Genomic DNA, 54,083 nt, shown 5'->3' with positions numbered 1-54,083 from the left:
CTCAAGCACAGGTCCTGCGGGTCGGCGACCTCGTCGGCCGTCACCAGCCACGGCCCGAGCGGGTTGAAGGTCTCGCAGTTCTTGCCCTTGTCCCAGGTCCCGCCCCGCTCGATCTGGAACTCGCGCTCGGAGACGTCGTGGGCCACGGCGTACCCCGCGACATGCGCGAGCCCCTCCTCGGCCGACTCCAGGTAGCGGGCCGTGCGTCCGACGACGACGGCCAGCTCCACCTCCCAGTCGGTCTTCACGGACCCGCGCGGGACGAGCACGGTGTCGTTCGGGCCGACGACCGTGTCCGGGGCCTTGAGGAAGACGACCGGCTCGGCGGGCGGCTCGGCGCCGGTCTCGCGGGCGTGGTCGTGGTAGTTGAGCCCGATGCACACGATCTTGCCGATGCGGGCGAGCGGCGGCCCGATCCTGAGCCCCGCCGCGTCGAGCGCGGGCAGCTCACCGGACGCGGCGGCGGCCCGTACCCGGAGCAGCGCGGCCTCGTCGGCGAGGAGCGCGCCGTCGATGTCGTCGACGATCCCCGACAGGTCCCGCAGGGTTCCCTCGGTGTCGAGCAGCGCGGGCCGCTCCGCCCCTGCCGTACCGACTCGCAGCAGCTTCATGGTCACAATCTCCCTCGATCGCGGGGGCGCCCGGCCGATGGGTGCAGCCATCGGAGGACTGGCTGATCCTCCAATCCCGCGGTCCAGCACGCAAGACCCTGTTCACGTACTGGACCGTCACCGGACAGCGGCTCACCGGTACAGGGCGGCCCGCTCCACGGCGCTCCAGGTCGTGCTGGTGACGACGTACAGCGCGGCCGCGAGCGGGACGACAGCCACGGTGACGAGCGTGAAGAACGACATGAACGGCATGACCTTGCCCACCGCGCCGAGCCCCGGCACCGATTCCCCCTCGCCACCCGCACCCACCGGGGCGACCGGTGCGACCGGATTGCCCGCCGTCATCCGCTTGGTGCGGCGGTAGTTGAAGACGGCGACGGCCGCGACGAGCGCGAAGAGTCCGGCGTAGACCAGTCCGGCCGGTCCGAACGGGCCGCCGTCGGCGAGCGCGTCGGCCCAGCGTCCGCCGAGGGGCGCCGCGAACAGCCGGTGTCCGAGCAGGCGGTTGGCCGCACCGCCGATCGTGGAGCTGGAGAAGAGGTGGTAGAGCAGGAAGAAGGCGGGCATCTGCAGCAGGCTCGGCAGACAGCCGGACAGCGGCGAGACCTTCTCCTCGGCGTGGAGCTCCAGCACCGCCTTCTGCAGCCGCTCCGGGTCCTTGGCGTGCGTGCGGCGCAGCTCGGCGATCCTCGGCTGCAACGCGGCCCGGGCCCGCTGACCGCGGGCGGCGGCACGGGAGAGCGGGTGGACGAGGAGGCGTACGAGCGCGGTGAACAGCACGATCGCGGCGGCGGCCGCGGAGGCGTGGCACAGCGGGGTGAGGAGGTCGGCGAGGTGCTCGACCAGACGGGCGAAGACAGCGAAGACGGACATGGGTGAGCCCTCCGGGGGTCTCGTCGTGCCGGAAACGATCAGAACGCGAGCGTTCGGAAGCGGCATGACGACCCGCGCGGGGTCACGTGTGCGCGGATGCGGGAACGCGTGCCCTACGCGGCGGTCGCCGGGAGGGCGTGTCCGGGTGCCCTGGGCCGCCGGCGGCCGGGCGCGTCGGGATCGCGCTGCGGCAGGAAGGCGGTACGCCGGGCGCGGTCGCGGATCGCCGTACGCACGCGCGTGGGCGGGACGGCCGGCGCGCTGCGCGCGGCGAGCAGGAGGCAGACGGAGAACGCGGAGCCGGCGGCCGCGGTCGCGGCGAGGGCCACGGTCGCGGAGAGGTTGCCGGTGTCCAGCAGCAGGAGCGGCAGCAGTACGAGAAGCAGCGAGGCGACCGCACGCGACGAACGCGCCGCCACGAAACCCCGCCTCATCCCGCCCCTCCCCGTGAGCACCTGCCGACGTAGGCAACTTCCCACGTCTGTTCGCCCTTTATACCTGAGAGGGCGCTCGTGTCCGAAGCCCGAACCCGAGGGGGGTCCCCGTGCCACGCATCCCGACCTGCGTCCTGACGAGCGACGCGCCGGCCGCGCGGGTCGCCGACGGCCACGCGGCGGACCGCTTCGTCGAGATCGGCTCCTTCACCAAGGTGCTCACCGGCACCGCCCTGACGCGCATGGCCGCCGCGGGCCTGCTCGACCCGGACGACCCCGTGGAGCGCCACCTCCCCGCCACGCCCGGCACGGGCATCACACTGCGCAACCTCGCCACCCACACCTCCGGCCTGCCCCGCCTCCCGCCCGAGCCGATCCCCATCCACCGGCTCGCCGACCCCTACGCCGCCTTCGACCAGCCCGCGCTCACCCGGGCACTCGGCCGGCTCGACAAGGTCGCGGTCCGGCCGCCGGGGCAGCAGGAGGAGTACTCCAACTTCGGGTACGCGGTGCTGGGCGCGGCGCTGGTCGCGGCGGCCGGCGCGCCCTACGAGGAGCTGCTCGCCGAGCACGTCCTGCGCCCGCTGGACGTCCACGAGGTCGGCGTGCGTCCGGACGCGGACCGGCGGCTGCTCGCCCCGGGGCTGTTCGGCCGGGCCCGCCGGCCCTGGACGATGGACGGGCCGATCCTCCCTGCGGGCGGGCTGTGGGCCACGCCGCGCGCGGTGGCCGACCTGCTGGTGCGGCTGGCGGTCGAGCGCCGGCTGGGCGATCCGGCCCCCTCGTGGCAGCGGTCCGGGGCCCTCCTGTGGCACAACGGCGCGACCCGGCACGCCTCGCTCTTCGCCGGGGCGATGGACGACGGCCGCTGGGTGGTCGTCCACCGGCTGAACGCCGACTCGGACGACACCGACCGCACCGCCATCGAGCTGATCCGCCAGATCTCCTAGACGGACTCGGTCTCCAGCGGCTCCAGCAGCCGCTTCGGCTTCAACAGGACCCGGCTCACCGGGTCGGCCGGGTCCCGGTCGAGGCCCGGTCCGGGCCACATGACCACGTCCCCCACCGGTACGACGCCCCCGCACGCGGGGCACTCGCCGTACGCCCCGAGTTCGGTGCCGCAGTCCGCGTGCCGGAAGGAGCGCAGCCGGGCGTCGGTGTAGTGCTCGCGCCCCCACAGGCCGAGGGCGCGCAGGGTGGGCCACAGTGCGATGCCGCGGTCGGTGAGGACGTACTCGTCGCGCGGCGGCGACTGCTGGTACCGGCGTTTTTCGAGGATGCCCTCGGCGGTCAGCGTCTGGAGCCGCGCGGCCAGGACGGCGCGCGGGATGCCGAGGTGGACGAGGAAGTCGTTGTAGCGCCGCACGCCGTACAGCGCGTCCCGGACGACGAGCAGCGTCCAGCGCTCGCCGACGATCTCGAGCGCGCGAGCGATCGAGCACTGCTGTGTCGCGTAGTCCTTGCCCAGTGCCATGCCGCCCACTGTAGCCGCGCTCCCCGTATAGGTTCAATGAATGAATCGACCGTGCTACGGTGGCGGAGTCAGGTCAGTTCATTGACTGAACCGTAAGGGAATCGCCATGACCGGGCTCGACTCCGCCACCGCCACCACCTCCGCCACCCCTGTCGGCGCCGCGACCGCCGCATCCGCCCGGGACGCCCCCGGCGCCCGCCCCCGGGCCACCCTCGCCCTGACCAGCGCGGCCACCGCCGTGGCGCTGATGACGTACACGGCCCCGATGATCACGCTTCCGGACACGGCGCGCGCCCTGCACACCGCCCTGTCCGGCCAGGCCTGGCTGCTGAACGGCACCCCGCTCGGCCTCGCCGCGCTCCTGCTGGTGGCCGGCAGCCTCGCCGACGACTACGGCCGCCGGCGGCTCTTCCTCAGCGGCACCCTGGCCCTCGGCCTCACCACCGTCCTCGGCGCCTTCGCCACGTCCACCTGGCAGTTCACCCTCGCCCGCATCGCCCAGGGCGCGGCCAGCGCCGCGCTCCTCGCGAGCAGCCTCGGCCTGATCGTGGCGGCCCACCCCTCCCCGCGCGGCCGGCTGCACGCGACCGCCGTCTGGGGCGCCTTCGTCAGCGGCGGCATCGCGGCCGGGCCGCTGATCGCGGGCGCGCTGCCGAACTGGCGCGTGGCGTACGGCGTCCTGGGCGCCACCGCCCTCGTGGTCGCCGCGCTCGGCACCCGCGTCCTCGCCGAGTCCCGCGCCCCGCGCGGCGGCCGCCCCGACATCCCGGGCGCCCTGTCCTTCGGCCTCGCCCTGGTGTCCCTGGTCGCCGCCCTGACCCTCGGCCGGGACGGCTGGCTGCGCGCACCCGTCGGCCTCCTCCTCGCGGCCGCCGTGGGCCTGATGGCGCTCTTCGTCGCGGTCGAACGCCGGGTCGCGACCCCGATGATCGACCTCGGCCTGCTGCGCCACGCCCCCTTCCTCGCCTCGGCCGGCGGCGGCCTGTTCACCGGCCTCGCCGTGATCGCGCCCTTCAGCTTCCTGCCCGCCCTGATCCAGCAGACACTGCGCCTGTCCCCCATGGACACGGCCTGGCTGCTGCTGCTCTGGTCCGGGCTGAGCTTCACGGTCGCCCTCCAGGTCAAGCGCCTGGCCGGCCGCGTCACCCCGCGCGTCCAGCTCGCCGCCGGCTTCGCCCTGCACGCCGTCGGCGTCCTGACCATGCTCGGTGCCGTCGGCTCCGGCTCCTGGGTCCGGCTGCTGCCCGGCCTGGTCATCGGCGGCGTGGGCAGCGGCCTGCTCAACGGCGGTCTGCCGCTGCTGGCCGTCGAGTCGGTCCCGCGCGAGCGGGCCGCGATGGGCTCCGGCGCCCAGCAGACCTTCCGCTACATCGGCTCCAGCGCCGGCGTCGCCCTGACCATCGCCCTCGCCACCTCCTCCGGCAGCCTCGCCCACGGCGCGGACATCGCCCTGCTGGTGTCGGCGGGACTGGCGGTGGTGGGCGTGCTGAGCGTGCTGGCGCCGCGGGAACGGCCTTGAACCGACGGCGGCCCCAGCACCCTCATCTCGGCCGCACGGACACCAGCGTTCCCCACACCGCCATCCGGTAGCGGGAGGTGAACTCGGGGGTGCAGGTGGTGAGGGTGATGTAGGAGCCGGGCCGGTCGTACCCGTAGGACGGCCGCAGCAGGGAGCGCGGGACCGGCTGGACGACCCCGGAGTCCGTCGCCGAGGTCTGCGGCAGGATCCGGTCCACGTCGTAGGTGTACGTCGCCGTCCCCGTCTCCACCTCGATGTCGTCCCCGCGCCGCAGCCGGGGCAGATACCGGAAGGGCTCGCCGTGCGTGTTGCGGTGCCCGGCGAGCGCGAAGTTCCCCGCCTGGCCCGGCTGCGCGGTGCCCCGGTAGTGGCCGACGTACCCCTTGTCGAGGACGTCGGCCTTGCTCACGCCCTCGGCGACGGGCACGCGCAGGCCCAACCGGGGGATGTCGAGGACGGCGTACGCCTGGGAGCGCCGGGGGACGGCGGCGACGGGGACGGGCACGGACGAGGACGGCGGCGTACGGGAGCCGGCCGCGCCCGGGGGAGCCGTGGCCGGGGGCGCGGCGGCAGACGGTGACACCGGCCCGGTGCCGCCGGTGCCGCCACCGCCGGCGGCCCCGCTCCCCCACTCCCGCTCCAGCGCCTGCACCTGCCGCTCGGCGCCGCGCCGCGCCTCCCGGTTGGTCCACCACAGCTGGTGCACGACCAGCAACGCGAGCAGCACCCCGACGGTCACGAGGGCCTCGCCCCCGCCCCACAGCACGCGCCGGCGCCGCGCGCGCCTGCGCCGGTCGCTGTGCCGTACGACCCGCACGCCGTACGAAGCCGTCATCCGCACCCACCTCCACGCAAGCCGCCCGCACGATAGGCGCGGCGGCCCGAACTGGCCATAGCCGCACGCGGTTCGGGCTGGGGACCGGGACTTTCTCCACCGGTTTGAGAAACCCATGTCAGAACTCTCGACAACCCCGCCCGCCACCCCCGATGCTTCCTGCTGCCGAAGGCCGCAACGTCACCCACGCCAGAGCGGAGAAGCGAAGCCATGATCCGACGGAGAACACTGTTGGCCGCAGCGGGAGGCGGCGTGCTGGGTGGCGTCCTGGCGACGGGCACGGCGCACGCGGACGCCACGATCGCGGTCAACCCGTCCGCGACGTACGGCAGTTGGGAGGGCTGGGGCACGTCCCTGGCCTGGTGGGCGAACGTCTTCGGCACCCGGGACGACTTCGCGGACATCTTCTTCACGACGAAGACGACCACGTACAACGGCACCGCACTGCCCGGCCTCGGCCTGAACATCGCGCGCTACAACCTGGGCGCGTGCAGCTGGAACAGCGTGAACGGCGAGTCGATGGTGGCCTCGGCCAACATCCCGAGGTTCAAGCAGATCGAGGGCTACTGGCAGGACTGGAGGAGCGAGGACCCGGCCTCGTCCTCCTTCAAGTGGACCGCGGACGCGACGCAGCGCGCGATGCTGGTGAAGGCGGTCCAACGCGGCGCGACCACCGAGCTGTTCGCCAACTCGCCCATGTGGTGGATGTGCGTCAACCACAACCCGTCCGGGGCCTCGGACGGCGGCAACAACCTCCAGTCCTGGAACTACCGCCAGCACGCCTCCCACCTGGCCGCGGTCGCGCTGTACGCGAAGCAGAACTGGGGCGTGGCCTTCTCCACGGTCGAGGCCTTCAACGAGCCCTCGTCCTCCTGGTGGACGGCGACCGGCACCCAGGAGGGCTGCCACATGGACGCCACCGTCCAGGCGGCCGTACTGCCGTACCTCCGCAGCGAGTTGGACAAGCGCGGGCTGACCGGCACCCGGATCTCGGCCTCGGACGAGAACACCTACGACCTGGCCCGCACCACCTGGGACTCCTTCTCCTCCACGACGAAGGGCTACGTCGACCGGGTCGACGTCCACGGCTACCAGGGCTCGGGCGGCCGCCGCGACCTGCTCTACTCCGACGTGGTGACGACCTCCGGCAAGGGCCTGTGGAACTCGGAGTACGGCGACGGCGACTCCACGGGCCTGACCCTGGCCGGCAACCTCCTCTACGACTTCCGCTGGCTGCACCCGACGGCCTGGGTGTACTGGCAGGTGATGGACCCCAGCTCGGGCTGGGCGACGATCGCCTACGACTCCTCCACCCTCCAACCGGGCGCCGTACAGACGAAGTACTACACACTGGCCCAGTTCACCCGCCACATCCGGCCGGGCATGACGATCCTGGACACGGGCGTGAGCTACGCGGTGGCGGCCCTGGACAAGGCGGCGGGACGCCTGGTGATCGTCGCCGCGAACACGTCCTCCTCCGCCACGACCCTGACCTTCGACCTCTCCGCGTTCTCCGCGGTGGCGGGCGGCTCGGGCGGCCTGGTCCCCCGCTGGAACACGGTCACGACAGGCGGCTCGGACCTCTACGCGGCCCACTCGGACACGTACCTGTCCGGCAGGACGCTGTCGGTCCCCTTCGCGGCGAAGTCGGTCCAGACGCTGCAGGTGGACGGGGTCAGCGTGTGATCGCCGTCGGCAGCGGAAGGGCGTCCTGGTAGCCGTTGACGGGCCGGGGGACCCTCGTGACCGTCAGGGCGTCCAGCGCGACCGGCGCGGACCTGGTGCCCAGCCTCCCGCCGGGGTGCCAGGTCCCGGTCACCGACACCCAGGTGTCGGCGGGCGGCACGTCACCGCCGTAGATCCGCACCTTCACGGACTGGGCGTCCGCGGCACAGCAGTTGATGACGATGCGCGTCAGGTCCCAGCTGCCGCCCCCGCGGGGCGTGACGATCCCGGTCATCAGGATGGTCCGCCCCCTGATCGCCCCCGCGCGGTCCTGCTGCACCCGGCTGGTGAAGTCGGAGAGGGTCATGGGCACCGGCGAGGTGCGCGGCAGCGGATCGAACGACTGCCGTTCGGCGACGGGCTTGGCCGGCTGCCGGGACGCGGTGTACGCGCCGAGGGCGGGCGGGGCGTAGAAGAGCAGGCTGAGCGCGGGCAGCAGGAGCAGCCAGGCGACACGGGGCAGCCCGGAGTGATCGTGACGGCCGTCCTCGTGCCCCTGCCCGTGACCGTGACCGTGGCCGTCCTCCTCGCCCCGCCGGCGGTCGAGGAGGGCACTGGCGGCGCCCAGCGCGACGAGGACGACGCCGGAGGCGATGAGCGGGGGCCGCATGCTCTCCTTGACGTAGCGCAGGCACAGGTCGGTGAGGAGGGAGACGTGGAGCAGCCCGAGCCCGCACAGCACGAGCAGCCCCGCCCGAAGCGACCTCTTCACAGCAGGAACCCTCCGATCAGCGCGCTGCACGCGACGGCGACGACGACGGTGGCGGCGCAGAACCGTACGGCGAAGGCCCGCCCGAAGGTCCCCGCCTGCAGGGCGATGAGCTTCAGGTCGACCATGGGCCCGACGACCATGAACGTGAGCCGCGCCACGGCCGGGAACGCGGTCAGCGAGGCGGCGAGGAAGGCGTCCGCCTCCGAGCACACGGCGAGCAGCACGGCGAGCCCGGCCAGGAAGAGCACGGACAGCCAGGGCGTCCCGGCGAAGGTGTCGAGCACGGACCGCGGCACGGTGACGTTGAAGGTGGCCGCCGCCATGGCCCCGAGCACGAGGAAGCCCCCGGCGTGCAGGAAGTCGTGCTGGAAGCCGCGCCGGAACTCCTCCCACCGGTTGCCGCCGTCCCGGTGCCCGCTGTGCCGTACCCCCACCCCCGGCCTGAGCCACTCCGCCTTCCCGAACCGCAGCCACAGCCAGCCCATGGCGACGGCGGTGGCGAGCGAGGCGGCCAGCCGCGCGAGCACCATCTCGGGCCGCCCGGGAAAGGCGATCGCGGTGGCGGTGAGCACGACGGGGTTGATGGCGGGCGCGGACAGCAGGAACGCGAACGCGGCGGCCGGCGGAACCCCCCTGCCGATCAGGCTCCCGGCGACCGGCACGGAAGCGCACTCGCACCCCGGCAGCACCACCCCCGCGACCCCGGCCACGGGCACGGCGAGCGCGGCCCGCCGCGGCAGGAACCGCTGGAACACCCGCTCCGGTACGAAGGCGTTGATGGCCCCGGACAGTGCGGTCCCGAGCAGCAGGAAGGGCAGCGCCTGCACGGTGACGGCGAGGCACACGGTCCGCCACGCCTGCACGGCCGGCGCGTCCCCCCACCGCCCGACGGCGAACAGCACGGCTCCGGGTACGACGGCGGCGCCGACGAGCAGCAGCGGCCAGTACGGGAGCGGCGCCGCCGCCCCCTGCTCGCTTCCGGCTGCCCGCCGCTCCGTGTCGGCCTCTGCCACCCCACCGGCGCTCTTCACGCGACCCCCACTGGACGCCCACACCTCAGATCCCCGCACGAAGATAGACGCACGGGGAGGGCCGAAGGACAGCGCCCCTCCCTCGCGCCCCCTCGCCCCTGCGCACCTCACGTTTGTCACCGCTCGGCAGTACGGTGTCCTGCATGCGCCCCGACACGCCTGCCGAGAACGTCGACCACACCGCCGAAGCGGCACGCCTGGAGCGAACCGCCGGCCTGTACCCCGAGGACGCCGAGGCCCTGCTCCTGCGCGCGGCGGCCCACCTGGAGCTCTCCGGCGACCGCCCCGCCGCGACCACGCTCTACGACCGCCTCCTGTCCTCCCCGGACCGCCTGGACAGCCTTGCCCTGGTCCGCGCCCTGAAGGCCTCGAACCTCTGGGAGTACGGCCACGAGGCGGAGGCGAGGGCGATCATCGACGGCATCCGCGCCACGGCCCCCCGCGACCCGGCCCCCTGGCTGATCGCCGCGGAAGCCCTCGAATCCCACGACGAGCTGGACGCGGCAGCGGAGACCTTCACGGAGGCCGCCCGCCTGCTCCTCCCGGACGACGCCCCGGAGCCCCCTTCCCCCACCCACCCCCTCCTCTACGGCCGCCACCGCGTCCGCCGGATGCTGGGCCTGCCGCACGACACCTGGGACGCGCTGGCGGACACCCTCCACACCGCCCCGGTCTCCCTGGACGAGCTCCACGACCCCAAACGCGTCTGGTCCCTGGGCTCGGACAACCCCGCGGAACTGGCCGCCGAGATCTCCCGCCTCCAAGCCGAACTGGGCGCCTACCGCGAAGCCCTCTCCCGCCCCTTCCCGGTGGCGGTCCTCCACTGGCCGGCCGCCGAACTCACCGAACTCCTCTCGGCGTACCCGACCCTCTCCTCGGAATACCCCTCCCACGAGGAACACCTCTCGACCATAGAGTCCTCCCTCCGCGAACTGTCCTCCTCCGGCACCCCGAACCTGGGCATCGTCACGGGCACGGTCCCCTCCTACGAGGCGTTCGCCGCCTCGGAGGGCTCGTCACCGGGGGACGCGACCCTGCTGCCGCAGTACGCGACGACGCTGGCGGCACGGGGAAGGGCGGCGGCTTGGCCTCCGGAGAGGGGGGCAGTTTGCTGGTGTGGCTCGGTGAGCGTCTACGACATCTGCCACGGCACTGAGGGCTGAGACCGCCCGGCGATGAACGAGTGGAGTCGGGGACGATGCTCGCCGGTCAGCCCAAGTAGGGGTAGGTACCGGCGAGATAGTCGCCGATCTGCTGGCGCATGCTGGGGTGGATGTCGTACTGGTCGAGGTCGGTGGGCTGCACGAAGCGGACACCATCGGCCTCGTCGTTGACGGTGGGCTCCCCGCCGACGGGGCGGCCGATGTACGTGTTCTCGTACTGCTGGCGAATCTCGCCGTCGCTGTAGGCGACGATGTGCCTGGGGTTGGTGCAGACGCCGAGAAAGCCGGTGATCTCGGCATGAATGCCCGTCTCCTCCAGGCACTCACGTACCGCACACTCGGCGGCGGTCTCACCGATGTCCTGCGCACCGCCGGGAAGAGCCCACTGCCCGGTGTCGCGGCGGCGCTGAAGCAGAATCGCACCGTCGTGGTCGACGACAAGCAGATTGCTGGCCGGGATGAGAGTGTTCGCCTTGGGGGCCTTGGGGTCGTTGTAGTACTCAATCCTGCCCATGCCTGGCCGTCCCTTCCTGATCGGTCCTCCAGTGCCGCGCACCGGCCCAGACCGCGCCGAAGCTGGCAGCCATCCGGGCACGTTGTGGAGTCCGGTCCTCATGGCGCCGGGGACGGTACTGCCACTTGGCCCCACGAAGACCGGACCAGTGCTGGCCTGTGTCTGAAAGTGATCAACTTTCGTCTCCCGGCCTTCGATTGTCGGTGGCTGGTGTTAGAACGGATCCACATCGGCCCGAGGGATCGGAGGATCGAGCGTGGCGGAGCCGGGGGACCTGAGACATCCGGGCGTTTACGAGAAGCTCATCACACACGACCTGCACGATCGGATAGGAGCACTCGAAGCCGCGGGGTGGAAGGCCGTCGACACCGAGGTCAGCGCGGAGTCCACGCCACACGTGCTGGCTCGCCACATCGGTGAGGCGGCGGCACGCCGATTGGCCCAACTGCCAGCTGACAAGCAGGTGGCCGCCGCCAATCAGATCATGCGGTCGCTGGCCGCCAGCGCCCCCGATCCGGAAGAAGACGAGGTCGACGGAACCATCGCCGACGGCCCTCGCCAACTACTCGCCCTCGCCGAGCGGGAGGCCCCCGGGGTCTACGCGATCCGCCCTCTGACACCCCTCTCCGAAACCGCGCTGATCACCAACGCCCCGGACGACCCCAACCTCGGCGCCGAGTTGCGTGCGGAACTCGCCACCGCAGACGGCATCGACCTGTTGTGCGCCTTCGTGAAGTGGCACGGCATTCGGGTACTTGAAGACGCTCTTCACGCGGCAAGAAGACGCGGAGTCCGTATCCGGATCATCACCACCACCTACATCGGCGCGACCGACCGACACGCATTGGATCGCCTGGTCCGCGAGTTCGGTGCTGAGGTGAAGGTCAACTACGAGATCCGGTCCACGCGCCTCCATGCGAAGGCCTGGCTGTTCCGCCGCAAGACCGCCTTCCACACGGCCTATGTGGGTAGCTCCAACCTCTCCAAGGCAGCACTGCTCGACGGCCTGGAGTGGAACGTACGGCTGTCTTCGATCGCCACGCCTCAGGTGCTCGACAAGTTCGAGGCGACCTTCGATGCCTACTGGGATGACCCTGCCTTCGAGCTGTACAACCCGGACGAGGACGGGAAACGCCTCGACGAAGCGCTGGCCCGGGCAGGAGGCGGCCAGACAGGCGACGACCTGAAGATCAACCTTTCCGGACTTGAGGTTCAGCCCTTCCCGCATCAACGAGACATGCTGGAACGTCTCCGCGTGGAGCGCGAGATCCGCGGCCACCATGAGAATCTCCTGGTCGCAGCCACCGGCACCGGCAAGACCGTCATGGCCGCCCTGGACTACCGCGCTATGCGCGACAAGCGTGACGGCGAGCTCCCTCGGCTGCTCTTCGTGGCGCACCGCAAGGAGATCCTGAAACAGTCTCTGCGCACCTACCAGGAGGTACTCGCCGACGCCTCCTTCGGCGAGCTGCTCTACAACGGCCAGGAACCGCGCGACTGGACTCACGTATTCGCGAGCATCCAGTCCCTCAATCTCCAACGGCTGGAACAGCTCGATCCCCGCCACTTCGACGTCATCGTCATCGACGAGTTCCACCACGCGACCGCGAACACGTATCGCCGTGTCCTCGGCCACTTCACACCCAGCCAACTACTCGGCCTCACCGCGACACCAGAGCGGATGGATGGGTTCCATGTTCAAGACGAGTTCTTCGGCGGGCGGATCGCAGCCGAGATGCGGCTATGGGAAGCTCTTGAGGCCGATCTCCTCTGCCCGTTCCACTACTTCGGAATCCCCGATGGCACGGATCTGACACAGCTGAACTGGCGGGCGGGCAACTACGACAGGAACGAACTCAGCAACCTCCTCACAGCGGGCCACGCGCGAGCTCTCATCGTCATCAAGCAGGTCAAGGACAAGATCTCCAACCCGTCCGCTATGCGCGCCTTGGGTTTCTGTGTAACCAAGGCGCACGCCCATTTCATGGCCGAGGAATTCCGCAAGGCGGAGATACGGGCCGCTGCCCTCGACAGCGACTCCTCTCCCACAGAGCGTGAGCAGACGCTGAGGGACCTCAAGGCCGGCCGGATCCAAGTGATCTTCTCTGTCGATCTGTTCAACGAGGGCGTCGACATCCCGGAGATCGACACGCTGCTGCTCCTACGCCCCACGAACAGCGCTACCGTCTTCCTCCAGCAACTGGGACGCGGCTTGCGGCGCACGCCGAACAAACCAGTGCTGACCGTGCTCGACTTCATCGGCCAGCACCGCGCCGAGTTCCGCTTCGAGGAACAGTTCCGCGCACTGACGAACCTGTCCCGCAACCGCCTTGTCGACAGCATCGAACGCGGCTTCCCTCGGCTGCCCTCCGGCTGCCAGATCATTCTGGAAGGCAAGTCCAAGGACCTCGTCCTCAACAACATTCGCACCCAGTTGAACGCCACCATCAACACGCTCGCGAAGGAGGTTCGGGACTACAGCACACCCAGGATCGACGCCTACCTCCGCGAGAGTCGGCGGGACATCAAGGAGCTCTACAAGAGCAGCAACTCGTGGACCAAGGTCCTGCGCAAGGCGGGAATCGTCCAGGCCACCCCGTTGCCGGGCGAGGAGGAGCTCCTCAAGCGCATCCACGCGTTCCTTCACGTAGACGACACCGAGCGGGCCAAGGCCTACCTCCGCCTCCTCACAGACGACGCCCCCGACTACGACTCCCTCACCCATGAGGCGCAGGTGTACGCCCGCATGCTCTTCTTCAACCTGTGGGACAAGGCGGGCGGTTTCTCCAGCTATCGGGACGGGCTGGAATCCCTGCGCGCCCAGGAACGGGTTCGCGACGAACTTCGGCAGGTCCTCACGTACGTCCTCGACCGAACCGATCACTTCCCAATCCCGCTGAGCGACCCGCTCGACCATCTCCCGCTGAAGATCCACAGCTCCTACAACCGCTCCGAGATCCTCGCGGCGCTCGGAGTGGCACGGCTGGGAGGCCAGATGCCAGGCGTCTTCAGTCAGGGGGTGAGCTGGGTCGAGGACATCAAGACCGACGTCCTCTTCATCACGTCGGAGAAGAACGAACGGGACTTCTCCCCCCATGTCCGCTACAAGGACTACGCGATCAGCCCCACCCGCTACCACTGGGAGTCCCAGAACGGCACGTCCGAGAGCTCCCGGACAGGCCTGCGCTATCAGAACCACGCCGTACAGGGCAGTCACGTTCTCCTGTTCCTGCGTCGCTACAAGGAGAACAGCATCGGCAAGTCCGAGCCCTGGATGCTGCTCGGCCCGGCCACCTATGTGAAGCACAGCGGCAGCAAGCCCATGGCGATCACCTGGGACCTGGAGCACGAGCTCCCTGCCGATGTGTGGTCGTATTCCGCCGCGATCACTACTGGGTGAACTTCTCGGCTTCTGCCTCGAAGTGCGTCTGGGCCCGATCGAGCACGTCGTCCGCGTCGCGGCCATGCGCCTGCATCCAGCGGAGGAGGTCGGCGATGATGTCGATCGCCGCTTCCTCCGCCGCAGTCAAGGCCAGAGGCTCGGACTCGGCGCTGGCCAGACTCGGCGCCTTCGCCGCTCTGTAGCCGTTGAGCAGCTCATCGATACCAGCGCTCGGGGGACGCACTGCGTGCACGCAGTTCTCGGGCAGGCTGGTGCCCACTTCGCACCACGTCACCTTGTGATCAGGGCGAAGCTCGACACCCCAGCGGTCCACTACGGCATCGATGAGGGCCACCCCTCGGCCGGCTTCGCTGCTCAGCCCCGCCTCGACCAGCGTCGGCAGGACACGGGTGTCGGGGTCGTGGACCTCGATACGCAGGTAGCTGCCGTTCATCGAGACAGCAAGGGTCGTCGGTGTTTGAAGGCCAACGTGGTTGATCACGTTGGCCACCAGCTCGCTGACGCAGAGCTGGGCCGCTTCGGTCACTTCAGGCAGGCGCCACAGCTCCAGGTGGAGCCGGAGGATACGCCGCAGAGCCGCCACCTCCTGTGGTTCCGCCAGGAAGGGTAGATCCCACGCCTTCCTCGGCATGCAGACGATGCAGTCCATCGCTCAACTCCCTCTGCGAGACGATAGGTTGCGAGACGCAACGAAAAGCACACTCAGAGTTACATTGAAACTTTCAAAATGGAACTCTCATCCTGCGGGGATCGGAGCACGTCTGTGAACCGCGCGCCCCAGGCGCACGCCGCCTTGCCGTCCCAGCACCGGACCGGTAAGCATCTGCCGGATCAACACGAAAGGCGCCCGCCCATGCCAGTCGGACCGACCACTCGCCGCCGCCAACTGGGTGCTGACCTGCGCCGACTTCGCGAACTCAAGGGCCTGACCCTAGAGGAGGCAGGGGCGCGCGTCGGCATCTCCAAGGCCACTCTCAGCCGCTATGAAACCAAGGAAGGAACGGTCAAGTGGCCTGCCGTTGACGCCCTTTGCCGCGAGTACGGCGCATCCGACGAGGAGCGCTTGGCCTTGGTCGAACTCGCGAAGGGCGCCAGGATCCAGGGCTGGTGGCGCTCGCTCGCCGACCCCATCCCCGAGTCCATGAACCTCATGCTGACCCTGGAAGACGAGGTCGTACGAGAAGACCACTACGCCTGCATGTACGTGCCTGGTCTTGTCCAGACGCGCGCCTACGCGGAAGCCGTGCACCGGGCGTCAGAGGTGCAGTGCCCCGAGCGGGAAGTCCAACACATGGTCGACATCCGTATGAAGCGCCAGGAGTTGCTCGAACGTAGCGATCCACCCCACCTCTGGTGCGTCATCGATGAAGCAGCGCTACGCCGGTTGGTCGGCGGCCGCGACGTCATGCGTGAGCAGCTGGAGCACCTGCTCACGATGTCGCAACGCCCCCATGTGACCGTCCAGGTACTGCCGTTCTCATCAGGAGCGCACGCAGCGGCGGTTGGCAGCTTCGCTGTGCTGCGCGGGCCGACGCGGGACTTGGACGTCGTATACGTGGACCTGATCGGGGGCGGGCTCTTCATGGAGAAACAACAGGAGTTGGAGCGCTATAGGTTGGCGTTCGAGTACCTCAGCGCCCAGGCACTCGACCTCGAATCCTCCGCCGAGATCCTCGACCGTATAAGCAGGGAGCTCTGATGGCAGCACTCTCGACGTACCGGTGGTTCACGTCGTCCTACAGCGGCGGAAGTGGGACTGAATGTGTGGAGTGCTCACGCGACGGGGAGCGCACGCTCGTGCGGGACTCGAAGCGTAACTGCGAGCCCGTGATAGCCGTGGAGGCTCAGGCCTGGCTGGCCTTCACGCACGCACTGAAACGAGGAGAACTGGAGCGATGAACTGCATGAGCTGGCCTTTCCCTAGAGATGCGGGACTCCTACATGAAGTCGGACCCGGCGTACGTCGACTGGGACGCCGGTGAGGTAATCGACCCCGCCGAGAGGTGGGCCGACTGGCTCGCCCTGGTCTCCGCGGCGACGAGCCGGGGAGTGAGGGTACGCCGCGCCCGGGCCCTTTCCGAGCCAGTGAGCAGGTACGTCCGGTTCGAACACGAGGTGACCGACGGCCTGAACCTAGCCGTGGGCGAAGAGGTGCGCTGGTTACCTCGCCGGAACGCCACGGGCATCGCCCTTCCCGGTAACGACGCGGCGAGGAGGAGCGGCTGGAGCCCTCCGTCTGCACGGACCCGCACGTGCTCACACTGTGTGCCGATGCCTTTGAGGCGGTGTGGGCACTGGGTGTTCCTCACGCCGACTATCAACCCGGCTGACGGGCTGGTGGAGGCACGGCCTCCGGGCTCCTGGGCAGCCCCGTCCAGGCCTACCCCCGCCGACTCCCCTCCCACAACTCCCCCATCTCCCCCGCCACCCCCGGCGCCGCCAACAGCAACGGCTCGTCGTACGTCGGGGTCGCCGGGACGGCCACCGCTCCCGCCTCCGTTGCGATCAGGTATGCCGGGAGGCCGTCGACGGCGTGGAATTCGCCGATGGCTGCGGCGGTGGCGCGGCCGGCGGCGACCTGGGAGAGGGAGAGGGCGGTGGAGCCCATGACCCTGGTGGTGCAGTGGCGGTGGGAGAGGGCGGAGAGGAGGGGGTCCAGGCCGGGCCAGTGGGAGTGGGCTGCCCATTCGGCGAGGAAGAGGTGGCCCGTGAGGGTGGTGTGGGGGGCCGCGTGGATCGGGGTGCCGTTCAGGTGCGCGCCTCGGCCTCGGATCGCCGTGAAGGTCTCGTGCCGCCAGGGGTCGGCGACCACGCCGAGCAGCGGGGTGCCGTCCGGGGCGACCAGACCCAGGGAGAAGGAGCACCAGCCGATGCCGTGGGCGTAGTTCGTGGTGCCGTCCACCGGGTCCACGACCCAGGTGGGAGCGGTCGGTGTGGCCGGCTGGACGACGCCGTACTCCTCGCCCTCGATGCCGTGCGTGGGGAAGGCGGCCCGGAGGACCGAGCGGACGTGGGTCTCGATCGCCTCGTCCGTCGGGGTGACGATGTCCGCCGGGCCCGCCTTCTGCCGTACCGCTTCCGCTGCCCCGTCGTCGCGCGGGCGGCGGATCGTCTCCGCGGCCCGGGCCGCGAGGTCGGTCGCGATCGCCAGTGCCCGGTCGAGGTCCGGTACGGCCGGGTCGTGGTCGTGGTCGTGGTCGTGGTCGTTCGGTCCGTTGTCGGTCATGGTCACCCTCTCCCCCTCTTCCCTCCTCTTCCGCGGGGCTGGTGCGCTGTCCGTCCCGTCCCCTCGTTAGCCTCAGGATCAGACAAAAGACCTAAGAGGTGGATGAGGAGGCAGTCATGGCCAAGGTTCCCAGCGCGGTCGTCGCCGCCGGCGGGCTCGTCGGCGGGTACGGGGTGGCCCGGTGGACCAAGAAGCGGCAGCTCGGGGGCGCCGTGCTGGCCGTCGCCGGGACCGCTGCCGCTCAGCAGTGGCGCAAGCAGGCCGGGGGGAGGGCAGCGGGGGCGCTGAGCGCCGCGTACGTCGCCGCCTTCGCCGGCTCGCATCCGCTCGCGAAGAAGGTCGGCGCCTGGCCGTCCGTCCTCGGGGTCGCCGGCGCCGTCGCCCTCGCCTCCTGGGCCGTCGCCGACCGCAAGGCCTGAGCCGCCGCAAGGCCTGAGCCGCCAAGGCCTGACCCGCCGCCAAGGCCTGATCCGGCAGGGCTCAGGCGGACAGCGGCTCCTACGCCGTTTCCCCCGTTCTGAACGACTTCCGGTACGCCTGCGGGCTCGTGCCCACCACCTTGCGGAAGCGTTCCCGGAAGGCCGTCGGGGAGCCGAAGCCGGTCTGGGTCGCGATGCGTTCGACCGGGTACGGCGTCGTCTCCAGCAGGTACTGGGCGCGTCGTACCCGGGCCCGGTGCAGCCACTGGAGCGGGGTCGTGCCGGTCTGTTCGCGGAAGCGGCGGTTGAGGGTGCGGGTGCTCATGCCGGCCTTGGCCGCGATCTCGTCCACGGTCATGTCCTGGTCGCAGTGGTCCTCCAGCCAGGCGAGCAGCGGCTCCAGGGTCGCGCCCGACGGCGCCGGGGGCAGGTCGTGGACGATGAACTGGGCCTGGCCGCCCTCCCGTTCCAGCGGCATGACCGACATGCGGGACGCGTGCGCGGCGACCGCCGAGCCGAAGTCCTTGCGGATCATGTGCAGGCACATGTCCAGGGCGGCCGCCGCGCCCGCCGAGGTCAGGAACTGGCCGTTGTCGACGTAGAGGACGTTCGGGTCGACCGTCACCCGCGGGTGCAGTTCCGCCAGCCGGGCGGCCGCGTACCAGTGGGTCGTCGCGCGCAGTCCGTCCAGCAGGCCCGTCGCCGCGAGCAGGAACGCGCCCACGCAGATGGAGGCGATCCGGGTGCCGCGCGAGGCCGCCGAGCGCAGTGCGTCCGCGACGCCCGGCGGCAGTTCCCGCGGAGGCTGTGCCACACCCGGCAGGATGATCGTGTCCGCCTCCGCCAGCGCCGCCAGGCCGTACGGCGCCCGTACCGTGAACGCGCCCGCGCTCACCTCCTCCCGCACCGCGCACACCCGCACCCGGTACGGCTCCCGGCCGTCCGGCAGCCGGGCCCAGCCGAAGGTGTCGATGGGGGCGGAGAGGTCGAAGGGGATGACGCCGTCCAGCGCCAGTACGGCCACGGTGTGCATGGCGGGATCGTAGACGTACGACTGGTTACGGCCAACCCCGGCCACCAGCGCGACGGTGACCGGCCCCGCGCGCGCTCCTCCTGGCGGGGCGCTGGGAGTGCTTCTGGCGGGAATCCGTTGGACGCTGGCACTTCTGCCGCTTCTCGCGACGATCACACCCCGCCTACCGTCACCGGCGTGACCAAGTTCCTCCTCGTCGTGCACGTCCTCGCCGCCGTCGTCGCCGTCGGGCCCGTGGCCGTCGCCGCCAGCATGTTCCCGCCCGTCGCGCGCCGGGTGCTCGCCGCGCCCGAGGACCCCGACGCCACCGGGACCCTGCGGGTGCTGCACCGGATCTGCCGGGTCTACGCCCTCGTCGGCGTCGTCGTCCCGGTCTTCGGGTTCGCCACCGCCAAGGAGATGGGGGTGCTCGGCAGTGGCTGGCTGGTCGCGTCGATCGTGCTGACGGCGCTGGCCGCCGTCGTCCTCGGCGGGCTGATCCTGCCCACCCAGAGTGCCCTCGTGGAGGGCCGGGGCAGCGCGAACACCGCGTCGCTCGCCATGCTCACCGGCGTGTTCAACCTGCTGTGGGCCGCCGTGACCGTGCTGATGATCGTGCGGCCCGGTTCCACCACCGGTGCCTGACCGGCGACGGCACCGACGCCGGCACCGGCGCCGGCGATCGCGCTCAGGGGCTCGTCGCCCTGGGCGCCGGGGCCGCCACCGCCGTCAGCGGGCGGGCGATGTCCTCCAGGGAGCGGCGTTCGGCCCGTACCGCGAGAACCGCCGCGACCAGGCCCGCCAGGCACATCAGGGCGGCGCCGACGGAGAACGCCAGGACCGTGTCGCCGACCCGGCCCGTGCCCGTGAGGTCGGCGAAGAGCAGCGGGCCGCTGATGCCGCCGGCCGCCGTGCCGAGGGCGTAGAAGAAGGCGATGGACATCGCCCGGGTCTCCATCGGGAAGATCTCCGAGACCGTCAGGTACGCGCTGGAGGCGCCCGCCGACGCGAAGAACAGCACCGCGCACCAGCAGGCCGTCAGCGTGCCCGCGCTCAGCGCGCCCCGGTCGAACAGCCAGGCCGTGCCGAACAGCAGCACGCCCGACAGCAGATAGGTGGACGAGATCATCACCTTGCGGCCCACCGTGTCGAAGAGCCTGCCCAGCAGCAGCGGGCCGCAGAAGTTGCCCACCGCGATCACCGCGAAGTAGTAGCCGGTGCGGTCGGCGGGCACGGCGAAGAACCGGGTCAGGATCGCGCCGAAGCCGAAGGTGATCGCGTTGTACAGGAACGCCTGGCCGATGAAGAGGGAGAAGCCGAGCACCGCCCGCCTGCGGTACCGGCCGAAGACCGTACGGGCGATCTCCGCGAACGTCACGCTCCCGCGCTGGTGGATCCGCAGCTCGCCCTTCGGCTCGGGCAGCGTCGCGCCGCCGTTCTCCGCCGTGATCCGCCGCTCGATACCCGAGACGATCTCCTCCGCCTCCCGGTCCCTGCCGTGGATCAGCAGCCAGCGGGGGCTCTCCGGGACGTGCCGGCGCACGAGGAGGATCACCAGGGCGAGGACCGCGCCCAGCGCGAAGGTGAGCCGCCAGCCGACGTCCCGCGCCAGGAGGTTCGTGTCGAGCGCGACGATCGACAGCAGGGAGCCGCCCACCGCACCGAGCCAGAAACTGCCGTTGATGATCAGGTCGACCCGGCCGCGGTGGTCGGACGGGATCAGTTCGTCGATCGCGGAGTTGATCGCCGCGTACTCGCCGCCGATGCCGAAGCCGGTCAGGAAGCGGAAGAGGAAGAACCACCAGGCTTCCCAGGAGACGGCGGTAAGCGCCGTCGCCGCGAGATAGAGCGCCAGGGTGATCATGAAGAGCTTCTTGCGGCCGAAGCGGTCGGTCAGCCGGCCCCAGAAGAGGGCGCCGGAGCAGGCGCCGGCGACGTAGAGCGCGGCGGCGGTGCCGGTGATCTGGCCGGAGGTGATCGCCACGCCGCTGCCGGGCTCGGCCAGCCGGCCGGCGATGTTGCCGACGACCGTGACCTCCAGGCCGTCCAGGATCCACACGGTGCCCAGGCCGATGACGATCGTCCAGTGCCAGCGCGACCAGGGCAGCCGGTCCAGCCGGGCGGGGATGTCGGTGGTGACCGTCCGTCCGGGCCCGCCCCCGCGGCCCGCCTCACCCCTGCGGCCCGCCTCCCCCGCACGGCCGTTCCCTCCCACGCGGCCGTTCCGCCCCGCGCTGCCCTTCTCCCCCGCACGGCCCCTCTCCGCCGCACGGCTGGTCTCCCCCGCAGGGCCGTTCTCCCTCGCTCCGCCCTTCCGCCTGGGCTCGCCGGCCTCCGGTGACGGTGACTGCGCTGTGGCCATGGGCTCCCTCCTCGTCGAAGGACGTCCCCCCGACCGCGGGGGGACGGCAGAACGGGTGCCCGGCTCCCGCGGTTTCAGGCGCCGCGCGTCCTCACGCGCCCAGCGTCCGCGTCACCGCGTAGATCAGCAGGCCCGCCAGTGATCCCACCACCGTGCCATTGATCCGGATGAACTGCAGGTCGCGGCCGATGTGCGCCTCGATCTTGCGGGTGGTGTGCTCGGCGTCCCAGCCCGCCACGGTGTCGGTGATCAGCGAGGTGATCTCCTTGCGGTACGTCGTCACCACGTGCACCGCCGCCCCCTCCACCCAGCTGTCGACCTTGTCCTGCACCTTCGGCTCGGTCGCCATCCGCCTGCCCAGCGACAGCAGCGCGGCCCGCACCCGCAGCCGCAGCTCACTGCGCTCGTCCTCGGCCGCAGCGACGATCATGGACCGTACGGCCGTCCAGGCGGACGCGATCAGGTCCTGCACCTCGCCCCGGCCCAGCACCTCGCCCTTGAGCCGCTCCACCCGCGCCCGGGTCTCGGTGTCGGACTGCAGGTCGGAGGCGAAGTCGGTGAGGAAGCGGTCCAGGGCGCCGCGCGCCGGATGCGCGGGCATGTCCCGCATCTCGGTGACGAAGCGCAGCAGCTCCTTGTAGACCCGCTCGCCGACCTTGCGGTCCACGAATCTCGGGGTCCAGCCGGGGGCGCCGCCCTCCACGGCCACCATCACGTCGTCCCGGTGCAGCACCAGCCAGTCGTGCGCCCGCGCCACCACCAGGTCCACCGCCCGCCGGTGCCCGCCGTCGGCGACGACCTTCTCCAGCATCTTGCCGATGCCGGGCGCGATCTCCCGGGCGCCCGCCCGCCGGGTGATCGCCTCGCCGACGACCGCCTGCACGTCGGAGTCCCGCAGCACGGTCAGCGCACCGCGCAGCGCCGTCGCCAGCTCGGCCGTCACCCGGTCCGCGTGCTCCGGCTCCGCCAGCCAGGCACCCAGCCGGCTGCCGATGCCCACAGCACGCAGCCGCTGCCGTACGACGTCCCGGGAGAGGAAGTTCTCGCCCACGAACTCGCCCAGCGAGATACCCAGTTGGTCCTTCTTCGTGGGGATGATCGCGGTGTGCGGGATGGGCAGCCCGAGGGGATGGCGGAAGAGCGCGGTGACCGCGAACCAGTCCGCCAGCGCGCCCACCATGCCCGCCTCGGCGGCCGCCGCGACGTAACCCGCCCACGCTCCGGCGCCCTCGTGCGCGGCCAGCTTGGCGAGGACGTAGACCAGCGCCACGAACAGCAGCATGCCGGTCGCCGTCAGCTTCATCCGGCGCACCCCGCGCCGACGCTCCTCGTCGGCCGGCGTGAAGGCCGTCATGGTGCGGTACGACACGTCGCGCTCCGGCGCGTTCCCTGTCTCCGACTCGGTCCCGGTCGCTTCCATCGGCTCCACCCGTTCCGGTCCACCCGTGCGGTGGTACCCGCACACAATTGTCCCTTCCTGCCCTTCCTGACCGACTCCCGGAACGGAACAAGAGTTCCCGGCGTCTGTCCCAAGGGGAGTTTCGGGCAGGGCCCCGGCAGCGCTCCCCGGCCCATGGCGCATCATGGGCACACCAAGATCAGAGCCCGGGGGCCATGCGCTCCCGCCCCCTGAGGAGACCAGCTCGGGCATGACCAAGCGCAGTGGTTATGCGGTGCTGACCGCGCTCGTCGCGCTGGTCGTCGCGATATCCGCCGTCATCTACGTCACCGTCACCGCCGGCGAGGGCACCCCGCGCGGCGCGCTCGCCGACCAGCGCCCCGGCCGCCACGACTCCTCGGCCGCCCCCGCCTCGGCCGGCACCTGGGTGGGCGCCTGGGCCACCGCCCCCGTCGGCGGCGAGCCCGGCACCGCGGCCGAGGGCCTGGCGGGCCGCTCGGTGCGCAACGTGGTGCACACGAGCACGGGCGGCACGAGCGCCCGGGTCACACTGTCCAACCTGTACGGCCGCACGCCGCTGCCCCTCACCCACGCCTCGATCGCGCTGTCCGCCGACGACGGCACCGCGGCGGCCGCACCGGCGTCGATGCGGCGCCTGACCTTCGCCGGCTCACCGGCCGTCGTCATACCCGCCGGCGGACAGATCGTCAGCGACGCCGTGCGCCTCGCCGTCCCGCACGACCGGGACGTCCTGGTCACCACCTACTCCCCCACGCCCTCCGGCCCCGTCACCTACCACCCGCAGGCGCGGCAGATCTCGTACGTCGCCACCGGCGACCGCACCGAGGACGCGACGGGCACGCCGTACACCGAGCAGACGCCGTACTGGCGCTACGTGACCGCCCTGGACGTGCTCAGCAACGAGGCCGACGGCACCGTCGTCGCCTTCGGCGACTCCCTCACCGACGGCATCACCTCCACCGTCGGCGCCGACCACCGCTGGCCCGACCTCCTCGCGGACCGGCTGCGGGCCGCGCTGGAGAGCGGACACCGGCTGCCGCGCTACAGCGTCGTGAACGAGGGAGTCAGCAGCAACCAGGTCCTCGCCGACGGGCTCCCCGACGGGCCCGGCCGGCCCGCCCAGAACCAGAGCGGCCTCGGCCGCTTCCCCCGCGACGTGCTCTCCCGTACGAACGCCAAGGTCGTCGTCATCGACCTCGGCGTCAACGACATCCTGCGCGCCCCCCGGCTCGCCGACCCGGACCTCGTCGTCGCCGGCCTGCGCCGGCTGACCGCGCAGGCGCACGCCCGCGGTCTGAAGGTCGTCGGCGCCACCCTGATGCCCTTCCGGGGCCACCGCGGCTACACCCCGGCCCGCGAGGCGGTCCGGCAGCGGATCAACGCCGAGATCCGCTCCGGCACGGCGTTCGACGCGGTCGTGGACTTCGACAGGGCCCTGCGCGACCCGTACGACCCGCGCCGGCTGCGCGCCGACTACGACTCCGGCGACCACCTCCACCCCGGCGACCGGGGCTTCGCCCGCATGGCCGAGGTGTTCGACCTCGCGTCACTGGCGGGCGGCGGACAGACGGAGCTGTAGCCCGCCGGGCGGCGCGGACGGGCCAGGCCCGGCGTGGAAACGGGACCGGCACGAGCGTGGCGTGGAGCAGGGCCGCCACGACCATGGCGGCGGACGCGGCCCGGCATGAACCCCGACAGCAGGCGCGCCCGGCGCAGGACACGGTCCCGGCGCGGGAGGCAGCCCCGGCACAGACGCGGCCCGGCACGGAACGCGGCCCCGGCGGGGAGCCCCGCCACGGGCACGCGCCCGGCGCGAGGAATACTGGCGGGCATGACCCGCTTGATCCTCGCCACCCGTAACGCCGGAAAGATCACCGAGCTGAGGGCCATCCTCGCCGACGCCGGACTGCCCCACGAACTCGTCGGCGCGGACGCCTGCCCCGAGGTGCCGGACGTGAAGGAGACCGGTGTCACCTTCGCGGAGAACGCCCTGCTCAAGGCGCACGCGCTGGCGCGGGCCACCGGGCTGCCGGCCGTCGCCGACGACTCCGGCCTGTGCGTGGACGTGCTGAACGGCGCGCCCGGCATCTTCTCCGCCCGCTGGGCCGGCCGGCACGGCGACGACAAGGCCAACCTCGACCTGCTGCTCGCCCAGCTCTCCGACATCGCGGACGAACACCGCGGCGCCCACTTCGCCTGCGCGGCCGCCCTGGCCCTGCCGGACGGCACCGAGCGCGTGGTGGAGGGACAGCTGCGGGGCCTGCTGCGGCACGCCCCCGCCGGCACGAACGGCTTCGGCTACGACCCGATCCTCCAGCCGGAGGGCGAGACGCGGACGTGCGCCGAGCTGAGCCCCGAGGAGAAGAACGCGATCAGCCACCGGGGGAAGGCGTTCAGGGCGTTGGTGCCGGTGGTGCGGGAGTTGCTGGGCTGAGGACGGAGGAGGGGCCGCCCGGACGGACGGCCCCTCACGTGTGCGGCCGGTGGGACTCGAACCCACACGGGATTTCTCCCACGGGCACCTAAAACCCGCGCGTATCGCCTATTTCGCCACGACCGCCCTAAAACGGACAATTAGCCTGCAGGCTGTTTTGCCTCGCCCAGTGTACGGGGCTGCGCGTTTCGCCGTCCGCCCCCTCGACACCAGGTACCCGTCGTCGCGTGGCAGTTGGGGCACAGCAGCCGGAGATTCTCGCGCCGGTCATCGCTCCAGTCACCGTTGATGTGGTCGACCTCCAGCGTCATCGGCTGCCCGAGCCACTCAGGTCCAACGCCGCACTCCGCGCACTCCTCCGGTAGGCCCACCTCGTGGAGCGCACGGCGCAGGAGATGGGTTCGCGTCCGGCGCCGGCCGCCGTGCTTGACCAGGATGCCCTCGGGGCGCCTGATGCGGTCCGTGCGGGTCTTGCCTCGTTGGTACGCCTGCCCCAGGAAATGCGCGGTCGACATGCCCTCTTCGGCGACCCACTCGCGCAGCAGGGCGCGCTGCGTGCCGGTGTCGGGGCGCCCGAGGCGGCGCAGCGTCTCTGCGCTGGAGATCGACTCGGCGACCGCTATGCGCAACTCCTCGGGCGCCGGGCGGCGGGGACTGCGGGAGTCGGAGAAGTGCGAGATGTCGATCCCGAAGTGGGCGAATCGCCGCACGAGGTAGCGGCGCAGCTTGCCGTAGGGAGTGGTGCCGAAGAAAGCGATGACCTCGTCCAGGCTCGCACACCGCTCGGCGGCCTCGGCCAACCGCTCACGCGTGTACTGCACGCCGCCGCTCATACGGCACCACCCCGAGAGCGCCCCTTGCCGCGCCCTCGGTAATTGTCCGTGGTCGAGTGGCAGTTGGGGCACAGGAAGCGGAGGTTCTCAATGCGGTTGTCACGCCAGTTGCCGTCGACGTGATCGACCTCCAGTGGGAGCGGAGGGCCCCGCCACACCGGCTCTGTACCGCACCGGCCACAGCACTCCGGGATGCCGACAGAGGTCATTGCCCACTTGAGCCGGTCGCTCTGGATGCGCCGAGCCTGGTCGGCCGATTGCTCGACAAGCAAGGCCTCCGGCGTTCGGGCCCGCCAGGACCTCCCTCGCTGTGTCGGCACCTGGAAGTGCGAGGTGTCGATCCCGTACGCCTTGATCCGACGGCTGATGTGCGTGTGATGGCCTCCGACGACCTCCAGGCCGAGGTGGCGCAGCACCTCGCACATGTTCGTGGAGGCAGCCACGGCCCGCTCAAGCACCTCCTTCGTCCACCTCACCCCCTCTCGCTCGAAGTGCGGCACATCCACCCCGAGTTTCTTCATCCGCTCCAGGACATACCGCCGCGTCGAACTCCTCGGATCCACCCCCAACCTCTCCAACGCCTCCGACAACGTCCGCGCCTCACGAGCCGCCTCCTCCAACCGCTCCTTGGTGTACGCACTGGCCCCCATGCGAGCCCCCTCCATTCCGACTGCACGTTCGCAGCCCGTACGGAGTAACGGACCGTTTATCGGACGGTCACACCCGGAAGAGAGAAAACGGCTCGCACCAGGTCGATCACCGGTGCGAGCCGCCAGCGGCAGGTGCGGGTCCTCAGATGCCCAGATCCTTGATGATCTTGGCCACGTGGCCGGTGGCCTTGACGTTGTACAGGGCGCGTTCGACCCTGCCCTCCTCGTCCACGATCACCGTGGAGCGGATGACGCCGACGACCGTCTTGCCGTAGAGCTTCTTCTCGCCGAAGGCGCCGTAGGCCTCCAGGACCTTCTTGTCGGGGTCGGCGAGGAGGGTGACCTTCAGGGACTCCTGCTCGCGGAACTTCGCCAGCTTCTCCGGCTTGTCGGGGCTGATGCCGATGACGTCGTAGCCGGCGCCGGCCAGCACCTGGAGGTTGTCCGTGAAGTCGCAGGCCTGCTTGGTGCAGCCGGGGGTCAGGGCGGCCGGGTAGAAGTAGACGATGACCTTGCGGCCCCTGTGGTCGGACAGGGACACCTCGGTGCCGTCGGCGTCGGGGAGGGTGAAGGCGGGGGCCACGTCCCCCGGCTGGAGTCGCTCGCTCATCGGGCCAGCGTAACCGGGGGGCCTTGCGGTGCGGGGCGAGCGGAAGCTGACAGACTGTCCGGGACAGCATCAGCAGACTTCGGAGGCCGTACGGTGGCGGACACGTCGGACACCAGAACCCCGGCGCAGATCGAGGCGGACATCAAGCGCCGCCGCGAAGTGCTGGCCGAGACGCTCGACGAGATCGGCGTGCGGGTCCATCCGCAGACGATCATCGGGGACGCGAAGGCCAAGGTCGTCGCCAACCTCGATCACACCGTCGGGCGGGCGTATGTGCAGGTCAACCGGGTCGTGAGCGAGGTCCGGGCGCAGTTCGTCGACGACGACGGCGCGCCCCGGCTGGAGCGGGTCGTGCCCGTGGCGCTGCTCGCCGTCGGGGTCGTCGGGCTGCTCGCCATGAGCCGTGGCCGGCGCAAGGGCTGACCCGGGCGCGGACGAGCGGGGCGAAGGCAGGTAGGTTTCAAGGCGTGAGCGCCAACAGGAACGAGAACACCCCTCACCACGACAAGCTGCCCATCCGGATGCTGCACGACCGGGTTCTGGTCAAGCAGGACGCCGGCGAGGGTGAGCGGCGGTCGGGGGGCGGCATTCTGATTCCCGCCACGGCGGCGGTGGGCCGGCGGCTGGCCTGGGCCGAGGTCGTCGCGGTCGGACAGAACGTGCGGACCGTGGAGCCCGGCGACCGGGTCCTGTACGACCCGGAGGACCGGGCCGAGGTCGAGGTGCGGGGCGTGGCGTACGTGCTCATGCGCGAGCGTGATCTGCACGCCGTGGCCGCGGACCGGTTCGAGGGCTCGGAGGACTCGACGGGCCTGTACCTGTAGTCCGGGATGGGTCCGGGATCCGGCGGAGCGATGGCGGAAGGGGCTGGTGACCATGGTCACCAGCCCCTTCCGCGCTGCCCTTGCTAGCCTCGGGAGGGAGCCCGACGAGACGCGCCGTACCGGGATGCAGGCAAAGACGACGCACCGCAAGAGTCGTCGTTCGTCCCGGAAGGTGCCTGTCATGGCCTGGGTCCTGCTCGTCGTCGCCGGTCTGCTCGAAGTCGGCTGGTCGATCGGCATGAAGTACAGCGAGGGCTTCACCCGGCCGGTCCCGAGTCTGCTCACGGGCGCCGGGATCGTCGCGAGCATGGTGCTGCTGTCGTACGCCGCCAGGTCCCTGCCCATCGGCACCGCCTACGGCGTGTGGGTGGGCATCGGGGCGGCCGGCGCGGCGGTGCTCGGCATGGTGGTGCTGGGTGAGCCGGTCACCGCCGCCCGGATCTTCTTCGTCTGCCTCCTGCTGGTCGCCGTCGTCGGGCTGAAGGCGACCAGCGGTCACTGAGACGTCAGGCGGCGGGCGTCAGGTGCCGGGGCCGCCGCCTGGGCCTGCGGCCGTGCCCGTCGTGCCCCCGCCGCCGGTCGCGGCATCGCCTCCGGTGGTGCCGCCGCTGGGACTGGTGCCGGTCGTGCCCCCGCCGGTCGTACCACCGCCGGTGGTGGTGCCCCCGCCTCCGGTCGCGGTACCGCCGCCGGTGGGGGTGCCGCCCGTCGTGCCGGTGGTCCCGCCGCCGGTCGTCGTGGCGCCGCCGCCGGTAGTGGCGCCGTTCGTCGTCGCGCCGCCGGTCGTGGGCGTGCCCGTGGTGCCGCCGGTGGTCGGGGTCGCGGTCGTGCCGCCGGTCGTCGGGGTCGCGGTCGTGCCGCCGGTGGACTGGTCACCGGTGGTGCCCGGGGTGCCCGAGGGGCCCGTGCTGGGGTCCTGCGGCTGGTCGGCGCCCGAGGCCAGCTGGAGGTCGAAGTCGGAGGCCTGGGTGCCGTCGAGCGCGTCCCGGGTGTACTGGGTCCAGATCTCGGTCGGCGGACCGCCACCGTTCATACGCGGCTGGCCGAGGGCGCCGTACAGCGACTTGTGCTGCGCGGTCACCGGGTCCTGGCCCATGACCGAGACCACCGTGGCCAGGTCGGGGGTGTAGCCCGCGAACCAGGCGGCGGTGTCGCTCTCGGCGGTACCGGTCTTGCCGGCCGCCGGGCGGCCCACGGCCTGGGCGGCCGAGGCGGTGCCGTTGTCGACCACGCTCTGGAGCATGGCCGTGGTGGTGTCGGCGGCCTCCCGGCTGACGGCCTGCTTGGGGGCCGTGTCGGGCAGCTTGACGTCGTCCGTGCCGTCCCGGGTGAGCTTCTTGACCAGCGTGTACTGGCCGTGCTGCCCGTGGTTGGCGAGCGTCGCGTAGGCCTCCGCCATGTTCAGCACGCTGGCGGTGGCGGTGCCGAGGGCGATGGACGGGTACGGCTGGAGGTCCGGGGTGCCGGAGGGGATGCCGAGGCCGATCGCGGTCTGCTTGACCTTGGACGGGCCGACGTCGACGGCCATCTGCGCGTAGACGGCGTTCACGGACAGGTCGGTGGCCTTGGTGACCGTGATCTGGCCGTACGACTTCTGGTCCTCGTTCTGCGGGGCGTAGGAGCCGCCGCTCCAGCCCTGCACGGGCCGCTCGTTGGTGCCGTCGTACATCGTGTTCGGCGTGATCTGGCGGCCGTCCTGCGTGGTCGAGCCGTTCTGCACCGCGGAGGTGAAGACGAACGGCTTGAACGTCGAGCCGACCTGGAAGTCACCGCGGGTCGCGCCGTTGGTGTACTGCTTCACGTAGTCGATGCCGCCGTACATGGCGACGACCTGGCCCGTCTTGGGGTCGACGGAGGCGCCGCCGGCGCGGACGTACTTGTCGGCGGGGTTGTTCTTCTTGTCCAGCTTGGAGACCAGCTGGTCGTCCACCGCCTTGACGAAGGCGTCCTGCTTGTTCTTCTGGATGGTGGTGGTGATGCGGTAGCCGCCGGCCGCGAGCTGGTCGTCGGTGAGGATGTTGTTGGTGGTCAGGTAGTGCTTGACCGCCTCGACGAGGTAGCCGCGCTGGCCGGACAGACCGGTGGAGACCGTCTGCTCCTTCGGCATGGGGAACTGCAGGCCGGCCCGCTTGGACTGGCTGAGCCAGCCCTTCTTGACCATGCCGTCCAGGACGTAGTTCCAGCGGGCGACGGCCGCGGCCTTGTTCTCCGGGTGGGCGACGACGTCGTACTCGCTCGGCGCGTTGACGAGGGCGGCGAGGTAGGCGGCGCGGGCCGGGTCGAGGTCCTTGGCGTCCACGCCGTAGTAGGCCTGGGCGGCGGCCTGGATGCCGTAGGCGTTGCGGCCGAAGAAGCTGGTGTTGAGGTAGCCCTCCAGGATCTCGTCCTTGGACTTCTGCTGGTCCAGCTTGATCGCGATGAAGAACTCCTTGGCCTTGCGGGTGACCGTCTGCTCCTGGGCCAGGTAGTAGTTCTTCACGTACTGCTGGGTGATCGTCGAGCCGGACTGCGTGCCCTTTCCGGTCGCGGTGTTCCAGGCGGCGCGCACCATCGCCTTGGGGTCGACGGCTGACTCGCTGTAGAAGTCGCGGTCCTCGGCGGCGAGGACGGCGTGCTGGGCGTCCTTGGAAACCTGGGCGAGGCTGACGTTCTCGCGGTTGATCTGGCCGTCGCGGGCGAGCTGGGAGCCGTCGGCGTAGAGGTAGACGTTGCTCTGCTTGGTCGCGAGGGCGTTGGCGGGCGGGATGTTGACCATCGAGTAGCCGAGGAAGAACAGGCCGATGATCAGCAGCACGCCGAAGAGGAAGGTGCCGAGCACCATCCGCCAGGTGGGGATGATCCGCCGCCACCCGGTCCGCTTGGGCCGCTTCTTCTTGCCCTTGCCGTCGCCGCTGGCGCGGCCCGCGGCGGCCAGGAGGGCGGTGGCGTCTTCGGAGGAGGAGCCGGGGGCGGGGGTGGCGCCAGGGGCTCCGGCGCGGGTCTGCCGGGAGGCTCCGGTGGTACGGGGGCTCCTGCCGGTGCCGGTGGTCGTGGGGCCGTCGGGACCCCGGGTGCCGGCGGCTGCCGCCGCGCCCGTGGCACCGGTGCCCGCCTGGCCTGCGGCGCCGAGCGCTCCGGCCGTCGGGGCGGGGGTGTCCGTACGGGGGGTACGGCCGAAGTCGCCGGGCTCGCCCGCGCGGGGCGCGCCGACGCGGCGCAGGACCTGCGTGGTCTCGGGCGCCCGCGTCTCACCGGAGCCCTGACCCGCCCCGGCCGGCGTGCCCGACCGCTTGTCCCGCGCTCCCCGGGGCGCCCCGACGCGCCTGAGCACCTGCGTGCTCTCGGGAGACGGGGCCTTCTCGTCACCGGAGCCGCTCGGGGAGTCAGAGGCGGCACTCGGCCCCTCGGCCGCCCCGCTCCCCCTCGACGCCGAAGCCCCGCCTCCGGCAGCGGAGCGCGAGGTCACAGGACCCGAAGCCGTGCCGGCTGCCCCGGAGCCCGAGGGCGTACCGGCGGCAGCGGAAGCCGCCGGCGCACCCGCGGCGCCGGAACCCGAAGCCATGCCGGCGGCACCGCCTGCCGACGGCACGCCGCCGGCCCCCGAAGCCGAACCGACCGCGCCAGAGCCGGAAGCCGAACCAGCGGCACCCGAAGCCGGAGCCCCACCAGCGGCACCCGAAGCCGACGGTGCACCCGCGGCCCCCGAACCCGAAGCCGGGCCGGCAGCGCCCGAACCCGAGGCCGGGCCGGCGGCGCCAGAGGCCGAGGCCGGACCGGCAGCCCCCGAACCCGAAGCCGGACCGGCAGCCCCCGAACCCGAAGCCGGACCGGCAGCCCCCGAACCCGAAGCCGGACCGGCAGCCCCCGAACCCGAGGCCGGGCTGGCGGCGCCAGAGGCCGAGGCCGGGCGCGGGCCGGCGGATCCCGGACTCGAAGCCGAGCCGGCGCCGGCGGCGGAAGGCGATGGGGTGCTGGAGGCGGTCGGCGGGTCCTGGTCGGGGCGGGCGCCGCGGGCCGCCTGGCGGGCTCGGGCCATGGAGGTCGTGCGGTCCCGGTCGCGGGCCGGGCGGGCCTGCGGGTCCGTCGGCTCACCCGTTCGGCCGCCTTCGGGCCGCTCGGCGGACGCGGACCCGTCCGGTGCGGGCGAAGGCACGTCCTTCCGCCCCGCCCCGGAGGGGTCCGGCCCCTGAGCCGGCAGCGGATGTTCCGGCGCCACGCCTTCCTTCGGCTGCTGCGGCTGTGGCTCGTCGCTCATGTCGTGCACGGACTCCTGTTTCGCGTCGTACGTTCCCGTACGCCTCGTACGCCTTCTGCGCCCCCAGTTTGAAGACTCTCGCACCTGGCGTTCCGTTCCCGGATTCCGGAAGGCTTCCGGCACGAAAATGCGTGGCCGGTCGCCGGGCCTCCGGACTAGGCTCCTGCGCTTCGGTGTCGAGCGGTCCCGGGAGGTGGACTGGCGTGGGCGCGGGACGGTTGTACGTGGCCGTCGCGGCGGGGGGATTCAGACGGTACGCGACGTATCGGGCGGCCACTGCGGCAGGGGTGTTCACGAACACGGTCTTCGGGCTGATCCTCGTGTACACGTACCGCGCCCTGTGGGACGCGAGGCCCCACCTCGGCGGCTACGACGAGGCACAGGCCGTGACGTACGTGTGGCTGGGGCAGGCGTTCCTGTCGACGCTCGCGATCGGGGGCGGGGGCACCGAGGAGGAGCTGATGGAGCGCATCCGTACGGGTGACGTGGCGATCGACCTGTACCGGCCCGCCGATCTCCAGCTGTGGTGGCTCTCGGCCGATCTCGGCCGGGCCTTCTTCCAGCTGCTGGGCCGGGGGGTGGTCCCCTTCGTCTTCGGCGCCGTGTTCTTCCCCGCCTACCTGCCCTCCGACGCCGGCACCTGGCTCGCCTTCCTCGTCGCCGTCGCCCTGGCGATGCTGGTCGGCTTCGGGATCCGCTACCTGGTGGCGCTGAGCGCGTTCTGGCTGCTGGACGGCACGGGTGTCGGGCAGATGATGTGGCTGGCCGGGTACTTCTGCTCGGGCATGCTGCTGCCGCTGAACGTCTTCCCGGGCGCGCTCGGCGAGGTCGTACGCGCCCTGCCCTGGTCGTCGCTGCTCCAGGCGCCGGCGGATGTGCTGCTGGGCCACGCCGACCCGCTGCGGACGTATCTGTTCCAGGGGGCGTGGGCGGTGGTGCTGCTGGGCCTCGGCCGGCTGATGCAGTCGGCCGCGACGCGGCGGGTGGTGGTCCAGGGTGGATGAGGCCCGTCAGAGCGGCCGGCTGGTCACCGGTCTGCGGGCGTACGGGATGATCGCCGGGATGTGGGTGCGCTCCACGATGGCCTACCGGGCGTCGTTCGCCATGACCACGTTCGGGAACTTCGCGGCGACCTTCTTCGACTTCGTCGCGATCATGCTGATGTTCTCGCGGGTGCCCGCGCTCGGCGGGTACACGCTGCCGGAGGTCGCGTTCCTGTACGGGCTGTCGGCGGTGTCGTTCGGGCTGGCCGACCTGGCGATCGGCTCGATGGACCGGCTGGGCCGGCGGGTGCGCGACGGCACGCTGGACACGCTGCTGGTGCGGCCGGTCCCAGTGCTGGCGCAGGTGGCCGCCGACCGGTTCGCGCTGCGGCGCCTGGGCCGGGTGGTGCAGGGCTCGCTGGTGCTGGGCTGGTCGCTGAGCCGGGTGCACATCGACTGGACGCCGCTGAAGCTGCTGCTGATGCCGGTGATGGCGGCGAGCGGCTGTGCGATCTTCTGCGCGGTGTTCGTGGCGGGGGCGGCGTTCCAGTTCGTGGCGCAGGACGCCTCCGAGGTGCAGAACGCGTTCACGTACGGCGGTACGACGCTGTTGCAGTATCCGCCGTCGGTGTTCGCGAAGGAGCTGGTGCGCGGGGTGACGTTCGTGCTGCCGCTGGCCTTCGTCAACTGGCTGCCCGCCACCTATGTGCTGGGGCGGCCGTACCCGCTGGACCTGCCGCACTGGGTGGCGTTCACGACGCCGCTGGTCGCGGCGGGCTGCTGTGCGCTGGCGGGACTGGCGTGGCGGGCGGGACTTCGTTCGTATCGGAGCACGGGGAGCTAGGGAGCCGGGATGAGCGACTTCATCGTCCTCGACGGGGTCGAGAAGGTCTTCGAGGTGCGCAGGAAGACCGGGTTCCTGAAACGGGAGCGGCGTGAGGTGCGTGCGGTGGACTCGCTGTCGTTCACGGTGGCGCGCGGCGAGATGGTGGGCTACATCGGGCCGAACGGCGCCGGGAAGTCGACCACGATCAAGATGCTGACCGGCATCCTGACGCCGAGCGCCGGGCGGCTGCGGGTCGCGGGGATCGACCCCTCGCGGGAGCGCACGCGCCTCGCGCACCGGATCGGGGTGGTGTTCGGGCAGCGGACGACCCTGTGGTGGGACCTGCCGCTGATCGACTCGTACCGGCTGGCGCACCGCATGTACCGCATCCCGGAGGCGCGTTACCGGGAGAACCTCGACCGCTGCGTGGAACTGCTGGAGCTGGGCGCCCTGTTGGACGTTCCGGTACGGCAGCTGTCGCTGGGGCAGCGGATGCGCGGGGACATCGCGGCGGCGCTGCTGCACGATCCCGAGGTGCTGTACCTGGACGAGCCGACGATCGGCCTGGACGTCGTCTCCAAGGCCAAGGTGCGGGGTTTCCTGCGGGAGTTGAACGCCGAGCGCGGCACGACGGTGCTGCTGACCACCCATGATCTCCAGGACATCGAGCAGTTGTGCTCGCGGGTGATGGTGATCGACCACGGGCGGCTGATGTACGACGGGCCGCTCGCGGGGCTGCACGAGGCCGGGGAGGGCGAGCGGACGCTGGTGGTGGACCTGGAGCGGGAGCTGCCGCCGGTGGAGGTGCCCTGCGCGCGGGTGGTGCGGGTCGAGGGGCCGCGGCAGTGGCTGGCGTTCCCGGCGGGGCAGTCGGCGGCGCCGGTGGTGGCGCGTCTCGCGGCGGAGTATCCGCTGGTGGACCTGTCGGTGCGGGAACCGGACATCGAGGCCGTCATCGCCAAGATGTACGCGGAGAGGGCGGTCTCGTAGGCTGCTGTCATGACCGACGACGCAGTCCCGGCAGTCCCGGACCACCACCGGTCCGCCGCTCCCGCCCCGGACCTGCGCGCCTCCGACGCCGATCGTGAACGGGTGGCCGAGGTGCTGCGGGACGCGCTGGCCGAGGGCCGGCTCGACATGGCGGAGTTCGAGGAGCGGCTGGAGGCGGCCTACCAGGCGCGCACGTACGGCGAGTTGAGCCCGATCACCCGCGATCTGCCGACCGCCACCGCCCCCGCCACCGCGCCGGTTTCCTTCACCAAGGAACCGGTGGGGAGCGGGAGTTGGGCGTCCCGGATCGTCGGCGGCGCGGGGTCCTCGACGGGCGGGGTCGCGATCATGTCGGGGTTCCAGCGCAAGGGCCGCTGGACGGTGCCGAAGCGGTTCACCTGTGTCGCGCTCATGGGCGGCGGCGAGATCGACCTGCGTGAGGCGAACTTCGCGGACCACGAGGTCGAGATCAACTGCGTGGCGATCATGGGCGGGGTGCAGGTGACCGTGCCGCCGGGGGTCGAGGTCGTCGTCCGGGGCATCGGTGTCATGGGCGGCTTCGACCACCCCCGGGACGACGGGCCGCCCGAGCCCGGCGCGCCACGCGTGATCATCGGGGGGTTCGCCTTCTGGGGCGGGGTCGCGGTGGAACGCAAGGCCACGCGGGCCGAGCAGAAGCGGCTCAGGGAGCAGCGGCGGCAGGACAGGCTGGAGCGCAGGGAAGCCCGGCACGAGCTGGTGCGGGAGCGGCGGGAGCACAGGCGCCGGGACCGGGAACGCTGAGCAGCGGTTACTTCGTGCACACCTTGGTCAGTTCGCCGGCGGCGTCCGTCACCGGGCTCACATCCGGCGTTCTGTCCCCGTTCCTGATCGCCGTACGCACGTTCCGCACGGCCTTCTTCAGGTCGTCCACCGCCTTGTTCACGTCCGCGTGGCCGGTCCTGTCCCCGATCTTGTCCAGGTTCTTCTCGATGGAGTCGAGTGACTCGTCCGCCTGGGTCGGATCGTTCGCGGCGCTCTCCACGGCCTGTTGGAGGCCGGTGACGCTGTCGGCGATGGAGTCGGCGGTGTGCACGCAGTCGAGGGCCTTGTTCACGCTGTCGCATCCGGTGGTGAGGCCCGCGGTGAGCGCGGTGGTGGCCACGACGGCGGCGACGGCGACGAGACGGCGGCGTCGGCTGACGGCCATGGTGGTGGTCCCTCCCCTGGTTGGGCCCGGTAAGGCTGCCGTACCCGTAGGACGCGACGGAGGGCGCGCGGGTTGACCGCGCGCCCTCCCGCTGTCGGCCTGTCCTCTACGTGGCCGGCGTGGCGTCCAGCGTCGCCCGCTGGATCGCGGCCAGCTCGGAGCAGCCGGTGACGGCGAGGTCGAGCAGGGCGTTCAGCTCGTCGCGGGCGAAGGGCTCGGCCTCGGCGGTGCCCTGGACCTCGACGAAGCGGCCGTCGCCGGTGCAGACGACGTTCATGTCGGTCTCGGCGCGCACGTCCTCCTCGTAGCACAGGTCGAGCAGGGGGACGCCGCCGACGATGCCGACCGAGACGGCGGAGACCGTGCCGGTGAGCGGCTGACGGCCGGCCTTGATCAGCTTCTTGCCCCGGGCCCAGGCGACCGCGTCGGCGAGCGCGACGTACGCGCCGGTGATGGCCGCCGTCCGGGTGCCGCCGTCCGCCTGCAGGACGTCGCAGTCGAGGACGATGGTGTTCTCGCCGAGCGCCTTGTAGTCGATGACGGCGCGCAGGGAGCGGCCGATGAGGCGGGAGATCTCGTGGGTACGGCCGCCGATCTTGCCCTTGACGGACTCGCGGTCGCCGCGGGTGTTGGTGGCGCGGGGCAGCATGGCGTACTCCGCGGTGACCCAGCCCTCGCCGCTGCCCTTGCGCCAGCGGGGGACTCCTTCGGTCACGGAGGCGGTGCAGAACACCTTGGTGTCGCCGAAGGAGACGAGGACGGAGCCCTCGGCGTGCTTGCTCCATCCACGCTCGATGGTGACCGGGCGGAGCTGTTCGGGGGTACGGCCGTCGATGCGAGACATGGCGACGAGCCTAGCGGGAGAGAGGGAACGGGCTCCTCCCGCCTCGGGAAGAGCCCCTCGAAGGTGAAACCCGCGGCCCTCGGGCCGGGCCGGGGCTCACATCATGTCTTCGATCTCCGCGGCGATCGGGTCGGCGTCGGTGCCGATGACGACCTGGATGGCGGTGCCCATCTTGACGACGCCGTGGGCGCCGGCGGCCTTCAGGGCGGCCTCGTCCACGAGCGAGGCGTCGTTGACCTCGGTGCGCAGCCGGGTGATGCAGCCCTCGATCTCCTCGATGTTGTCGAGTCCACCGAGCGCGGCGACGATCTTCTCAGCCTTGCTGGCCATGTCCTGTCTCCCTGACTTCCCTGATCCGAACCGCTGTGACGCAGTAACCCACAGTTGGCCCAGCTTCGCGAGCGGCCATGCCGTACGTACCGAATCATGGCGATCACGACAGCGGAACCGTCGCAACTGGTCTACACCACAGTGTCGGCGGTCGCCAAACCGGCCGGAGGTCGCCCATGAGCGCCCAGAGCGCAGGCAGCGCCGCCCCCGCGGCCGGCCCGGCGCGCGAGCGCTGGAACCGCGTGTTCCAGGGCCTGCAGAAGATGGGCCGCAGTCTGCAGCTGCCGATCGCGGTGCTGCCCGCCGCGGGCATCCTCAACCGCCTCGGCCAGCCGGACGTGTTCGGCAAGGACGGGCTGGGCTGGAGGAGCGTCTCGAAGGTGATGACGGGCGCGGGCGGCGCCCTGCTCGACGGCTCCCTCGGTCTGCCGCTGCTGTTCTGCGTGGGCGTGGCGATCGGCATGGCGAGGAAGGCGGACGGCTCGACGGCGCTCGCGGCGGTGGCCGGGTTCCTCGTGTACTACGGGGTGCTGCACCAGTTCCCCGAGTCCTGCCCCGGCGGCTCCAAGGCCGTTCCGCAGGTCGGCTGCCAGGTGAGCACCGGTGCGGGCATCGGTTCGGTGACGCCGTACACCTACCAGAACCCGGGCGTCTTCGGCGGTATCGTGATGGGGCTGCTGGCCGCGTTCTTCTGGGTCCGCTTCCACCGCACCCGGCTGGTGGACTGGCTGGGCTTCTTCAACGGCCGCCGGCTGGTGCCGATCATCATGGCGTTCGTCGCGATCGTCTTCGCGGCACTGTGCCTGTGGGTCTGGCCGCCGATCGGCAGCGGGCTGGAGAGCTTCAGCCACTGGCTGCGGGACGCGGGCGCGTGGGGCGCGGGCGTCTTCGGGCTGGCGAACCGGGCGCTGCTGGTGGTCGGCCTGCACCAGTTCCTGAACGTGCCCATCTGGTTCCAGTTCGGCAGCTACACCGAGCCGGACGGCACGGTGGTGCACGGTGACATCAACATGTTCCTGGCGGGCGATCCGCACGCGGGCCAGTTCACCTCGGGCTTCTTCCCGATCATGATGTTCGCGCTGCCGGCCGCCGCCCTCGCCGTCACGCACTGCGCGCGGCCGGGCCGCCGCAAGGAGGTCGGCGGCCTGATGCTCTCGGTGGCGCTGACGTCGTTCGTGACCGGCATCACCGAACCCATCGAGTACTCCTTTCTCTTCATCGCACCCGCCCTCTACGCGGTCCACGCGGTCCTCACCGGTGTCTCCCTGGCGGTGACCTGGGCGCTCGGGGTGCACGACGGCTTCAGTTTCTCGGCCGGCCTGATCGACTACGTGATCAACTGGAACCTGGCGACACGGCCGTGGGCGATCGTCCCGATCGGTCTCTGTTTCGCGGCGGTCTATTACGCCGTCTTCCGGTTCGCGATCACCAGGTTCGACCTGAAGACGCCGGGCCGGGAGCCGGAGGACGAGGTGGAGGACATCACCAAGGCCTGAGCGCCCCTATCACACCGGCACACCGCGTAGCGTTTCGGTAGCGGATTTCGTGGTTCCTTATCCCGCCTTCATCGTGCTACAACAGGTCTACACCACTGGGTGGTGTAGACCACCACGACGGAGGAACCACACCATGACCACCGCCACCGCCACGGCGGCTCCCGCGAAGAAGCGGGGATCCGGCCTGTTCCAGGGCCTGCAGAAGGTCGGCCGCAGCCTGCAGCTGCCGATCGCCGTACTGCCGGCGGCGGGCATCCTGCTGCGCCTGGGACAGCAGGACGTCCACGACAAGCTGCACCTGCCCGACAAGGTCACGGCGGTGTTCGCCACGGCCGGTGGCGCGATCTTCGACAACCTGCCGATGCTGTTCTGCATCGGTGTCGCGATCGGCTTCGCCAAGAAGTCCGACGGCTCCACGGCGCTCGCCGCCCTGGTCGGCTTCCTGGTCTACAGCAACGTGCTGAAGGCGTTCCCGCTGACCCAGCAGCACATCGAGGGCGGCAAGATAGTCGAGGCCACCTACAACAACCCCGGTGTGCTCGGCGGCATCCTGATGGGTCTGTTCTCCGCCGTGCTGTGGCAGCGCTACCACCGCAAGAAGCTGGTGGACTGGCTCGGCTTCTTCAACGGCCGCCGGCTCGTGCCGATCATCATGGCGTTCGTCGGCACCGCCATGGGTGTCTTCTTCGGCCTCATCTGGAAGCCGATCGGCGAGGGCATCTCCCACGCGGGTGAGTGGATCACCGGCCTCGGCGCCCTCGGCGCGGGTCTGTTCGGTCTGGTCAACCGTGCGCTGATCCCGGTGGGCATGCACCAGTTCGTGAACACCGTCTCCTGGTTCCAGATCGGCGACTACAAGAACTCCGCCGGCCAGATCGTCCACGGTGACCTCAACCGCTTCTTCGCCGGTGACCCGCACGCCGGTATGTTCATGTCCGGCTTCTTCCCGATCATGATGTTCGGCCTGCCGGCCGCCGCGATCGCCATCGCCCACTCGGCCCGGCCGGAGCGCCGCAAGGCGGTCCTCGGCATGATGGTCTCCCTCGCGCTGACGTCCTTCGTCACCGGCGTCACCGAGCCGATCGAGTTCGCGTTCATGTTCATCGCCCCGGTGCTGTACGCGATCCACGCGGTGCTGACGGCCCTGTCCATGGCGGTCACCTGGGCGCTCGGCGTGCACGCGGGCTTCACCTTCTCCGCCGGCGCGATCGACTACGTCCTGAACTGGAACCTCGCGACCAAGCCCTGGCTCATCATCCCGATCGGCCTGGTGTTCGCGGCGGTCTACTACGTCGTCTTCCGCTTCGCGATCACGAGGTTCAACCTCCCGACCCCGGGCCGCGAGCCCGAGGAGGAGGTCGAGGACCTCACGAAGGCGTGAGCCCGGCCGCGACGGCATGGCGAAGGCCCCGGAACCATGGCGGTTCCGGGGCCTTTCCCGTGGGCGGCTCAGACCTCGTACGTCACCCGCGGGGCGGCAAGCTCGACCAGTCCCCCGAACACCTCGCGCGCGTCACGGAGATTGACCTCCGGGTCGGTCCACGGGGGGATGTGGGTGAGGAGCAGGCGCCGGGCGCCGGCCCGCGCGGCGGTCTCGCCCGCTTCGCGCCCGTTGAGATGGAGGTCGGGGATCTCCTCCTTGCCGTGCGTGAACGCGGCCTCGCACAGGAACAGATCGGCGTCCCGGGCCAGCTCGTCCAGGGCCTCGGTGACGCCCGTGTCGCCGGAGTACGCGAGGGTCCTCCCGGCGTGCTCGACGCGGATGCCGTAGGCCTCCACGGGGTGGCGGACCCGCTCGGTGTGCACCGCGAACGGGCCGATCTCGAACGTGGAGGGCTTGACCGTGTGGAAGTCGAAGACCTCGCTCATCGACGAGGCGGACGGGGTGTCGGCGTACGCCGTGGTCAGGCGGTGTTCGGTGCCTTCGGGGCCGTAGACCGGGAGGGGGTCGCAGCGGCCTCCGTCGTGGCGGTAGTAACGCGCGACGAAGTACGCCAGCATGTCGATGCAGTGGTCGGCGTGCAGATGGCTCAGGAAGATCGCGTCGAGGTCGTAGAGACCGCAGTGGCGCTGCAGCTCGCCCAGGGCGCCGTTGCCCATGTCGAGAAGCAGCCGGAAGCCGTCGGCCTCGACGAGGTAGCTCGAACAGGCCGATTCCGCGGACGGGAACGACCCCGAGCAGCCGACGACGGTGAGCTTCATGAAGCAGAAACCTCCGTTGGCGGGAAGATCAAAAGGGCAGGAAACGGGGGTCGTGCGGTTTGTCGAGCGTAAGGCGCGAAAGCACGGGTCGCTCCTCTCCCCAGGGCCGTTGTGGGCGAACTCACCTGCGCTGTCACCGGTTCGGCTGGAAAGGGGGCGTGCGAGGTTCCGCCAAGGGCGCGCAATCCGCGGCGCACGCCGGTAACGTCGTCGTATGGACACGTCCTGGTGGCTGGCGCTGGCGGCGGTCGTGCTGCTCGCGCTGGTCGCCACGCTCATCGACGGCTGGGGCGGCGGTCGCCGGCCCGGCGGCCGGCGTCTGCGTCCGCCGGGCCGCGCGGGCACGCGCGCGCGTGCGCTGCGGCCGGCTCCCGGAGACATCTGGTGGGCCGACGTGCCCTACGAGGACCGCTCGGAATCCAATGGGGCCGCGCGCAGCGCGTCGGACAGGGCGGTGGTGGGTGACGGGCGGGGGAAGGACCGGCCCTGTCTGGTGCTGGCGGTGCGCGGGAACCGGGCGACGGTCGCGAAGATCACCAGCAAGTACCACGACGAGCGGTCGGGGGTGATCCCGCTGCCCCCGGGCGCGGTCGGCGACGCCCGGGGCAGGCCCAGCTTCCTCCAGACGGACGAGCTGCGCGAGGTGCCGGTCGGTGACTTCCGGCGCCGGGTGGGCGTCGTCGACCCGGTGCTGTGGGACCAGGTACGGCACCTCGCGGGCTGACCGCTCCTACTTCACGGTCACCGTGACCATCCACTCCTGAAGGCCCTTGCACGACACGCCGCCCGGTGCGGAGGGCTCGGCGCACAGGGGACGGGACGAGGTCAGCTTCACCGTGCCGTCGGCCTCCGCGCGGTACGCGGCCGTGGCGTCGCCGGACTGGATGACGAGGCCCGCGTTGACGCCCTTCAGGGCGGTGCCGCTCGTCTGGACCGGCTTCCAGGGGCGGGACTTGGTGCCGGCCAGGGTGAGCCGGACCTCGCCGCCCTTCGCCACGCACACGCTGCGGCCGCTGTCGCCGGCCTTCAGCTCCACCGTGGAGGCGCAGCCGGAGCCGCTCGGGGCCGTGGAGGGGGCGACCGTGCCGCTGCCCTTGCTGCCGGTGTCCGTGCCCGATCCGCTCTGCGAGCCGCAGCCGGCGAGGAGCAGTGCCGCGCCCGCGAGGGTCGCGAGGGACGTCGTCGTACGACGCATGAGGGTTCGCCTTTCTGCCGTGGCCGTGGGGAGTCGGCCGCCTGGTGCCGATGAGACGTGGCGGCACGGCAAAAGGATCCCGCACACGGAAGGAAAGATTCCGTGTGCGGGACCCGGTAGGGCGGGAGGCGATCAGCTGGTCGTCACGGCCGTGTCGTCCACGACGAAGCTGGTCTGGAGCGAGGAGTCCTCCACGCCCGTGAACTTCAGGGTGACCGTCTGCCCCGCGAACGAGGAGAGGTCGAAGGACTTCTGCACGTACCCGCTGGTGGCGTTGACGTTGGAGTACGTCGCCAGGGTCGTCGAACCGGCGGCCACCGTCAGCTTGTCGTACGCGGTGCTGCCGGTCTCCGCGGTGTCGATGTGCAGGTAGAAGGTGAAGGTCGCCTTGCAGCCGGCCGGGATGGTCACCGCCTGCGAGAGCGTGTCGGTGTGGGTGGTGCCGTAGCCGTCGAGCCAGGCGTAGTACGACCCGCTGTGCGGCGACTCACCGGACTGGTTGGTGATGACCCCGCTGGACGCCGTCCAGGCCGTGCTGCCGGACTCGAAACCCGGGTTGGCGAGCAGCTGGGCGGAGGTGCAGCCACCGCCGCCGGAGGTGGAGACGGTCCAGGTGAAGGAGGTCGAGCCGGTCGCGCCGGTGGAGTCCTTCGCGGTGACCGTGACCTGGTAGGTGCCCGCGGTGGTGGCGGTGCCGGAGATCAGGCCGGTGGCGCTGTTGATCGACAGGCCGGTGGGCAGGCCGGTGGCGCTGTAGGTGAGGGCGGCTCCGGCGCTGTCGGAGGCCTTGATCTGCAGGCTGGCCGAGCTGCCCGTGGCGGTGGACTGGCTGCCGGGGTTGGTGACGGTCACCGTGTTGCCGCCGGTGCCGCCGCCGGAGGTGAAGGCGGCGGTGCCGTTGGGGGTGCCCCAGCCGGTCGGGCCGTCGTAGCCGGTGCCCGCGGTGCAGAAGTACGACGGGGAGCAGGAGCCGTTGGAGCCGCTGGTCACGTCGTACAGGTTGCCGGTGTGCTGGTACGGGTACTTCGCCGGGTAGTCGCTCGCGCCCGGGGTGCCCGCGAGGGCGTAGACGCCGGCGATGATCGGCGAGGAGGCGCTGGTGCCGCCGTAGACCGCCCAGCCGGAGCCGCCGAAGGTGTCGTAGACCGCGACGCCGGTGGCCGGGTCGGCGACCGCGGAGACGTCGGCCTCCATGCGGTTGGAGCAGCCGCTGTCGGTCTGCCAGCTCGGCTTCGGGTCGTAGGCCGAGCAGCCGGAGCCGGTGCCCTCGGTGCTGGAGGTGTTCCACACCGACTCGCTCCAGCCACGGGAGTTGGAGGCGGTGGTGAGCGCGGTGCCGCCGACGGCGGTCACGTACTGGGAGGTCGCCGGGTACTCGGCGCCGTAGCCGGAGTCGCCCGCGGAGACGGTGATCGCGACGCCCGGGTGCTTGAAGTACTGGGAGTCCTCGCTGGTCTGGGCGGAGGACTCGGAGCCGCCCCAGCTGTTGGAGACGAACTTGGCGCCGAGCGCGACGGCCTCGTTCTCGGCGGTGCCGAGGTCGGCGTCGGTGGCGGAGTTGGCCTCGACCAGGACGATGTTGCAGTTCGGGCAGACCGCGCTGACCATGTCGATGTCGAGCATCTCCTCGCCGGCCCACCCGCTGTCGTTCGTGGGCAGCGAGGTGGTGGAGCCGGTCTGGCTGACCTGCTTGAAGCAGCCGTTGGCCTTGGTGCAGCTCGACAGGCCGTAGGTGGAGCGGTAAGTGGCGAGGTCCGACTCGGCGTTGGGGTCGTTGTAGGCGTCGACGATGCCGACGGTCATGCCGGAACCGGCCGCGGTGGGCAGGTTGTAGGCGCTGTGCAGGTTGGCCGGGGAGAGGCCGGAGGGCGTCGCGGCGGCGAGCGCCGAGGCGAGGCGCTGCTTGATGTCGGTGCGGCGCTGGGCGAAGCAGGACGCCTGGCCGGCCTTGGCGGTGGCGCACAGGTGCTGGGTCGGCACCTTCTGGCCGGCCTTGCCGGTCGGGTGGAACGTCTGCCGTTTCGGGTCGGTCAGCGCCTTGCTGTTCTGCGTCACCTTGGAGGTGTGGGGCGCGGGAGCGGTGGCCGCCTGGGCCGCCCCTGCCGTGGGTGCCGCGACGAGTCCGGCGACGGTGAGGGCGAGGGCGGGGAGGGCGACGGAGACGAGTCTTCGAAGACTGCGTCTCCGGCTGCTCGGGCGTGACTCACGCATGGGGTACTGCCTCCGGTTGAAGTGGGGATTCGCACTGGATTGGCAGGCCCGTGACGCGCGCGTTGCGGCGGTGGTACCGCGCAGTCATGAGCATGACACTCACAGACATCCGTCATGGCGCCGGGTGAGCGTGACATGACAGGGTGTGCGGAGGACCGTAGCTCCGGCCGGGGCCGGACGGGCAGTACCGGACGGATTTCTTTGCCCTGCCATAGGAATGGGTTGGCCCCCTCATAGGAGGGGGCTGGCGACCGCTTGGGGCGACTATGGCAGGGCTACGACCGGAATGACGGGTTCTACGCCCAGAGCTGGCCCTGCAGCGTCTCGATGGCCTCCTCGGTGGTGGCCGCCGTGTAGACGCCGGTGGACAGGTACTTCCAGCCGCCGTCGGCCACGACGAAGACGATGTCGGCGGACTCCCCCGCCTTGACCGCCTTCCTGCCGACGCCGATCGCCGCGTGCAGGGCGGCGCCGGTGGAGACGCCCGCGAAGATGCCCTCCTGCTGGAGGAGTTCACGGGTGCGGGTGACCGCGTCGGCCGAGCCGACCGAGAAGCGGGTGGTGAGGACGGAGGCGTCGTACAGCTCCGGCACGAAGCCCTCGTCGAGGTTGCGCAGGCCGTAGACCAGGTCGTCGTAGCGCGGTTCGGCGGCGACGATCTGGATGCCGGGCCGGTGCTCGCGCAGGTAGCGGCCGACGCCCATCAGGGTGCCGGTGGTGCCGAGGCCCGCCACGAAGTGGGTGACGGAGGGCAGGTCGGCGAGGATCTCGGGGCCGGTCGTGGCGTAGTGGGCGCCGGCGTTGTCGGGGTTGCCGTACTGGTAGAGCATCACCCAGTCGGGGTGCTCGGCGGACAGCTCCTTGGCCACGCGGACGGCGGTGTTGGAACCGCCCGCGGCCGGCGAGGAGATGATCTCGGCGCCCCACATGCCGAGCAGGTCCCGGCGCTCCTGCGAGGTGTTCTCCGGCATCACGCACACCATGCGGTAGCCCTTGAGCTTGGCCGCCATGGCGAGCGAGATCCCGGTGTTGCCGGAGGTGGGCTCCAGGATCGTGCAGCCCGGGGTGAGCCGGCCGTCCTTCTCCGCCTGCTCGATCATGTGCAGCGCGGGGCGGTCCTTGACCGAGCCGGTGGGGTTGCGGTCCTCCAGCTTGGCCCAGATGCGGACGTCGGCGGACGGCGAGAGCCGCGGCAGGCGCACCAGGGGGGTGTTGCCCACCGCGGCCAGCGGGGAGTCGTAGCGCATCGCTGCTCAGCGGCCGATCAGCGCATGCCGCCGGCCACGGCCGGCAGGATCGTCACGGTGTCGCCGTCGGTCAGCGCGGTGTCGATGCCGTCGACGAAGCGGACGTCCTCGTCGTTCAGGTACACGTTGACGAAGCGGCGCAGCTGGCCGTTGTCCACGATGCGGGCCTGGATGCCCGCGTGCCGGGTCTCAAGGTCGGCGAACAGCTCGGCGAGGGTGTCCCCCTTGCCCTCCACCGCCTTCTCACCGTTGGTGTACGTGCGGAGGATGGTCGGGATGCGGACCTCGATGGCCATGGTTGCGGGCTCCTGTCGGGAAGGATCGGAAAGTGGGCGCACGGCGTCGCACGCCGTGGCTCACGGCCGTACGGCGGCGGGAAACGTCAACAGATGGCGCTGTTCAGCCTGCACAGATCGACGTGCAGCCGCGCCACGAGCAGCATGCCCGGCGCTTTCTCGCTCACGTCGTTCAGAACCATGCGCTCATCGTAACGATTCCCGGTCCGGCCATCGGAGTGTGATCTCGCATGCTGGATGAGTTGTGACCGCATCGCGGGATCAGTAGGCCTCCACGACCCTGACCTCCTCCTCCGTGACCTCTGCGTCCACGATCCGGAACGAGCGGAACTGGAAGTCGCCGAGCCCGTCGGTGTCGGCGGTGGAGACGAGGACGTAGTGCGCGCCGGGCTCGTTGGCGTAGGAGATGTCGGTGCGCGAGGGGTAGGCCTCGGTCGCGGTGTGGGAGTGGTAGATGATCACCGGCTCCTCGTCGCGGTCGTCCAGCTCGCGGTAGAGCTTGAGCAGGTCGCCCGAGTCGAACTCGTAGAAGGTGGGCGACATGGCCGCGTTGAGCATCGGGATGAAGCGCTCGGGGCGGTCCGAGCCCGCCGGGCCCGCGACGACGCCGCACGCCTCGTCGGGGTGGTCCTTGCGGGCGTGGGCGACGATCTGGTCGACGAGGGCCTGGGTGATGGTCAGCATGCTGGCCAGGATAAGCAAAGGGGCCGTTCCGTACCGAGGGATGGTACGGAACGGCCCACATGCCGGACGCCCTGAGCGGCGGCCGCGGCGGGGCGCCACGAGAGCCCCGCACGGCCGGACGTCCCGGGGGAGGACGGTCAGCGCTTGGCGAAGGCCGCGGCCTCCGGGTTGCGGCGCCTGAGCACCCAGTAGGAGACGCCGAGGACGGCGGCCCACAGCGGAGCGCAGTACAGCGAGACCCGGGCGTCCTTGTCGACGCCCATCAGCACGATCACCATGCCGATGAACAGCAGCGCGAAGACGCTCGTGTACGGGGCGCCCGGCGCGCGGAACTCGCTCTGCGGCAGCTCCCCGCGGTTCGCCCTGGCCCGGTAGCGGAGCTGGCAGAACAGGATGACGATCCAGGCCCACATGCCGGAGATGGTGGCAAAGGAGACCACGTAGTCGAACGCCTTGCCCGGCCACTGGTAGTTGATCCAGACGCCGACGAGCATCAGCGCGGCGGAGAACGTGGTGCCGGCGAGCGGGGTGCCGCTGGGCGTCAGCTTGGTGAACATCTTCGGCCCCTGGCTGTTGAGCGCCAGGTCGCGCAGCATGCGGCCGGTGGAGTACATGCCGGAGTTGCAGGAGGACAGCGCGGCCGTCAGGACGACGAAGTTCACGATGCCGGCGCCGACGGACAGGCCCATCTTCTGGAAGGCGGCCACGAAGGGGCTCACCCCCGGGTGGAACTCGGTCCACGGCACGACCGACAGGATCATGATCAGCGCGCCGACGTAGAAGACGGCGATGCGCCACGGCACGGTGTTGATCGCCTTGGGCAGGACCTTCTTCGGGTCCTTGGACTCGCCCGCGGTGACACCGACCAGCTCCACGGCGAGGAAGGCGAACATGACCATCTGCAGGGTCATCAGGGTGCTGCCGACGCCGTGCGGGAAGAAGCCGCCGTCGCTCCACAGGTGGCTGACGGAGGCGGTCTTGCCGGCGTCGGAGAAGCCGACGGTGAGGATGCCGGCGCAGATCAGGATCATGCCGATGATCGCGGTGACCTTGACCATGGAGAACCAGAACTCCAGCTCACCGAAGAGCTTCACGGAGATCAGGTTGGCGGCGTACAGCACGACCGTGAAGACCAGGGCGGAGACCCACTGCGGTATGTCGAACCAGTACGTCATGTAGGCGGCCGCGGCCGTGACCTCGGTGATGCCGGTGACCACCCAGAACAGCCAGTACGTCCAGCCGGTGACGAAGCCCGCGAAGGGGCCGATGAACTCGCGCGCGTACTCCGAGAACGAACCCGACACCGGGCGGTACATCAGCAGCTCGCCGAGCGCCCGCATGATCAGGAAGATGACGAGGCCCGCGACGGCGTACGCCAGGATCAGGCTCGGGCCGGCCTTGGAAATGCCCTTGCCCGCGCCGAGGAACAGGCCGGTGCCGATGGCACCGCCGATGGCGATCATCTGGATCTGCCGGGCCCCGAGCCCGCGCTGATACCCCTCGCCGCCCTCGCCGTCCCGCACGGCCTCGTTGCCGTCGCGATGCTGGTCGACCTGCGCTGAGGTCATGTGTGGTGCGCCTTTCTCCATGCCGACCCGCGGCCCTTCGTCGGCCTCGGATCGGGTTTCGATCCCCCCGGATTGCTGGAGCTGTGCCTGACCGACGGTCGTCGGCTGGTGGCGCACCCGGCCCGACATGGGTGGCGTCGGCCGGGCGGTCGTGAAGATTTATCACAACCGCAATAATGATCACATGAATGCGCTGTGACGCACCTCACAGGGAGAAGCGGACAAAGGGCATGGAAGACCAGCAAACCCGACCGCAACGGTGACGGGATCGTTATCCGGATTTGAGCGTCCGCTGAGCGAACAGTCGTACACCGTCTGATCGTCTGTGCTACGGCGGCGGTTACGGCATCAGGGTGCTCACGAGGGTCTCCTGGAGCCCGCCGAGCCACAGGTACGCCATCACCATCGGCTTGCGCGGGTCCTCGTCCGGGAGCCGGTAGAGCAGGTCGGTGTCGTCCTCGTCGGTGATCTCCAGCCGGGCCCCGATCGCGAGCCGCAGGTCGTTCAGGGCGCCGAGCCACTGCTTCGACTCCGGGGGCGTCAGCTTCAGCACCGCACCGCCCTCGTCCACCGGGGCGAGCGCGTCCAGCGACCGGATCACCGCGAGCGCGCTCTCCCGCTTGCCGGCCCGCAGGTCGTTCTCGGTGTAGCGGCGGAACTCGGCGGAGTGGGCCCGCTGCTCCTCGGCCTCGGCGGGTGAGCCGGGCGCCTTCTCGGGGTCGCCGTAGGCGTCCGGGAAGAGCCGGCGCAGCACCGGGTCGGCGGGCGGCTCGCTGGGCCCGTCCGCGAACAGCTCGGCGAGCGGGTCCGCGGGGGCGTCGGCGCCGGGTCCGGGCCCGATCAGCTCCAGCAGCTGGACCGCCAGCGAGCGGATGATGGAGATCTCGACGTCGTCGAGGGCGACGGCCGCGCCGCCGCCGGGAAGCGGTTCGAAATGACCAGGCATGTAAGTGGGTTCGCTACTTCCGGTCCTGCTGCAGGGTGGCCCACAGACCGTAGCCGTGCATCGCCTGCACGTCGCGCTCCATCTCCTCGCGCGACCCGCTGGAGACGACCGCCCGGCCCTTGTGGTGGACGTCGAGCATGAGCTTGGTGGCCTTGTCCTTGGAGTAGCCGAAGTACGACTGGAAGACGTACGTCACATAGCTCATGAGGTTGACCGGGTCGTTGTGCACGATGGTGACCCAGGGGACGTCGGGTTCGGGTACGGCGAAGACCTCCTCCGCCGACTCGGTGCGTTCGATCTCTACGGGCGCGGGTGACGTCACAGTGCCCATGCTGCCACGCGCCCTACAAATCGTCACACTGACGCGAAGGGGTGTAGCATCTATGGTCATGAACACAGCGGACCTTGGGCTGCCGGTGGACGTTCCCTCGACGGCGCTCTTCACGGACCAGTACGAGCTGACCATGCTCCAGGCGGCGCTGAAGGCCGGTACGGCCGAACGGCGGAGCGTGTTCGATGTCTTCACCCGGCGACTGCCGGACGGGCGCCGCTACGGCGTGGTGGCGGGCACCGGCCGCGTCCTGGACGCGGTGGAGAACTTCCGCTTCGACGCGGGCGTCCTCGGCTTCCTGCGCGAGCGGCAGATCGTCGACGAGCGCACGCTCCAGTGGCTCGCCGCGTACCGCTTCGGCGGGGACATCTGGGGCTATCCCGAGGGCGAGGTGTACTTCCCCGGCTCGCCGATCATGCGCGTCGAGGGCACCTTCGCCGAGTGCGTGCTGCTGGAGACGGTGATCCTCTCCATCCTCAACCACGACTCCGCGATCGCCGCGGCCGCCTCACGGATGGCCTCGGCCGCCGGGGACCGCCCGCTGATCGAGATGGGCGCGCGCCGCACCCACGAGCTGGCGGCGGTGGCCGCGGCGCGCGCGGCGTACGTCGGCGGCTTCGCGACCACCTCCGACCTGGCGGCCGGCTTCCGCTACGGCATCCCGACGGTCGGCACCTCGGCCCACGCCTTCACGCTCCTGCACGACCACGAGCGCGACGCCTTCCGCGCCCAGGTCGACACCCTCGGCCGGGGCACCACCCTGCTCGTGGACACCTACGACGTCGCCGAGGCCGTCCGTACGGCGGTGGAGGTGGCCGGGCCCGAGCTGGGCGCGGTCCGTATCGACTCGGGCGACCTGCTGCTCGTCGCCCACCGGGTGCGCCAGCAGCTGGACGAGCTGGGCGCCGCCCACACCAAGATCGTCGTCACCTCCGACCTGGACGAGTACGCCATCGCCTCCCTCGCCGCCGCGCCGGTGGACGCGTACGGCGTCGGCACCCAGGTGGTCACCGGCTCCGGGCACCCGACCTGCTCCATGGTCTACAAGCTGGTCGCCCGCGCGGAGTCCGGCGATCCGAAGGCGCCGCTGGTGCCGGTCGCGAAGAAGTCCAGCGGCGGGAAGACCTCCATCGGCGGGCGCAAGTGGGCGGCGCGCCGGCTGGACGAGGACGGGGTGGCCGAGGCCGAGGTCGTCGGCACCGGGCAGGTGCCGCCGGAGCTGGCGGACCGGCAGCTGCTGGTGCAGCTCGTCAAGGGCGGGGACGTCCTCGCGCGCGAGCCGCTCGACGTCCCCCGGGACCGGCACATCGCCGCCCGCGCGAATCTGCCGCTGTCGGCGACCCAGCTCTCCCGCGGGGAACCCGTCCTTGCGACGGAGTACGTCACGGGCCGCTCGGGTAGCTAGTGGCCCAACAGGCAACGTTCACCCCGGCGCACCGGCCGCCGCTCCTCGAGGGGCAGACGTTGCCTGCCGGGGCACTGGAGCCCGACCGCCGTCCGTCCCTTCGTCCGCCCCCTCCCGCGCGGGCCCGGAAGTCTCTAGGCTCGATCGATCAGCCGATAATCGAAGGACACCCATCATGCGCCGCGCCTTGATCGTCGTAGACGTGCAGAACGACTTCTGCGAGGGGGGCAGCCTCGCGGTGTCCGGCGGCGCCGATGTCGCCGCCGCCGTCACGGAACTGATCGGCCAGGCGGCCGGCACCGGGTACCGGCACGTGGTCGCCACCCGGGACCGCCACATCGCCCCCGGCGGCCACTTCGCCGACGACCCCGACTACGTCCACTCCTGGCCCGCGCACTGCGTCGCGGGCACGGAGGGCGTCGGCTTCCACCCGAACTTCGCCCCGGCCATCGCCTCCGGCGCAGTGGACGCCGTCTTCGACAAGGGCGCCTACTCGGCCGCCTACAGCGGCTTCGAGGGCGAGGACGAGAACGGCGTCCGGCTGGCCGACTGGCTGCGCGAGCGCCACATCGACGAGGTCGACGTGGTCGGCATAGCCACGGACCACTGCGTCCGCGCCACCGCCCTGGACGCCGCCCGCGAGGGCTTCCGCACCCAGGTGCTGCTGGACCTCACGGCGGGGGTGTCCGCACAGACGACGGAGCGGGCGCTGGAGGAGCTGCGGGAGGCCGGGGTGGAACTCACGGGCAAGCCGGTCGTGAGCGGCTAGCGCGACCGCCCCACGACCGTCACCGGCCCCGGGAGCGCCTCACCCCTGCGGAACCGCCGGGGGTCTGCGCAGCAGCGCCCGGATGGGATGCCACAGCTCGGTCACGATGACACCGTTGTCGGCCGGTGCGGTGCGCCATATCAGGCCGTCCGGGTGGTGCAGGACCGCCGTGATCTCGTCGGGGGTCGGCGGCGCGGCGTTGCCCCGGAGGTAGATCGCGCGGAATCCCAGGTTGCGGAGCCTGGTCAGGGCGCGCGCCCGGTTCTGGGCGTGCACCAGTACCCGCACCCCGGCGGAGTCGTATGGCAGGTTCAGCGCCACCACGACCGTGCCGTTCGGCAGCTTGCAGAAGCCTCCAGCGGCCATGCGGTCACATCCCCGTTTCGGTCGGTGTCAATAAGCGGTCCACAGCACGCACCTAAACACGATCGGCGGCAAGCCGCCAAGGGTTTGCCGCCGATACGCGTCTGACCTGCACAGATGACGACTACTTCACCGCGGGTCCGACTTCCAGCTCGATCGTCGAGCCGTTTCCGGCCTGCTTGATGATCTTGATCTTGGTGTTGGTGTCAGTGACCTTCACCCCGCCGGTCGGGTTCGCCGGGTCGTAGTAGGCGCCGGCGTGGTCGTCGAAGACCGGCACCCCCTTCTGTGACGCGATCCTCGTCCCGGTGCCCGCCTGGTGCAGCGTGATCGCGTCCGTCGGCTCCAGCGTGAAGGGGGAGTCGTAGGCCTGCGTCCGGTTGCGCATCAGCGTGCCGTCGGACCAGCGCAGCGCCTTCGGGTGGGCGTCGACCGGCAGGATCAGCCCGGTGCCCGGGTGGGCCTTGGCGTTGGTGTTGTTGTCCGCCTGGGAGGTGTCCCACTTCCAGATCAACAGGCCGTTCTGGTACGGGTAGTGCTCCACCCAGTCCGGCCGTGCGGTGTTCAGGTAGCCGAAGTTGTACGGGCCGGCCTTGAGGGTCTTGTCGTACGACACGTACTGCCGGTTCTCGGCGAGGTAGTACTGCTTGTAGTCCTTGGTGAAGGACGCGCCGATGCGGGAGAAGCCCGCGGCCGTCCAACCGGCGTCCGGCGACTCGGCGTTGTCGGAGAAGACCGGCGCCCCGTCCGCCGTCAGCGTGATCTCGTCGGCCGCGAAGCCCTTCTGCGCCACCCCGCCGTCGGTCTGGTAGCGGAAGCGCAGGTCGATCTTCCTGCCCGCGTAGGCGTCGAGCGGGTACGACAGCCTCGTGTAGGTGGCGGTCGTCCCGGTCAGCGCCGGCTTGCCGGAGCCGTCGCGCGGGACGGCCCTGCCGTCGACCGTGCCGTCCAGCGCGGTCCAGTTGGCGCCGCCGTCGGTGGACACCTCGGTGTAGAGGTAGTCGTAGCCGTTCTCGATGTCGTACCAGCCGTCCAGGCTGAGCGTGGCCGAGGACTTCCCCGTCAGGTCGACGGAGCGGGTCAGCGTGTTCCTGAGGTTGTCGCCGCTGCCGCTCCACCACTGGGTGGCGCCCTGCGCCGGGGTGACGATCTCGGTCTTCACGGCCTTGTCGGGCAGCGTGACGACCACCGCCTGGCGGTACTTGGTGTTGTACTCCGCGTAGCCCAGCTTGTGCCAGGAGGAGACGCCCGCCTTGGCGGTGTCGTAGTTCAGCCAGCCCAGCTGGAGCTTGTCCCAGGCGCTCAGGTCGCCGGGCAGGTCGCCGATGGCCTCCTTGCCGGTGCCGAGCCAGGAGCCGGAGGACATCAGCGTCCAGAAGCCGGTGGAGTTGTCGCCGCCGTCGGTGTCGTACTCGTCCGGCAGGCCGAGGTCGTGGCCGTACTCGTGGGCGAAGACGCCGAGGCCGCCGTTCTCCGGCTGGATGGTGTAGTCGCCGACCCAGACGCCCGTGTCGCCGACCTGGGCGCCGCCGAGCCTGTTGCCCGCGGGGCCGGTCGCGCCCGCGTCGGTGCCGAAGGCGTACCAGCGGTGGGCCCAGATCGCGTCCGTGCCCTGGGCGCCGCCGCCCGCGGACTCGTCCTCGCCGGCGTGCACGATCTGGAAGTGGTCGACGTAGCCGTCGGGTTCGTTGAAGTCGCCGTCGCCGTCGTGGTCGTAGCGGTCCCACTGGTCGTACGCCGCGAGGTCCTTCTTGATGTCGGCGTCGGCCTTCCCGGCCGCCTTCGCCTGCGCCACCCACGCGTCCAGGCCGTCCTTGACGACGTTCCACACGCTCGGGCAGTTGGTGGAGCCGCAGGCGTTGCTGCCGTAACGGGCCTCGTTGTAGGGGA

The 54,083-nt window shown here is 71.0% G+C and carries 55 protein-coding genes, 1 tRNA gene, 1 pseudogene and 1 riboswitch (2 of these 58 only partly in view); of the genes and pseudogenes, 24 read left to right on the top strand and 33 right to left on the bottom strand.

What is annotated here, in order from left to right:
- From ACZ60X_RS22430 to ACZ60X_RS22420, 3 genes are all read right to left on the bottom strand, one after another.
- On the bottom strand, window positions 1–611 hold the 5' portion of the coding sequence (locus tag ACZ60X_RS22430) for a fumarylacetoacetate hydrolase family protein (protein ID WP_469601123.1). The gene continues 247 nt to the left of window position 1, outside the view; only the first 611 of its 858 coding nucleotides appear in the window; its start codon is at window positions 609–611; its stop codon lies beyond the left edge, outside the window.
- Between the two features lie 132 nt (window positions 612–743).
- Complete coding sequence (locus tag ACZ60X_RS22425) at window positions 744–1,484, bottom strand: YidC/Oxa1 family membrane protein insertase (protein ID WP_469601121.1); 741 nt, start codon at window positions 1,482–1,484, stop codon at window positions 744–746.
- A gap of 113 nt (window positions 1,485–1,597) precedes the next feature.
- Window positions 1,598–1,918, bottom strand: a complete 321-nt coding sequence (locus tag ACZ60X_RS22420; protein ID WP_469601118.1) for a DUF6412 domain-containing protein — start codon at window positions 1,916–1,918, stop codon at window positions 1,598–1,600.
- Between the two features lie 110 nt (window positions 1,919–2,028).
- Here ACZ60X_RS22420 and ACZ60X_RS22415 point away from each other — a divergent pair, with 110 nt between their 5' ends.
- Complete coding sequence (locus ACZ60X_RS22415; protein WP_469601115.1) at window positions 2,029–2,868, top strand: serine hydrolase domain-containing protein; 840 nt, start codon at window positions 2,029–2,031, stop codon at window positions 2,866–2,868.
- Here ACZ60X_RS22415 and ACZ60X_RS22410 read toward each other — a convergent pair.
- Entirely contained in the window at window positions 2,865–3,392 is a 528-nt protein-coding gene (locus tag ACZ60X_RS22410) for a winged helix-turn-helix transcriptional regulator (protein ID WP_071383895.1), read from the bottom strand. The genes ACZ60X_RS22415 and ACZ60X_RS22410 overlap by 4 nt on opposite strands.
- A gap of 106 nt (window positions 3,393–3,498) precedes the next feature.
- On the opposite strand from ACZ60X_RS22410, the gene ACZ60X_RS22405 reads away from it, so the two are divergent.
- Window positions 3,499–4,911 (top strand): MFS transporter, encoded by a 1,413-nt coding sequence (locus ACZ60X_RS22405; RefSeq protein WP_469601112.1) that lies wholly within the window; start codon window positions 3,499–3,501, stop codon window positions 4,909–4,911.
- Window positions 4,912–4,933: 22 nt separating this feature from the next.
- Here ACZ60X_RS22405 and ACZ60X_RS22400 read toward each other — a convergent pair whose 3' ends face one another.
- Entirely contained in the window at window positions 4,934–5,746 is an 813-nt protein-coding gene (locus tag ACZ60X_RS22400; RefSeq protein ID WP_469601109.1) for a class E sortase, read from the bottom strand.
- 210 nt (window positions 5,747–5,956) lie between these two features.
- Here ACZ60X_RS22400 and ACZ60X_RS22395 point away from each other — a divergent pair, with 210 nt between their 5' ends.
- Window positions 5,957–7,432 (top strand): glycoside hydrolase, encoded by a 1,476-nt coding sequence (locus tag ACZ60X_RS22395; RefSeq protein WP_469601106.1) that lies wholly within the window; start codon window positions 5,957–5,959, stop codon window positions 7,430–7,432.
- Here the strand turns inward: ACZ60X_RS22395 and ACZ60X_RS22390 are convergent.
- Window positions 7,422–8,183 (bottom strand): TIGR03943 family putative permease subunit, encoded by a 762-nt coding sequence (locus ACZ60X_RS22390; protein ID WP_469601103.1) that lies wholly within the window; start codon window positions 8,181–8,183, stop codon window positions 7,422–7,424. The two genes, ACZ60X_RS22395 and ACZ60X_RS22390, sit on opposite strands and share 11 nt — an antisense overlap.
- Window positions 8,180–9,196 (bottom strand): permease, encoded by a 1,017-nt coding sequence (locus ACZ60X_RS22385; RefSeq protein ID WP_469601101.1) that lies wholly within the window; start codon window positions 9,194–9,196, stop codon window positions 8,180–8,182. Before ACZ60X_RS22385 ends, ACZ60X_RS22390 begins: the two co-directional genes overlap by 4 nt.
- A 161-nt stretch (window positions 9,197–9,357) precedes the next feature.
- Here ACZ60X_RS22385 and ACZ60X_RS22380 point away from each other — a divergent pair, with 161 nt between their 5' ends.
- On the top strand, window positions 9,358–10,377 hold the full coding sequence (locus ACZ60X_RS22380; protein ID WP_469601098.1) for a hypothetical protein: 1,020 nt from the start codon (window positions 9,358–9,360) through the stop codon (window positions 10,375–10,377).
- A 46-nt stretch (window positions 10,378–10,423) separates the two neighbouring features.
- On the opposite strand, the gene ACZ60X_RS22375 is transcribed toward ACZ60X_RS22380, so the two are convergent.
- Window positions 10,424–10,891, bottom strand: a complete 468-nt coding sequence (locus ACZ60X_RS22375; protein WP_469601096.1) for an NUDIX hydrolase — start codon at window positions 10,889–10,891, stop codon at window positions 10,424–10,426.
- Window positions 10,892–11,147: 256 nt separating this feature from the next.
- Between ACZ60X_RS22375 and ACZ60X_RS22370 the strand changes: the two genes are divergently transcribed.
- On the top strand, window positions 11,148–14,291 hold the full coding sequence (locus tag ACZ60X_RS22370) for a DUF3427 domain-containing protein (protein WP_469601094.1): 3,144 nt from the start codon (window positions 11,148–11,150) through the stop codon (window positions 14,289–14,291).
- Here ACZ60X_RS22370 and ACZ60X_RS22365 read toward each other — a convergent pair.
- Window positions 14,281–14,943 carry an ATP-binding protein gene (locus tag ACZ60X_RS22365; RefSeq protein ID WP_469601091.1) on the bottom strand — a complete coding sequence of 221 codons (663 nt, stop codon included), beginning with the start codon at window positions 14,941–14,943 and terminating at the stop codon, window positions 14,281–14,283. The two genes, ACZ60X_RS22370 and ACZ60X_RS22365, sit on opposite strands and share 11 nt — an antisense overlap.
- A 204-nt stretch (window positions 14,944–15,147) precedes the next feature.
- Between ACZ60X_RS22365 and ACZ60X_RS22360 the strand changes: the two genes are divergently transcribed.
- From ACZ60X_RS22360 to ACZ60X_RS22350, 3 genes and pseudogenes are all read left to right on the top strand, one after another.
- Window positions 15,148–15,993, top strand: a complete 846-nt coding sequence (locus ACZ60X_RS22360) for a helix-turn-helix domain-containing protein (protein ID WP_469601582.1) — start codon at window positions 15,148–15,150, stop codon at window positions 15,991–15,993.
- Complete coding sequence (locus tag ACZ60X_RS22355) at window positions 15,993–16,193, top strand: DUF397 domain-containing protein (protein ID WP_469601088.1); 201 nt, start codon at window positions 15,993–15,995, stop codon at window positions 16,191–16,193. The genes ACZ60X_RS22360 and ACZ60X_RS22355 overlap by 1 nt, the downstream gene beginning before the upstream one ends.
- 27 nt (window positions 16,194–16,220) lie before the next feature.
- Window positions 16,221–16,624, top strand: a pseudogene (locus ACZ60X_RS22350) (DUF6879 family protein).
- Between the two features lie 50 nt (window positions 16,625–16,674).
- Here the strand turns inward: ACZ60X_RS22350 and ACZ60X_RS22345 are convergent.
- Window positions 16,675–17,520, bottom strand: a complete 846-nt coding sequence (locus ACZ60X_RS22345) for an inositol monophosphatase family protein (RefSeq protein ID WP_469601085.1) — start codon at window positions 17,518–17,520, stop codon at window positions 16,675–16,677.
- 116 nt (window positions 17,521–17,636) lie between these two features.
- Here ACZ60X_RS22345 and ACZ60X_RS22340 point away from each other — a divergent pair, with 116 nt between their 5' ends.
- On the top strand, window positions 17,637–17,939 hold the full coding sequence (locus ACZ60X_RS22340; protein WP_469601083.1) for a hypothetical protein: 303 nt from the start codon (window positions 17,637–17,639) through the stop codon (window positions 17,937–17,939).
- Between the two features lie 79 nt (window positions 17,940–18,018).
- Here the strand turns inward: ACZ60X_RS22340 and ACZ60X_RS22335 are convergent, their stop codons facing one another.
- Entirely contained in the window at window positions 18,019–18,972 is a 954-nt protein-coding gene (locus tag ACZ60X_RS22335) for a GlxA family transcriptional regulator (protein ID WP_469601080.1), read from the bottom strand.
- A 177-nt stretch (window positions 18,973–19,149) separates the two neighbouring features.
- On the opposite strand from ACZ60X_RS22335, the gene ACZ60X_RS22330 reads away from it, so the two are divergent.
- The gene (locus tag ACZ60X_RS22330; protein ID WP_469601077.1) at window positions 19,150–19,596 is read left to right on the top strand and encodes a hypothetical protein; all 447 of its coding nucleotides are present in this window, start codon (window positions 19,150–19,152) and stop codon (window positions 19,594–19,596) included.
- A gap of 43 nt (window positions 19,597–19,639) precedes the next feature.
- Here the strand turns inward: ACZ60X_RS22330 and ACZ60X_RS22325 are convergent, their stop codons facing one another.
- Together ACZ60X_RS22325 and ACZ60X_RS22320 are read right to left on the bottom strand one after the other, a co-directional pair.
- Window positions 19,640–21,166 (bottom strand): MFS transporter, encoded by a 1,527-nt coding sequence (locus ACZ60X_RS22325; RefSeq protein WP_469601074.1) that lies wholly within the window; start codon window positions 21,164–21,166, stop codon window positions 19,640–19,642.
- Between the two features lie 238 nt (window positions 21,167–21,404).
- Window positions 21,405–22,733, bottom strand: a complete 1,329-nt coding sequence (locus ACZ60X_RS22320; RefSeq protein WP_469601072.1) for a DUF445 domain-containing protein — start codon at window positions 22,731–22,733, stop codon at window positions 21,405–21,407.
- A 229-nt stretch (window positions 22,734–22,962) separates the two neighbouring features.
- On the opposite strand from ACZ60X_RS22320, the gene ACZ60X_RS22315 reads away from it, so the two are divergent.
- Both ACZ60X_RS22315 and rdgB read left to right on the top strand, forming a co-directional pair.
- A complete protein-coding gene (locus ACZ60X_RS22315; protein ID WP_469601070.1) occupies window positions 22,963–24,312 on the top strand; it encodes an SGNH/GDSL hydrolase family protein in 1,350 nt (449 codons plus the stop codon).
- A gap of 252 nt (window positions 24,313–24,564) precedes the next feature.
- Window positions 24,565–25,167, top strand: a complete 603-nt coding sequence (gene rdgB / locus ACZ60X_RS22310) for an RdgB/HAM1 family non-canonical purine NTP pyrophosphatase (RefSeq protein WP_469601067.1) — start codon at window positions 24,565–24,567, stop codon at window positions 25,165–25,167.
- Between the two features lie 41 nt (window positions 25,168–25,208).
- Here rdgB and ACZ60X_RS22305 read toward each other — a convergent pair.
- The 4 genes from ACZ60X_RS22305 to bcp form a co-directional block, all read right to left on the bottom strand.
- Window positions 25,209–25,293, bottom strand: a tRNA-Leu gene (locus tag ACZ60X_RS22305).
- 14 nt (window positions 25,294–25,307) lie between these two features.
- On the bottom strand, window positions 25,308–26,000 hold the full coding sequence (locus ACZ60X_RS22300) for an HNH endonuclease signature motif containing protein (protein WP_469601063.1): 693 nt from the start codon (window positions 25,998–26,000) through the stop codon (window positions 25,308–25,310).
- The gene (locus ACZ60X_RS22295; RefSeq protein ID WP_469601061.1) at window positions 25,997–26,650 is read right to left on the bottom strand and encodes an HNH endonuclease signature motif containing protein; all 654 of its coding nucleotides are present in this window, start codon (window positions 26,648–26,650) and stop codon (window positions 25,997–25,999) included. Before ACZ60X_RS22295 ends, ACZ60X_RS22300 begins: the two co-directional genes overlap by 4 nt.
- Window positions 26,651–26,792: 142 nt before the next feature.
- Window positions 26,793–27,260: a thioredoxin-dependent thiol peroxidase gene (bcp, locus tag ACZ60X_RS22290; protein ID WP_469601058.1), complete on the bottom strand. Its 468-nt coding sequence runs from the start codon at window positions 27,258–27,260 to the stop codon at window positions 26,793–26,795.
- Between the two features lie 93 nt (window positions 27,261–27,353).
- Between bcp and ACZ60X_RS22285 the strand changes: the two genes are divergently transcribed.
- The 3 genes from ACZ60X_RS22285 to ACZ60X_RS22275 all read left to right on the top strand — a co-directional run bounded on the left by ACZ60X_RS22285 (window position 27,354) and on the right by ACZ60X_RS22275 (window position 28,586).
- Window positions 27,354–27,683: a DUF3618 domain-containing protein gene (locus ACZ60X_RS22285; protein ID WP_469601055.1), complete on the top strand. Its 330-nt coding sequence runs from the start codon at window positions 27,354–27,356 to the stop codon at window positions 27,681–27,683.
- A 98-nt stretch (window positions 27,684–27,781) separates the two neighbouring features.
- Window positions 27,782–28,084 carry a GroES family chaperonin gene (locus ACZ60X_RS22280; protein WP_263980593.1) on the top strand — a complete coding sequence of 101 codons (303 nt, stop codon included), beginning with the start codon at window positions 27,782–27,784 and terminating at the stop codon, window positions 28,082–28,084.
- 82 nt (window positions 28,085–28,166) lie between these two features.
- Window positions 28,167–28,230: riboswitch (guanidine-III (ykkC-III) riboswitch) on the top strand.
- A gap of 35 nt (window positions 28,231–28,265) precedes the next feature.
- Window positions 28,266–28,586 carry a DMT family transporter gene (locus ACZ60X_RS22275; RefSeq protein WP_469601052.1) on the top strand — a complete coding sequence of 107 codons (321 nt, stop codon included), beginning with the start codon at window positions 28,266–28,268 and terminating at the stop codon, window positions 28,584–28,586.
- 18 nt (window positions 28,587–28,604) lie between these two features.
- On the opposite strand, the gene ACZ60X_RS22270 is transcribed toward ACZ60X_RS22275, so the two are convergent.
- Window positions 28,605–31,394, bottom strand: coding sequence for a transglycosylase domain-containing protein (locus ACZ60X_RS22270; RefSeq protein ID WP_469601049.1), 2,790 nt, complete (start codon window positions 31,392–31,394; stop codon window positions 28,605–28,607).
- A gap of 1,127 nt (window positions 31,395–32,521) precedes the next feature.
- On the opposite strand from ACZ60X_RS22270, the gene ACZ60X_RS22265 reads away from it, so the two are divergent.
- From ACZ60X_RS22265 to ACZ60X_RS22250, 4 genes are read left to right on the top strand one after another with little or no spacing between them, the layout of a single operon-like run.
- Window positions 32,522–33,322, top strand: coding sequence for an ABC transporter permease (locus ACZ60X_RS22265; RefSeq protein WP_469601047.1), 801 nt, complete (start codon window positions 32,522–32,524; stop codon window positions 33,320–33,322).
- A gap of 46 nt (window positions 33,323–33,368) precedes the next feature.
- Window positions 33,369–34,145 carry an ABC transporter permease gene (locus tag ACZ60X_RS22260; RefSeq protein ID WP_469601577.1) on the top strand — a complete coding sequence of 259 codons (777 nt, stop codon included), beginning with the start codon at window positions 33,369–33,371 and terminating at the stop codon, window positions 34,143–34,145.
- Window positions 34,146–34,154: 9 nt separating this feature from the next.
- Complete coding sequence (locus tag ACZ60X_RS22255; protein ID WP_469601043.1) at window positions 34,155–35,117, top strand: ABC transporter ATP-binding protein; 963 nt, start codon at window positions 34,155–34,157, stop codon at window positions 35,115–35,117.
- Between the two features lie 9 nt (window positions 35,118–35,126).
- A complete protein-coding gene (locus tag ACZ60X_RS22250; RefSeq protein ID WP_469601040.1) occupies window positions 35,127–35,900 on the top strand; it encodes a DUF1707 SHOCT-like domain-containing protein in 774 nt (257 codons plus the stop codon).
- Window positions 35,901–35,907: 7 nt separating this feature from the next.
- Here ACZ60X_RS22250 and ACZ60X_RS22245 read toward each other — a convergent pair whose 3' ends face one another.
- The 3 genes from ACZ60X_RS22245 to ACZ60X_RS22235 form a co-directional block, all read right to left on the bottom strand.
- Window positions 35,908–36,306, bottom strand: a complete 399-nt coding sequence (locus ACZ60X_RS22245; RefSeq protein ID WP_469601037.1) for a hypothetical protein — start codon at window positions 36,304–36,306, stop codon at window positions 35,908–35,910.
- A 106-nt stretch (window positions 36,307–36,412) separates the two neighbouring features.
- A complete protein-coding gene (rph, locus tag ACZ60X_RS22240; RefSeq protein ID WP_469601034.1) occupies window positions 36,413–37,150 on the bottom strand; it encodes a ribonuclease PH in 738 nt (245 codons plus the stop codon).
- A 96-nt stretch (window positions 37,151–37,246) separates the two neighbouring features.
- On the bottom strand, window positions 37,247–37,480 hold the full coding sequence (locus tag ACZ60X_RS22235) for a PTS sugar transporter subunit IIB (protein WP_469601031.1): 234 nt from the start codon (window positions 37,478–37,480) through the stop codon (window positions 37,247–37,249).
- 176 nt (window positions 37,481–37,656) lie between these two features.
- On the opposite strand from ACZ60X_RS22235, the gene ACZ60X_RS22230 reads away from it, so the two are divergent.
- Both ACZ60X_RS22230 and ACZ60X_RS22225 read left to right on the top strand, forming a co-directional pair.
- On the top strand, window positions 37,657–38,976 hold the full coding sequence (locus ACZ60X_RS22230) for a PTS transporter subunit EIIC (RefSeq protein WP_469601028.1): 1,320 nt from the start codon (window positions 37,657–37,659) through the stop codon (window positions 38,974–38,976).
- 133 nt (window positions 38,977–39,109) lie between these two features.
- On the top strand, window positions 39,110–40,357 hold the full coding sequence (locus tag ACZ60X_RS22225; RefSeq protein ID WP_469601026.1) for a PTS transporter subunit EIIC: 1,248 nt from the start codon (window positions 39,110–39,112) through the stop codon (window positions 40,355–40,357).
- 68 nt (window positions 40,358–40,425) lie between these two features.
- Here the strand turns inward: ACZ60X_RS22225 and ACZ60X_RS22220 are convergent, their stop codons facing one another.
- Window positions 40,426–41,178: an MBL fold metallo-hydrolase gene (locus ACZ60X_RS22220; protein ID WP_469601023.1), complete on the bottom strand. Its 753-nt coding sequence runs from the start codon at window positions 41,176–41,178 to the stop codon at window positions 40,426–40,428.
- A gap of 214 nt (window positions 41,179–41,392) precedes the next feature.
- Here ACZ60X_RS22220 and ACZ60X_RS22215 point away from each other — a divergent pair, with 214 nt between their 5' ends.
- Window positions 41,393–41,902 (top strand): type II toxin-antitoxin system PemK/MazF family toxin, encoded by a 510-nt coding sequence (locus ACZ60X_RS22215; RefSeq protein WP_469601020.1) that lies wholly within the window; start codon window positions 41,393–41,395, stop codon window positions 41,900–41,902.
- Between the two features lie 6 nt (window positions 41,903–41,908).
- Here ACZ60X_RS22215 and ACZ60X_RS22210 read toward each other — a convergent pair whose 3' ends face one another.
- The 9 genes from ACZ60X_RS22210 to clpS form a co-directional block, all read right to left on the bottom strand.
- Window positions 41,909–42,373, bottom strand: a complete 465-nt coding sequence (locus ACZ60X_RS22210) for a hypothetical protein (protein WP_469601017.1) — start codon at window positions 42,371–42,373, stop codon at window positions 41,909–41,911.
- Between the two features lie 132 nt (window positions 42,374–42,505).
- Entirely contained in the window at window positions 42,506–44,584 is a 2,079-nt protein-coding gene (locus ACZ60X_RS22205) for a putative Ig domain-containing protein (protein ID WP_469601014.1), read from the bottom strand.
- A 296-nt stretch (window positions 44,585–44,880) separates the two neighbouring features.
- Window positions 44,881–45,831, bottom strand: coding sequence for a PLP-dependent cysteine synthase family protein (locus ACZ60X_RS22200; protein WP_469601011.1), 951 nt, complete (start codon window positions 45,829–45,831; stop codon window positions 44,881–44,883).
- Between the two features lie 17 nt (window positions 45,832–45,848).
- Window positions 45,849–46,127: a MoaD/ThiS family protein gene (locus tag ACZ60X_RS22195; RefSeq protein WP_469601007.1), complete on the bottom strand. Its 279-nt coding sequence runs from the start codon at window positions 46,125–46,127 to the stop codon at window positions 45,849–45,851.
- 86 nt (window positions 46,128–46,213) lie between these two features.
- Complete coding sequence (locus ACZ60X_RS22190) at window positions 46,214–46,309, bottom strand: putative leader peptide (protein WP_023550193.1); 96 nt, start codon at window positions 46,307–46,309, stop codon at window positions 46,214–46,216.
- A gap of 79 nt (window positions 46,310–46,388) precedes the next feature.
- Window positions 46,389–46,811, bottom strand: a complete 423-nt coding sequence (locus ACZ60X_RS22185) for a M67 family metallopeptidase (RefSeq protein WP_469601005.1) — start codon at window positions 46,809–46,811, stop codon at window positions 46,389–46,391.
- Window positions 46,812–46,948: 137 nt separating this feature from the next.
- Entirely contained in the window at window positions 46,949–48,379 is a 1,431-nt protein-coding gene (locus ACZ60X_RS22180) for an amino acid permease (RefSeq protein ID WP_469601002.1), read from the bottom strand.
- Between the two features lie 340 nt (window positions 48,380–48,719).
- Window positions 48,720–49,325 carry a DUF2017 domain-containing protein gene (locus ACZ60X_RS22175; RefSeq protein ID WP_469600999.1) on the bottom strand — a complete coding sequence of 202 codons (606 nt, stop codon included), beginning with the start codon at window positions 49,323–49,325 and terminating at the stop codon, window positions 48,720–48,722.
- Window positions 49,326–49,338: 13 nt separating this feature from the next.
- Window positions 49,339–49,656, bottom strand: coding sequence for an ATP-dependent Clp protease adapter ClpS (gene clpS, locus ACZ60X_RS22170; protein ID WP_158921259.1), 318 nt, complete (start codon window positions 49,654–49,656; stop codon window positions 49,339–49,341).
- Between the two features lie 58 nt (window positions 49,657–49,714).
- On the opposite strand from clpS, the gene ACZ60X_RS22165 reads away from it, so the two are divergent.
- The gene (locus ACZ60X_RS22165) at window positions 49,715–51,061 is read left to right on the top strand and encodes a nicotinate phosphoribosyltransferase (protein WP_469600997.1); all 1,347 of its coding nucleotides are present in this window, start codon (window positions 49,715–49,717) and stop codon (window positions 51,059–51,061) included.
- Window positions 51,062–51,236: 175 nt separating this feature from the next.
- Complete coding sequence (locus ACZ60X_RS22160) at window positions 51,237–51,830, top strand: nicotinamidase (protein ID WP_469600995.1); 594 nt, start codon at window positions 51,237–51,239, stop codon at window positions 51,828–51,830.
- A 39-nt stretch (window positions 51,831–51,869) separates the two neighbouring features.
- Here the strand turns inward: ACZ60X_RS22160 and ACZ60X_RS22155 are convergent, their stop codons facing one another.
- Window positions 51,870–52,196, bottom strand: coding sequence for a hypothetical protein (locus ACZ60X_RS22155; protein ID WP_469600993.1), 327 nt, complete (start codon window positions 52,194–52,196; stop codon window positions 51,870–51,872).
- A gap of 121 nt (window positions 52,197–52,317) precedes the next feature.
- Window positions 52,318–54,083, bottom strand: the 3' portion of a protein-coding gene (locus ACZ60X_RS22150; RefSeq protein ID WP_469600990.1) for an immune inhibitor A domain-containing protein. The gene runs 598 nt beyond the window's last position; the window shows 1,766 of its 2,364 coding nt (coding positions 599–2,364); its start codon lies beyond the right edge, outside the window — the gene reads right to left on this strand; its stop codon occupies window positions 52,318–52,320.

This window comes from Streptomyces sp. NPDC104106 (assembly GCF_055584345.1).
The sequence above is the reverse complement of the archived record's forward strand: the minus strand, read 5'-3'. Positions and strand labels throughout refer to the sequence as shown.

Bases quoted from the DNA above. Each gene is read 5' to 3' on its own strand.
- ACZ60X_RS22280 (WP_263980593.1), top strand. From the start codon at position 27,782: ATGCTGCACGACCGGGTTCTGGTCAAGCAGGACGCCGGCGAGGGTGAG.
- ACZ60X_RS22345 (WP_469601085.1), bottom strand. From the start codon at position 17,520: ATGACCGACAACGGACCGAACGACCACGACCACGACCACGACCACGAC.
- ACZ60X_RS22320 (WP_469601072.1), bottom strand. From the start codon at position 22,733: ATGGAAGCGACCGGGACCGAGTCGGAGACAGGGAACGCGCCGGAGCGC.
- ACZ60X_RS22175 (WP_469600999.1), bottom strand. From the start codon at position 49,325: ATGCCTGGTCATTTCGAACCGCTTCCCGGCGGCGGCGCGGCCGTCGCC.
- rph (WP_469601034.1), bottom strand. From the start codon at position 37,150: ATGTCTCGCATCGACGGCCGTACCCCCGAACAGCTCCGCCCGGTCACC.
- ACZ60X_RS22250 (WP_469601040.1), top strand. From the start codon at position 35,127: ATGACCGACGACGCAGTCCCGGCAGTCCCGGACCACCACCGGTCCGCC.
- ACZ60X_RS22355 (WP_469601088.1), top strand. From the start codon at position 15,993: ATGGCAGCACTCTCGACGTACCGGTGGTTCACGTCGTCCTACAGCGGC.
- ACZ60X_RS22275 (WP_469601052.1), top strand. From the start codon at position 28,266: ATGGCCTGGGTCCTGCTCGTCGTCGCCGGTCTGCTCGAAGTCGGCTGG.
- ACZ60X_RS22360 (WP_469601582.1), top strand. From the start codon at position 15,148: ATGCCAGTCGGACCGACCACTCGCCGCCGCCAACTGGGTGCTGACCTG.
- ACZ60X_RS22375 (WP_469601096.1), bottom strand. From the start codon at position 10,891: ATGGGCAGGATTGAGTACTACAACGACCCCAAGGCCCCCAAGGCGAAC.
- ACZ60X_RS22420 (WP_469601118.1), bottom strand. From the start codon at position 1,918: ATGAGGCGGGGTTTCGTGGCGGCGCGTTCGTCGCGTGCGGTCGCCTCG.
- ACZ60X_RS22245 (WP_469601037.1), bottom strand. From the start codon at position 36,306: ATGGCCGTCAGCCGACGCCGCCGTCTCGTCGCCGTCGCCGCCGTCGTG.
- clpS (WP_158921259.1), bottom strand. From the start codon at position 49,656: ATGGGCACTGTGACGTCACCCGCGCCCGTAGAGATCGAACGCACCGAG.
- ACZ60X_RS22165 (WP_469600997.1), top strand. From the start codon at position 49,715: ATGAACACAGCGGACCTTGGGCTGCCGGTGGACGTTCCCTCGACGGCG.
- ACZ60X_RS22205 (WP_469601014.1), bottom strand. From the start codon at position 44,584: ATGCGTGAGTCACGCCCGAGCAGCCGGAGACGCAGTCTTCGAAGACTC.
- ACZ60X_RS22225 (WP_469601026.1), top strand. From the start codon at position 39,110: ATGACCACCGCCACCGCCACGGCGGCTCCCGCGAAGAAGCGGGGATCC.
- ACZ60X_RS22425 (WP_469601121.1), bottom strand. From the start codon at position 1,484: ATGTCCGTCTTCGCTGTCTTCGCCCGTCTGGTCGAGCACCTCGCCGAC.
- ACZ60X_RS22235 (WP_469601031.1), bottom strand. From the start codon at position 37,480: ATGGCCAGCAAGGCTGAGAAGATCGTCGCCGCGCTCGGTGGACTCGAC.
- ACZ60X_RS22315 (WP_469601070.1), top strand. From the start codon at position 22,963: ATGACCAAGCGCAGTGGTTATGCGGTGCTGACCGCGCTCGTCGCGCTG.
- ACZ60X_RS22200 (WP_469601011.1), bottom strand. From the start codon at position 45,831: ATGCGCTACGACTCCCCGCTGGCCGCGGTGGGCAACACCCCCCTGGTG.
- ACZ60X_RS22395 (WP_469601106.1), top strand. From the start codon at position 5,957: ATGATCCGACGGAGAACACTGTTGGCCGCAGCGGGAGGCGGCGTGCTG.
- ACZ60X_RS22260 (WP_469601577.1), top strand. From the start codon at position 33,369: ATGATCGCCGGGATGTGGGTGCGCTCCACGATGGCCTACCGGGCGTCG.
- ACZ60X_RS22155 (WP_469600993.1), bottom strand. From the start codon at position 52,196: ATGGCCGCTGGAGGCTTCTGCAAGCTGCCGAACGGCACGGTCGTGGTG.
- ACZ60X_RS22220 (WP_469601023.1), bottom strand. From the start codon at position 41,178: ATGAAGCTCACCGTCGTCGGCTGCTCGGGGTCGTTCCCGTCCGCGGAA.
- bcp (WP_469601058.1), bottom strand. From the start codon at position 27,260: ATGAGCGAGCGACTCCAGCCGGGGGACGTGGCCCCCGCCTTCACCCTC.
- ACZ60X_RS22365 (WP_469601091.1), bottom strand. From the start codon at position 14,943: ATGGACTGCATCGTCTGCATGCCGAGGAAGGCGTGGGATCTACCCTTC.
- ACZ60X_RS22410 (WP_071383895.1), bottom strand. From the start codon at position 3,392: ATGGCACTGGGCAAGGACTACGCGACACAGCAGTGCTCGATCGCTCGC.
- ACZ60X_RS22300 (WP_469601063.1), bottom strand. From the start codon at position 26,000: ATGAGCGGCGGCGTGCAGTACACGCGTGAGCGGTTGGCCGAGGCCGCC.
- ACZ60X_RS22295 (WP_469601061.1), bottom strand. From the start codon at position 26,650: ATGGGGGCCAGTGCGTACACCAAGGAGCGGTTGGAGGAGGCGGCTCGT.
- ACZ60X_RS22185 (WP_469601005.1), bottom strand. From the start codon at position 46,811: ATGCTGACCATCACCCAGGCCCTCGTCGACCAGATCGTCGCCCACGCC.
- ACZ60X_RS22400 (WP_469601109.1), bottom strand. From the start codon at position 5,746: ATGACGGCTTCGTACGGCGTGCGGGTCGTACGGCACAGCGACCGGCGC.
- rdgB (WP_469601067.1), top strand. From the start codon at position 24,565: ATGACCCGCTTGATCCTCGCCACCCGTAACGCCGGAAAGATCACCGAG.
- ACZ60X_RS22180 (WP_469601002.1), bottom strand. From the start codon at position 48,379: ATGACCTCAGCGCAGGTCGACCAGCATCGCGACGGCAACGAGGCCGTG.
- ACZ60X_RS22335 (WP_469601080.1), bottom strand. From the start codon at position 18,972: ATGCACACCGTGGCCGTACTGGCGCTGGACGGCGTCATCCCCTTCGAC.
- ACZ60X_RS22340 (WP_469601083.1), top strand. From the start codon at position 17,637: ATGGCCAAGGTTCCCAGCGCGGTCGTCGCCGCCGGCGGGCTCGTCGGC.
- ACZ60X_RS22215 (WP_469601020.1), top strand. From the start codon at position 41,393: ATGGACACGTCCTGGTGGCTGGCGCTGGCGGCGGTCGTGCTGCTCGCG.
- ACZ60X_RS22380 (WP_469601098.1), top strand. From the start codon at position 9,358: ATGCGCCCCGACACGCCTGCCGAGAACGTCGACCACACCGCCGAAGCG.
- ACZ60X_RS22190 (WP_023550193.1), bottom strand. From the start codon at position 46,309: ATGGTTCTGAACGACGTGAGCGAGAAAGCGCCGGGCATGCTGCTCGTG.
- ACZ60X_RS22160 (WP_469600995.1), top strand. From the start codon at position 51,237: ATGCGCCGCGCCTTGATCGTCGTAGACGTGCAGAACGACTTCTGCGAG.
- ACZ60X_RS22230 (WP_469601028.1), top strand. From the start codon at position 37,657: ATGAGCGCCCAGAGCGCAGGCAGCGCCGCCCCCGCGGCCGGCCCGGCG.
- ACZ60X_RS22195 (WP_469601007.1), bottom strand. From the start codon at position 46,127: ATGGCCATCGAGGTCCGCATCCCGACCATCCTCCGCACGTACACCAAC.
- ACZ60X_RS22210 (WP_469601017.1), bottom strand. From the start codon at position 42,373: ATGCGTCGTACGACGACGTCCCTCGCGACCCTCGCGGGCGCGGCACTG.
- ACZ60X_RS22405 (WP_469601112.1), top strand. From the start codon at position 3,499: ATGACCGGGCTCGACTCCGCCACCGCCACCACCTCCGCCACCCCTGTC.
- ACZ60X_RS22255 (WP_469601043.1), top strand. From the start codon at position 34,155: ATGAGCGACTTCATCGTCCTCGACGGGGTCGAGAAGGTCTTCGAGGTG.